The sequence below is a fragment of the Mitsuaria sp. WAJ17 genome (assembly GCF_014174515.1).
Classification (GTDB): Bacteria; Pseudomonadota; Gammaproteobacteria; order Burkholderiales; family Burkholderiaceae_C; genus Roseateles_B.
The window spans coordinates 56,429-112,027 of record NZ_JACJUG010000003.1 but is presented as its reverse complement, the minus strand read 5'-3'; the positions used below and the strand labels follow the sequence as shown (position 1 = coordinate 112,027).

Sequence of the window (55,599 nt, the reverse complement as noted above, 5' to 3'; positions counted from 1 at the left end):
GTGCGGATAGCCAAAGGCCGTCAGCGTGTCGCCCACCACCACCCAGTAGCTGATGGGCTCATGGCGGCGCCCCTGGCTGGCCACCAGGCGCTTGAGGGGCAGCGGGCCGCTGTCCAGGGCGATCGTGGCATCGTAGACGTCCCGCTCCAGCCGGAAGCCCTGGGCCGGGTAGCAGATCTCGGGACGGTGGACCAGCATGCCCTTGTGCTGATTGCGGCCGTAGGCCAGGCTCAGCATGACCAACTGGCGCGCGCCATTGCGGAAGCTCTGGGCCAGCACCTCGTCGTAGGTGTCGGCAATGACCTGCTGCTGCTGCGGATCGGGGAGCAGGGGCGCGACGCTGGGATCCAGCGTCCAGTCGCCGAAGCGCGCCGGCACCAGCCGGGCCAGGGGCAGTCGCGCCTGCTCGTCCGCCAGGAAGCGGCGGGGTCGCACGCGCTCAGCCAGCAGCGCGGTGCCACCCATGGCGACGGCCATCAGCAGGGCACGGCGCTGCACTCTCATGGCCAGCCCCGCCAGCGCGCCAGGCGGCCCAGCAGGCCGTCCGCCGCCATGATCAGCAGCAGGGCGGCCAGCATCAGCAGCAGGCCCGCAAAGCCGTGGATGAAGCCCTGCCCAGCCGCATCGCCGAAGTGGTAGGTCACCAGCACCAGAACCAGCACCCGCAGCACATTGGCCGCGAAAGAGATGGGCACCACCAGCAAGGCCAGGGCCGTGTTGCGCCACACGGCCGTGTGCTGCATCACGTTCATGTACAGCAGGCCCAGGGCCTCCAGGGTGAAGAGCGAGTTGAGGCCGGCGCAGGCATCGGCCACCATCAGCTGGTAAGGCCCCACCGTCAGCACGACGCCCGATTGCCCGACCGGATAGCCCGCCCAGTACAGCAGCTGGCTCGCCACGCCGGAGACCGCGATCTTCAGCGGCGTGGTCAACGCCGCGGTCCAGTCACCGGGCCAGGGGATCATGAAGAGCAGGAAGAAGAGCGGGAAGGCGGCCCGGCGCAGGCCCTGCCAGCCCAGGAAGGCCAGCACCAAGCCGGCCAGCACCAGCGGCTGCGCGCCGATCTCCAGGGTCCAGATGGATTGCGAGCGCCCCAGCACATAGGCCGTCAGGCCCAGACCCAGGGGCAGCAAGCCCCAGGTCGAGCCACGCGCCTCCTGCAGGGCCATCAGGCGCCTCACCAGCAGCCACAGGCCCACGGCGAGAATCATGGGGCCATGGCCCTGCTCGTCGCTGGCCCAAAGGCCGTGGAAGAGGTCCCAGTAGCTCTGCCCGAACAGCAGCACCCAGCCCGACAGCAGCCAGACCAGCACCTCGCGGGCGGATCGTGGCAGCCGGACAAGGGCCAGCCAGGGGCTGCGGGGGGCGGCCTCGGCCGGACTCACGAGGGCCGGCCCTTCAGTGCTCGTTGATGACGACGCCAAGGATCTCGGCCGGGCTGTGCGAGAAGCTGCCCACCAGGTCCTGCAGGGCCGCCATGCGCGACTGATGGCGCCGGGCCAGCACCACGGCAGCGCCAGCTCGGGCGGCGATCACGATGCTGTCCGAACCCAGGCTGGCCGCCGGGGTATCGATCAGCACATGATCGAATCGGCCCAACAGGTCGCGCAGCAGCAGGCCGAAGGCCGGGCGTTCGACCAACTCCAGCGGATTGGGCGGCGGCGTGCCCACCGGCAGCACGAAGAGGCTGGGCACGCCCTCGACCTGGCGGATCACGCCTTGGCCCGCACGCCCCGAGAGCACATCGGCCAGGCCCTCGCAGCGGCCCTGCCCCTCCAGGAGAAAGAGCTGATGCTGCCGGGGATGGCGCATGTCGGCATCGATCAGCAGGGTGCGGCCGCCCAGCTGGGCCAGGGCCACGGCCAGGTTGGCGCAGAAGAAGCTCTTGCCATCACCCGGCTCCGGGCTCACCACGGCCAGGGCGCGCGGCTCGCGCCCCTGCTGCTGCAGGCGCATCAGCAGTTGGCTGCGGGTGGCGCGGAAGGCCTCGGCCTGCGCGCCGAAGGGCTGGCCGAGGCTGACCAGCTCTGGGCTCAGCGTCGGACCGGTGTTCGACGCCACCGGGTACTGGAACTGCTGGGCCAGGGCGAAGAGCACGTCGTCGGTGCTGGCGAAACCCAGCAGCACGGCAGCGTCGCCGAAGCGCAGGCCGTGCTGGCGCTGGTAGGCCAGCACCTGCTCGACCTGCTCGGCGCTGAGGTTGCGCGTCTGGCTGATCAGCGCGCCGATGGACGGCTCGCGCGCCATGCCCGGCGCCTGGGCATTCGGGATGTCGTTCATGCGGAGGCCTTGGTCTGGACCACGGGGCGGGGCCTGCGCCAGCGTAGGCGGTGCCAGGCGGAGGAGCCGCGGCCTGCATCGGCACCCGGGATGGTCGCCAGCACCGGCAGGTCCGCGATCATGGCGAGGTCCTGCGCGCTGCGCAGGCGGCGGTCCAGCAGCTCATGGGCCAGGGCAGCGAGCAGCCCCATGAAAGTGCCCAGGAAGACACCCACGAGCAAGTTCAGGTAGGTTCTGGGCGAGGACGGCGTCAGCGGTGGCTCAGCCTGGGTCAGGATGTTGACGTTGGACAGCGTGGTCTGGCTTTCCAGGTTGGTCTGGGTGAGGCGGGTCTGGATGGCGTCGTAGGCACGCTGGGCGTTCTCGACGTCGCGCAGCAGCACCGAGCCTTCATCGCGCAGGGCCTTCATGCGCAGCAGCTTGCCGCGTTGGGCCTCCAGCGAGGCGCGGACATCGGCCTCCCGGGCACGGTTGATGGACGCGGCCACGCCCACCCCACCGGTCACTCGCTTGACCTCGGCCTCCACCCGAGCCTTGAGCTCGGCGATGTTGGCGCGGGCCTCGACGACCTGCGGGTGGTTCTCCCCGTAGCGTGCGTTGAGCTCCTGCAGCTTGGCCTCGGCCCGGCTGAGATCGGACTTCAGCGAGCCGATCACCGGGTTGACCAACACTTCCTGGAGGCGGTCGCCCGAGGTGGCCGCCTGGTTCTGCCGGCTGCTGGACTCGGCGCTGAGCGCCTGCAGCGTCACCAGCTGCGTGGAGAGCTCGTTAAGGCGCGCATTCTCGACGTCCAGGCGCTCATCGGTGCCGATGATGCCGTTCTCCTTCTGGAAGGCCGAGAGCTTGGACTGAGCCTCCTCCAGGCGCTCGCGAGCCTCTTTGGCCCGGGTATCGAAGAAGCTGCGGTACTGGCGGGCCGGATCGACCTTGAGGTCCAGGGTTACCTCGATATAGGCCTGCACGAAGGCATTGGCCATATTGGCCGCGAAGCGCGGGTCCTGCGCCTTGTAGGACACCTCGATGATGCTGGACTGCAAGGAGGGCTTCACCTCCAGGCCGGGCCGCAGCGAATTCGCCAGCCAGGTGTCGATCTTGCCCTCGCCATTGGTGGCCTTGAGCCAGCGGGCCCGCACCTCGGCGTCGTCGGCCAGCTTGGCATTGCGCACCACGCGCTGGGCCACGCGATCGCTGCGGATCACATCGACCTGGGTCGCGATATAGGCCGGCGTGACCGCGTTCTGCATGAGAAGGGCGGACACCGGGTCGGGCTTGACGTCGGCCACCACCGAGGCCGTGGCGGTGTACTTGCTGGGCGTGGCCAGGGTGATGAGCAGAGCCCCCAGCACCAAGGCCACGAAGACCACGGCCGCCGTGCGCCAGCGCGCGAGAAGAATGGGGATCAGTTGGGTCAGGTTCACCGGCGCCCCTCAGAACAGGCTCTCGCGCACATAGACCACATCGCCTTCCTTCATGGGCTCATCCATCTCCGGACGCAGGATCTGGACCTTGCCGTCGGCACCGCGGCGATGCACGGCAATACCCTTCTGGGTGCCGCGCTGCGTGGTACCGCCGCCGGCGGCCAGCAGCTGCATGAGCGTCATGCCACGCTCCAGGCGCATGGAGCCTGGGCGGTTGACCTCGCCGTAGATGTAGACCATGGGCGCGCGATCCACCCACAGCACGTCGCCGTTCTGCACCATGACGTCCTGCTCGCGGCCCTGGGCGGCGAAGAGGTTGGGGAGGTCGATCTCCACGCGATAGGGCTTGCCCTGGCGGCGTCCGCTCAGGACGATGATGTCGGAGCCCGCCAGGGTGACGCCTCCGGCCGCGGCCAGCAGGTCGGACAGGCGGGTGTCACCCATCTCCAGCGGATAGCGCCCGGGGCGGTTGACCATGCCCAGCACGCTGGCTTGGTTGCCGCGCACCTGCAGCACCACGAGGGTCACCGAGGGCTGCTTGACGAAGTTGCCGTTGCGCAGGCCGTCGGCGATCAGCTGCTCGGCCTGGCTGATGCTCAGGCCGCCCAGCCGGACGCTGCCCAGCAGCGGGTAGGACAGAGAGCCGCTCTCGGAGACGCGCGTCTCCAGGGTCAGGTCCGGGTTCTGGTAGACGCTGATGCGGATGACGTCGCCGGCGGCCAGCCGGTATTCGGTGGCGGAGGCCGGGCCCGGTGCAGCCGGCGCACTGGCGGCATTCGCGCCGATGGCAGGGGCCTGGGCGCGGGCGCCCGCACCGGCCAGCACGCCCAGGATCAGCCCGCAGGCCAGCAGCGCGGCCCGCATCACTTCAGCCCCACGCTCTTGGCGGCATCGCTCGCCGGTGCCTCGACTGCCGAGGCGGACGATGCAGGCACGACGGCGGCGGCCGCGGAAGCCGCCGAGGCAGCCACTGCCGGCTTGCTCGCGAACTTGCCCATGTACTCGATCTTGCCCGACTCGCGCAGGGCCTTGAGGTCCTTCTGGATGGCCTCGGCCTTGCGCTGGTTGATCAGGAAGGCCTCCACGGCCGGGCGTGCCGTGGTCTCATCGACCGGATTCAGGCGCGAGGTGGCCACGTGCAGCAGCTGCAGGCCAGAGGGCGTGACCTGCACGGCGGTGTCGCCGTCCTTCATGCGGGCGATGGTGTCCAGGCTGTTGAGCGGGAGCTGTTCGGCCGGGCGCACGGCCTCGTTGACGTTGAAGCGGATGCCGGCACCGCGCAGGTATTCGGCGAACTCGGTGAGATTGCGCGAGCCCTGCAGGCGCTGGCGCAGGCCCTCGAACTGGTCGGGCGAGGCCTCGATGCTCATCTCCTGGAGGCTGTAGACCCGGCGCTCCTTGAAGAGGGCCGGCTTCTCGTTATAGAACTTCGCGATCTCGTCAGGGGCGGGCTTGCTGACGGACTCGCCGATGCGCTCGGCATAGGCCCGCGCCAGGATCTCGCGCTTGGCGGCCTCGACCTGCTGCACCACGCGCGGGTCGCGGTCCAGCTTGAGGTCCTGGGCCTTTTGCACGGAGAGTTCCTGGTCGATCAGGCGTTCCAGGAGCTGGCGGGACAGGGCGTCCGCCTGCTTCTCACTGAGGCCAGGCTGGCGCTGCAGCAGCTGGTTGATCTGGTGGACGGTGATCTCTTCCTTGTTGACCTTGGCGGCCGTCTGCGTGGCATCACCCTTGCCGCCGCCGCAGGCCGCCACAAGGGCGGCCACGGCGGCCAGGGCCGCCACCATGCCAGCTGTCCGCGTCAAGTCGGGGAAAGAGACCCGCTGCATCGTCGTCTTCATAGCGCTCCAAACCGTGCTGCACCCTTGCCTGCGCCGCCGGCAGGACGGCCGGACGGATGCGCAGTGCCAGCCCGCATCGCGGCCTGGCCTGTACCGGGGGGAGTGTAACGAGGCTCCGCGGGGCCGCAGAGGCATTCAAGCCCCGCAAAAGGCGGCAAGGTCCGCGCTTTTGCGGACTTCCTTGACTTGCGCGCAACATGTAGGCACCGGGGGCCGAGCAAAGCGGAGGGCCATGACGGCAGGGGCACCCCGGGACGACCGAGGCTGGCCCCGCGCGAGATCAGTCCTGGCTCAGCACTTGATGCCGACGTGCAGCGCCACCACGCCGGCGCTGAGGTTGTGCACGTCCACGTGGCCGAAGCCGGCCTGCTTCATGAGGGCCTTGAGCTCGGCCTGGCCCGGGTGCATGCGGATGGACTCGGCCAGGTAGCGGTAGCTGTCGGCATCGCCCGCGATCATCTGGCCCAGCCGGGGCAGGATCTTGAAGCTGTACCAGTCATAGGGTTTCTGCAGGGGTGCGGCCACCTTGGAGAACTCCAGCACCAGCAGCCGGCCGCCCGGCTTGAGCACGCGGCACATCTCGGCCAGGGCCAAGTCCTTGTGCGTCATGTTGCGCAGACCGAAGGCCACGCTGACAAGGTCGAAGCTGGCGTCCTTGTAGGGGAGCTTCTCGGCGTCGCAGAGATTGGTGGGCAGGACCAGGCCTTCGTTGAGCAGCCGGTCGCGGCCGGTGCGCAGCATGGCCTCGTTGATGTCGGTGTGCACCACCATGCCGGTACTGCCGACGTGCCTGGCGAAGGCACGGGAGAGATCGCCCGTGCCGCCAGCGATGTCCAGCACTCGGTCGCCTTCCTTGAGGTTGGCCACGGCCACGGTGTAGGCTTTCCAGGCGCGGTGCAGTCCCATGGACATCAGGTCGTTCATGATGTCGTAGCGGGACGCCACCGAGTCGAAGACGCCGCGCACGCGGCCGGCTTTCTCCTGCTCGTCGACGGTCTGGAAGCCGAAGTGGGTGCTGCTCATGAGGGTCTCGATCGGTTCGGGTGTAGCGGTTCAGTGGCTGGCGCAGTGGCCGCCGCCCCTGGGCGCCATGGGCGCGTCACGGTCCAGGCCGGCGGCTGCCAGCCGGGCGAGGTACTCGGCCCACAACGCCTCCTGGCGCAGGCCCAGCTCGTAAAGGTAGTCCCAGGTGTAGAGACCGCTGTCGTGGCCGTCAGAGAAGCGCGGCTGCACGGCATAGTGGCCCACGGGGCTGAGGGCCTCGATGAGGACCTCTCGCTTCCCCGTCTGCAGCACCTCCTGGCCCGGGCCATGGCCCTTGACCTCGGCCGAGGGGCTCAGCACCCGCAACAGCTCGAAGGGGATGGAGAAACGCGCGCCGTCATCGAAGGCAATCTCCAGCCGCCGGGACTGCTGGTGCACGGTGATGTCGGTAGGCAGGGGGCTTGCTGCGCTGAGGCCAGCCATGGGGAGGGAGGGGAAAACCTGGGGGGCTCCAGTGTAGCCGGGCGGGCTGAAGAGGCGGGAGAAGGCCCGATGGACGGCAGGGTGCCTCCGGGTTCGCCGACACGGCGCCGGGCTGGGCCGTCGCAGCAGCACCGCGCAGGCAACAGGGCCCGCTGAAAACCCGCTCCACAAAAAAAGGGCCCCGCGCGAGCGGGGCCTAAGAGGAGGGATCCGCAGGCCTGCGCCGATAGGCGCTGACTTGCAGGCGAAGCATCGCCCGACGGGGGGATTGCAGCAAGCTGTAAGACCTTGCAGACCGACAATCCTGACAGGGTTGTTTGTATGCGGATGCAAGCACCTCAGCAGACCGCTCGGGCAAGGCCTGACCCTTGAAAGCCCGCTGGCCATGGGGCATTCCCTTGCATGGGCCTCACCACACCACTCGCGTCGTCATGCACTCTGTGACAATTCCAGCGAGCCTCGCTCGCGGCTCAGGGCACCAGCAGCCCCTGCAGTCGCTCGCTCATGCGCTGATCCAGCGCCTGCAGCGACAGCGGCAGGCGCTGCACCGCCGCGTCCGGCAGCTCTCGCAGGGCCGCGCCCCAGACGGGATTGGGGAAGTGGCTGTCCCAGTCGAAGCGCGCGATCACGTGCCAGTGCAGGTGCGGCACCACATTGCCCAGGCTGGCCACATTGATCTTGGTCGGCCGCAGGCCCTCGCGCAGCACCTGCTCCACGGCGCAGACTGCCTCCATGCAGGCCTGCCGCTGGTCGGGGCCCAGATCACTGAACTCGGCCACATGGGCCTGCCAGACAAGACGGTAGAAGGCCGGGAAGTTCGCGTCCTCGGCCCGTATCAGGCGCCATTGCGGGGCCTGGAACACCGGGATCCCGCCGGGCTCGCGGCACAGGGGGCAGTCGGGCAATGGGGCGTTGGCGCTCATGGCAGGTCCTGGCCGCAGGGGGCATCTGAAATCGGGCCAGTATCCGTCAAGGACTGCGGTATCCCTTGCGGGGGTCAGTCCTTGCCTCATGCGCAAGCCCCGTAAGCCCCGCGCCCGACTGCTGCGCCAGAATCCACGCCAGGTGCAGCGGCAAGCTCGCGCCGGAACACCCAAGCCCCAGCCTACAGGAGACGCCATGCCCATGCGCCGACAGCCGACTTCCGCCCCCTCCCCCTCCCGCCGCCGCGCCCTGGGCATGCTGGTCGCGCTGGGAGCCGGGAGCCTGGCTGCGCCAGAGGCCGTGGCCGACAGCTGGCCAACCAAGCCCGTCCGCTGGGTGGTGGCCTATCCGGCCGGCGGCGGTTCCGATTTCCTTGCCCGCCAGCTCGCCCCCCAACTGGGCCGGCAACTGGGCCAGACCCTGATCATCGACAACCGCCCCGGCGCCGCCGGCCAGATCGGCACCGACAACGCCGCCAAGTCCGCCCCCGACGGCTACACCCTGCTCAGCGGCGACAACGGCGCAATGGTCTTCAACAGCGCGCTGTTCCGCAAGCTGCCCTATGCCGTCAGCGATTTCGTGCCCGTGGGCTTCATGGCCCGCTTCCCGCTGGTGCTGAGCGTCAACGCGCAGTCCGGTATCAGCAGCCTGGCGTAGTGGCTGGACCTGGTGCAGAAGAACCCCGGCAAGTTCAGCTACGCCTCGCCCGGCATCGGCAGCCCGCATCACCTGGCGATGGAGCTGATCAAGGAGCGCAGCGGCAGCTTCATCGTGCACGTGCCCTACCGCGGCACCGCCTTCGCCACGCAGGACATGCTGGCCGGCGTCGTACCCATGGGTGTGCTGGATACCGCCGCCGCCCTGCCCCATTTCCGCAGCGGCAAGCTCAAGCCCCTGGCCGTTCTTTCCTCCAGGCGCGTGGCCACCCTGCCCGACGTGCCCACATTCGCCGAGTTGGGCATCAAGGACGTCGAGCTCTCGGCCTGGCAAGGCCTCTTCGTCCCCAAGGGCACGCCCGAAGCCATCGTCCAGCGCCTGAGCAGCGAGCTTCAGAAGGCCCTGGCCACGCCTGAGGTGAAAGCCCGCCTCGAGGACTTCGGCCTCGAGGTCGCCCCCAGCGACGGTGCCGCCCTGGCCCGCCACATCCAGCGCGAGACCGAGTTCTGGCATGCCCTCATCAAGTCCCGCCGCATCACGGCTGAGTAAGTGCCCCTGCCGACACCAGCGCTCCAGGGGGGAGTGCCTGGTGCCTGGTGCCTGGTGCGCCAGGAGCGACGGGCCATCAGCCGTGCGACGGCGGGCGCGGGCGGGGCTGAGCCCGGGCGAGTCACTGAGTACGGTCTCGAGCCCCTAAGCCGGTGTTACAAAAAAGAAAAGGCCCGCTGCGCAGCCGCCGGGCCTTTTCGCTCGGAGCGACTGACGCTGATCCGGCTCCGCCGGGCAGCCGTGAGTGCCCCCTGGGGGCGCGCGAAGCGCGTAAGGGGGATTCAGACCAGCACGCGTTCGATGCCACCGGCGTTCGCCTGCGCGACGTAGTCGGGCATCCACTGCTCGCCCAGGATCTGGCGAGCCATCTCGACGACGATGTAGTCGGCCTCCAGTAGGCCGTTCTGAAGGTCGTTGCCGTAGCGGCTCAGGCCCTGCAGGCAGCTGGGGCAGCTGGTGAGGATCTTGAGGTCCTCCTGGGTGCCGACCTTGCCGGCGTCCCGCAACTGGGTCTCGACCTTGCGCAGTTCCTCCTCCTTGCGGAAGCGGACCTGGGTGGAGATGTCAGGCCGGGTCACGCCCAGGGTGCCGGACTCGCCGCAGCAGCGCTCGCTCTTGACCACCTCGGGGCCCACAAGGGCCTGCACCGTCTTCATCGGGTCCTGCTGCTTCATGGGCGAGTGGCAGGGATCGTGGTAGAGGTAGGCCTTCTTGGAATCGAGGGTGATGCCACGCTCCAGCAAATACTCGTGGATGTCCACGATGCGGCAGCCAGGGAAGATGTCCTCGAACTTGTAGCCCTGCAGCTGGTCAAAGCAGGTGCCGCAGGACACGACCACGGTCTTGATGTCCAGGTAGTTCAGCGTGTTGGCGACACGATGGAAGAGCACCCGGTTGTCGGTGATCATCTTGTCGGCCTTGTCGAACTGGCCCGAGCCGCGCTGCGGATAGCCGCAGCACAGATAGCCCGGCGGCAGCACGGTCTGCACACCGGCGTGCCACAGCATGGCCTGGGTGGCCAGCCCCACCTGGCTGAAGAGGCGCTCAGAGCCGCAGCCGGGGAAATAGAACACGGCCTCGGAATCGACGGTGGTCTTGCCAGGGTCGCGGATGATGGGCACGTAGGCCTTGTCCTCGATGTCCAGCAGGGCGCGGGCCGTCTTCTTGGGCAGACCGCCAGGCAGCTTCTTGTTGATGAAGTGGATCACCTGCTCCTTGATGGGCGCGGTGCCCACCGTGGCACGTGGCGCCTCGGTCTGCTTGCGGGCCAGGCCCTTGAGCAGGTCGTGCGCCAGACGCTGCGCCTTGAAGCCCACGCCCACCATGGCCGTGCGGGCCATCTTGATGGTCTCGGGGTTGGTGGCGTTGAGCATGAACATGGCCGCGGCATTGCCGGGGCGGAAGCTCTTCTGGCCCATTTTGCGCAGCAGGTTGCGCATGTTCATGGTGACGTCGCCGAAGTCGATCTTCACCGGGCAGGGCGTGGCGCACTTGTGGCAGACCGTGCAGTGGTCAGCCACATCCTCGAACTCCTCCCAGTGCTTGATGGACACGCCGCGGCGGGTCTGCTCCTCGTACAGGAAGGCCTCGACCAGCAACGAGGTGGCGAGGATCTTGTTGCGCGGGCTGTAGAGCAGGTTGGCGCGCGGCACGTGGGTCGCGCACACCGGCTTGCACTTGCCACAGCGCAGGCAGTCCTTGACGCTCTCGCTGATGGCGCCGATGTCACTCTGCTGCATGATCAGCGACTCATGCCCCATCAGCCCGAAGCTGGGCGTGTAGGCATTGGTGAGGTCAGCGAAGGTGCCGTGCGTGCTGGCGTTGGGCCTCAGCAGCTTGCCCTTGTTGAAGCGGCCTTCCGGGTCAACGTCGGCCTTGTACTGCGCGAAGTCGGCCAGCTCCTCGTCGGTGAGGAACTCCAGCTTGGTGATGCCGATGCCGTGCTCGCCCGAGATCACGCCGTCCAGCGAGCGCGCCAGCTTCATGATGCGGCCCACCGCCTCGTGGGCGGTCTGGAGCATCTCGTAGTTGTCGGAGTTCACCGGGATGTTGGTGTGCACATTGCCGTCGCCGGCATGCATGTGCAGGGCCACCCACACGCGGCCCTTGAGCACTTCCTGGTGGATGCGCTTGCACTCGGCCAGGATGTCGGCGAAGGCGGCGCCGGCGAACACCGCCTGCAGGGGCTTGAAGATCTGCGTCTTCCAGGAGGCGCGCAGGCTCTTGTCCTGCAGCTGGTCAAAGAAGCTGCGCTGGGTGCCCGGCTGGACAACGTCCAGGCCGTCCTTCCAGCTCTGCCACAGGGCGCCCACTTCATCCAGCAAGGCCAAGGCCTGCTGCACGCGATCCTCCAACAGCTCGGCGCTGGGGATCTCGCTGGCGTCGTCGGTCTTGCCCAGGGGCAGGCGCTCCTGGCGGAAGAAGGCCTTGAGGCGATCCACCAGGGCCAGCTTGTTGCGCAGCGAGAGCTCGATGTTGATGCGCTCGATGCCCAGGGTGTACTCGCCCATGCGGGGCAGCGGGATCACCACGTCCTCGTTCACCTTGAAGGCGTTGGTGTGCTTGGAGATGGCGGCGGTGCGCTTGCGGTCCAGCCAGAACTTCTTGCGCGCGTCGGCCGACACGGCCACGAAGCCCTCGCCCGAACGGCCGTTGGCCAGGCGCACGACCTCGCTGGTGGCGCGGGCCACGCGGTCCTCGTCGTCGCCGACGATGTCGCCGATCAGCACCATCTTGGGCAAGCCGCCACGCTTGCTCTTGGTCGAGTAGCCCACGGCCTTCAGGTAGCGGTCGTCCAGGTGCTCCAGGCCCGCGAGGATGGCGCCGCCCTCGTGCTTGGCCTCCGCGAACATGAAGTCCTTGATGTCCACGATGGACGGCACACAGTCCTTGGGATTGCCGAAGAACTCCAGGCAGACCGTGCGCACATGCTTGGGCATGCGATGCACCACCCAACGGCAGCTGGTGATCAGGCCGTCGCAGCCTTCCTTCTGGATGCCGGGCAGGCCGGCCAGGAACTTGTCGGTGACGTCCTTGCCCAGGCCCTCCTTGCGGAAGGTCCTGCCGGGGATGTCCAGGCGCTCGGTGCGCTCCAGCTTCTTGCCCGAGGCGTCGTAGTAGCGCAGCTCAAAGCTGGCGGTCTCGACGTCATGGATCTTGCCCAGGTTGTGATTCAGCCGGATCACCTCCAGCCACTTGGCCTCGGGCGTCACCATCTTCCAGCTGGCCAGGTTGTCCAGCGCGGTGCCCCACAGCACGGCCTTCTTGCCGCCCGCGTTCATCGCGATGTTGCCGCCCACGCAGGAGGCCTCGGCGCTGGTGGGGTCAACGGCGAAAACGAAACCATGCTGCTCAGCGAGGTCGGACACGCGCTGCGTGACCACGCCGGCCTCGCTGAACACGGTGGCCACAGGCCGGTCCAGGCCCGGCAACTGGATCATCTCGACGCCGCGCAGGGCCTCCAGCTTCTCGGTGTTGATGACGGCGCTCTTCCACACGAGCGGCACGGCACCGCCGGTGTAGCCGGTGCCGCCCCCACGCGGGATGATGGTCAGGCCCAGCTCGATGCAGGCCTTGACCAGGCGGGCCATCTCGGCCTCGCTGTCCGGGGTCAGCACGACGAAGGGGTACTCGACGCGCCAGTCGGTGGCGTCCGTCACGTGGGCCACGCGAGATAGGCCATCGAACTTGATGTTGTCGCGGGCCGTGTGGCGGCCCAGGGTCTTGGTGGCCCGGCGACGCAACTCGGCCACCTCCTCGAACTGGTCGGAGAACTGGCGAACGGCCTGGCTGGCCAGCAGCAGCAGCTCGCCCACGGAGGCGTCGCGTTGCGGATCGGCCTCAGGTTTGCGTCGGCGCTCGACCTCATGAAGGCGGTGGTGCAAGGCCTCGATCAGCTGGCCGCGGCGGCGCGGGTTGTCCAGCAGGTCGTCCTGCAGGTACGGGTTGCGCTGCACCACCCAGACGTCACCCAGCACCTCATAGAGCATGCGGGCGGACCGGCCCGTCTGACGCTCCTCGCGCAGCGAGTTCAGCAGGTCCCAGGCGCGAGCACCCAGGATGCGGATCACGATCTCGCGGTCGGAGAAGGAGGTGTAGTTGTAGGGGATCTCGCGCAGGCGCGGGGCCTCGTGCGTGGCGGCGTGGTCCAGGATCTCGGGCATCAGCGGATGCGGTGCATTCATGGCGTCCGGGCCCGGTCGGGGGCCCTGGGTTGTCCGCGGCGGCGAGCCACCACGGGCGTGGCTGGAACAGTGGAACCGGGCCTCTTCAGGCGTCGCTCCAGGTGCGAGCGGGCGCCTGCGCCCTTCCCGACCCGCCCCACCGGGGCCTCGGGCGGATCACACCCGGCGGCCCGGCACCGGCGCAGGCATCACGACCCCGCGTGGAGGCCGGCTGTCCCTGACTGGGCATCGGGCCTGAATCCTACCGCAGTGCACCATGCGCACAGCTGCGTGCCGAGGCATCGCCCCAGGAGACACGGGGCTGTTCAGGCGCGGCGCTGAACCTGCAGAATGGGACAGCCCACCACCGCCCTGCCGCCATGAAGCAAGCCTCCACGCCCTGGCCCCTGCCCTTCTGGATCGCCCACCGAGGCGCCGGACGCCTGGCGCCTGAGAACACCCTGGCCGCCTTCCGGGCCGGCGCCGGCTTCGGCTACCGGGCCTTTGAGTGCGACCTCAAGCTTTCGCGGGACGGCGTGCCCTTCTTGCTGCATGACGATGACTTGGACCGAACCACCAGCGGCCGCGGACCTGCCGGAGCGCTCGATTGGAGTCAGCTCTCCAGACTGGACGCCGGCGGCTGGCACAGCCCCCACCACGCGGGCGAGCCCGTCGCTTCGCTGGAGGCCGTCGCGGCCTTCCTGATCGCCAACCACAGCGCCATCAACATCGAGCTCAAGCCCAACCCCGGCCAGGCCCGGGAGACTGGCGAGGTGCTGGGCCGCGAGGTCACGCGGCTTTGGGCGGACCAGCGCCTGCGGCCGCTCTTCAGCTCCTTCCAGCCCGAAGCCCTCGAAGGCGTGCGCAGCAGTGCGCCCGCAGAGCGCCGCGCCCTGCTGCTGGACAAGCACCGCGACAGCTGGCTGGACGAGGCCCAGGCACTGGGCTGCTGCGCCGTCATCACCAACTACCGCCTGATGGACCGGGCGCGAATCGAGGCCATCCATGCCGCCGGCATGCGGGCCCTGGTCTACACGGTCAATGACGAAGCCACCGCGACCCGCCTGCGCGCCCAAGGCCTGGACGGCCTGATCACCGACGCGATCGACCGGCTGGATCCTGAGCGCTGATCGCTGCCTTCAGGGCCAGCGTGTGTAAAGGCACTGGTCGGCCGGCTCAGCGTCCACGCTCAGCATGCCGTGGCGCAGCACGGCCTCAAGCTGGAAGCCATTGCGCTCGGCCACCGCCCGGCTGCGGGCGTTGCGGGCATCGCAGCGGATCTCCAGGCGTCGCGCGCGCAGTTGCTCGAAGGCCAGGCGCCCCAGCAGCTGCACCATCTCGCTGACATAGCCCTGCCCCTGGGCCGTGCTGCGCACCCAGTAGCCGATCTCGAAGCGGCGCAGATCCCAGTCCATGCGATGCAGGCCGCAGCCGCCCAGCAGGCGCCCAGGCCGACCGTCCTCGCCGCGGCGGAAGAAGTAGTAGCAGAGGTCCTCGCGCAGGATGAAGCGGGCCTGCATCTGGCGCACCACCGCCTCCATGCCTTCCACCGTGGGCCGCTCCTGGCACCAAGGCATCCAGGGCTGCAGCTGATCGAAGGACTCCACCACCGCAGCGCAGACCGCCTGGCCGAAGCCCGCGCGGGCAGACAGCAGGACCAGGCGCTCGCTGCTGAGCTCCTCGGGCACCTTGAGCAGGACCCGGGGCGGCACGGCGGGCACAACGGGGGATTTCATCGGGCCCTCGCTCATTTGGCCGCCGCCCCTTGTGCACCCATCTCGGGCAGCAGGCCCGGCTGCGCCTCGGCACCGAGGGTGGACTCGGTGCCCAGGTCCTGCAACACGGGCAGCTCCGCCACGCCGCGAATGGTGCCCAGGCGCCACACCAGCGCACTCAGCAGCAGGCCGCCGACGCCAGCGAACAGCAGCGAGGCGCGCAGGTCCACGTGCTCCCCCAGCCAGCCGCCCAGCAGGGCGCCAGGACCGGCAGGGATGAGGATCAGCCAGCGCATGGTGCTGGTCATGCGGCCCAGCAAGGGCGCCGGCGTGACGGCCTGGCGCAGCGAGAGGAAGTTGATGAAGATGAGCACCGCCCCCACGCCGAAAGCGAAGAGCATGGCCGCGAAGGCCGCCACGCCCAGCGGCCCGACAGGCGCCAGGCCCAGGGTCAGCCAGCCCAGGCCGCAGACCGCGAAGCCGCCGATCAGGCTGGGGCCGGGCCCCAGGCGCTTGCTGATGCGGTGGCCCAGCACGCTGGTGATCACCGTGCCTGCGCCCAGGGAGACGTAACACAGGCCTACGGTCTCGCCGGACAGGCCCAGGGTGCGCGTGGCGAAGAGGATCTGCACCACCAGCGCCGCGTTGTAGAAGAACTGCCAGCCGCCCACCGCGCAGGCCAGGGCCACCAGCAGGCGCTGGTGTCGCACGAAACGCACGCCGGCCTTGAGGTCGCGCCAGAAGTCGGCCCCAGAGGCGTGGTGCAGCTCCTCGCGCACGCGGATGCCGCGCAGAATCAGGGCCGAGACCATCACCAGGCAGGCGTCCGCCGCCAGGGCCATGGGCGCGCCCAGCAGCTTGATCAGGGCCCCGGCGACGCCCGGTCCCACCACCTCGGCGCCGGACGAGGCCAGCGCGTTCTTGGCATGGGCCTCGACCAGGCGGTCACGGGTGACGACCTGGGTCAGCACGATCTGCGCGGCGCTGCCGGCGATGGTGTAGATCGTCCCCAAAATGAAGCCGACCACATAGAGCCAGCCCATGCTCAGCCAGCCCATCCAGGCGGCCACGGGCACGGTGCCCACGGCCAGGCCCAGCACGGCCTCGCCGACGATGTAGACCGGCAGCTTGCGCACGCGGTCCAGCCAGACGCCGCCCGGCAGCGAGAAGAGCACGAAGGGCACGATCTCCATGGAGGTCAGCAGCCCCATCTGCGTGGGCGTGGCATTGAGCAGCACCGCCGCCGTCAGGGGCAGGGCCAGCAGGGTGATCTGCCCGCCGAGTGAGCTGATCAGGATGGAGGTCCAGAGCCGGCGGTACACCCGGTCGCGCAGCAGGTCGCCCTCGGGGAGGGTCAGGGCTTGCTTGATCCGGTCCAGCCAGCCAATGGCTTGGGCTTGCATGAAAGTCTCCGATGGCCGGCGCTCGTGGAGCCGGCGTCTGCCCGCGGATGAGCGGGCCTGCAGGGATGGAAAAAGGCTGCGGGAACGCCGAGTCAGATCGGCACGCAACCTCGCCCCGGCACGCACGGGCGCACCGAGACCGCACGGTGGGTGCGTCGTCGGGTGCGGTCGAGCAGCTTGGTCATGGGGCGTCCTGCTGGAGAGATGGAGGGTTGGTGGATGCTAGCAGCGGCCCTCGTGGCTCCACAAGCACAGACGGCCGAGCTTCGCACAATGTCCCCTGTTCCTGCAGTGCTGATGGTCAGGGGTCTGTCGCCTCAGAAGCCCACGGCCGCGCCATCGCGCCGCGGGTCGCTGGCGGCCGCATAGCCCTCCACCGCCGGGTCGCCCAGGCGCCAGATGAACTGACCGGCCCCGAAGTCCTGGTAGCTGTCGCGGATGTCACCGATCTCGTGGCCCAGTTCGGCCAGCGCGGCGATGGTGGCCGGCGCCATGTGCGGCTCCACGTTGATGGATCGACCGGCGTTGAAGCGCCAGCGCGGCGCGTCGCAGGCGGCCTGCGGCTGCTGGCCGTGGTCCAGCATGCGGACCAGGGTCTGCAGATGGCCCTGAGGCTGCATATTGCCGCCCATCACGCCGAAGCTCATCTGCGCCTGCCCCTCGCGCGTCAGGAATGCCGGGATGATGGTGTGGAAGGGGCGCTTGCCCGGCGCCACCTGGTTGGGATGGCCGTCCGCCAGCGTGAAGCAGTGCCCGCGATTCTGCAGCGCCACCCCATAGCCCGGCAGCACCAGGCCGGAGCCGAAGCCCATGAAGTTGCTCTGGATGAAGCTGACCATCATGCCGCGCTCGTCCGCGGCGGTGAGATAAATGGTGCCACCCCTGACCGGGTTGCCGGGCTTGAAGTCCTGTGCCCGCAGCGGGTCGATCAGCGCCGCGCGCCCGGCGAGGTAGCGCTCGTCCAGCAGGGCCTCGACGCTGCGGTCCATGGCAGCGGGTTCGGCCACGTAGCGGTAGACATCAGCGAAGGCCAGCTTCATGGCCTCGATCTGCAGGTGCAGGCCGGCGGCGGCGTCGGGCCCATGGTCGCGGTAGCCCGTGTGGCGAAGGATGCCCAACGCGATGAGGGCCGCGATGCCCTGGCCGTTGGGCGGGATCTCATGCAGCGCGTGGCCCGCATGCGCCTGCTGGATGGGATCGACCCATTGCGGACTGAAGGCGGCCAGGTCGGCCTCCGTCAGGTCGCCGCCGGTCTGTCGCGAGAAGGCGGCCAGCGCGGCGGCGATCTCCCCGCGGTAGAAGGCCTCGCCCTTCGTCTGCGCGATCAGGCGCAGGCTGCGAGCGGCCTCGGGAAAGCGGAAGAGCTCGCCCACCGCTGGCGCACGACCGCGCGGCAGAAAGGCCTGCGCGAAGCCGGGTTGGGTCGTCAGCTCCTCCAGCGCCGCGGCCAGTGCCCACTTGCCCTGCACGATCACCGGCACCGCATAGCCGCGCTCGGCGATCTCGATGGCCGGCGCCATCAGATCCTCAAAGGGCAGGCGGCCGAAGCGCTCGCTGAGCGCCGCCCAGGCGCCCACGGCGCCCGGCACCGTGACGCCCCCCCAACCGCGCCTGGGCATGCTGTCTTCCGAACAGCCGTACTTGCGGCGGATGTGGTCGGGCGACCAGACCTGCGGCGCGGGGCCGGAGGCATTGAGCCCATGCAGGCGCTGGCCGTCCCAGAGGATGCAGAAGGCGTCCGAGCCCAGTCCGTTGCTGCAGGGCTCCACCAGGGTCATCACCGCGGCGCAGGCCACGGCGGCATCCACCGCATTGCCTCCCGCGGCCAGCATGCGAAGCCCCGCCTGCGCGGCCAGCGGGTGGGAGGTCGACACCACATTGCGCGCGAACACGGGGCTGCGGGTACTGGCGTACGGGTTGTGCCAATCAAAGGAATGCGTCATGCCGGTCTCCTGTGCTGGCGACGATTCTGGCATCCAGGACCGACACCCGAGAAAGGCAAGACCTGACCCCATGGACAGCGCTGCAGTGGACGCCGCGACAGATTCGCAACGGATTTGTAACGCTTTGAAATTGAACTGGAGGCCGTCAACTGTCGCGCTCCAGGCCTCGTTGTGGAGGCACAAGTTCACCAACCCTGGAGCCCCCAGATGAAAGCACTGAAGACTGCACTGATCCCCTCGATGCTGGCACTGATCGCCGCCGTCGCGACGGCCCAGCAAGCACCAGGGACGAGCGCAGCACCGGCTGCCACCGTGAGCGCCGACAAGGCCGCCGCCAGCTCTGCCAACACCACAAGTCAGCAGCCCTATGCCAAGGTCAATACGGCTTCGGAAAAGACCAACCCCGCGACGGCGAGCACCCCCGCCGCGACTGCCGCCACTCCGGCCGTGACCCCGCAAGCCCCGAGCACCCCGGCCGTCGCCCCCAAGGCCAGCCCCGCCCCGACGGCAGGCACCCAGACCCAGCCGGCGCAGACTCAGCCCAAGAGCTGAACCCTTCGCCTTGAAACCTGACACCCCACTTTCCTTCACTCACGACAAGGACCTGACCATGAACGCCAAGACCTCCCTGATCGCTTCCCTGCTGGCCCTGAGCGGTGCCGCCTTCGCCCAGGCTCCGGCCACCACCGCAGCGCCGGCCAAGCCCGCAGCCACCAGCCCCGCCACCGCACCGGCCACGGCGGCCCCGATGAACAAGCCCATGGCCGCTGCCAGCGCCGCGACGCCCGCCACGCCGCCCGCCCCGGCCGCCGAGAAGGCAGCGGAAGGCAAGCCCATGCACAAGGACGGCCACAAGATGGCCAACAAGGATGGGCACAAGATGAGCCACAAGGACGGCGCCAAGGACGCGGCCCCCGCCGCTGAAGCCAAGCCCGCCCCCGCCCCCGCCGCCACGCCAGCCCCGACCGCCGCTCCCGCGGCCGCCGCCAAGACTGACAACAAAACCGAGGCTGCCAAGAAGTAAGCCTCACCCCTGAACCCTGCGGAATGTCCTGGCGGCTCGCGCCGCCTTCAGCCGGCCCTCGTGCCGGCTCTTTTCTTTCCCGACGGCGCGGCATCTCGCGCCGCCTGGCTGTCGTTTCACGGCATGGCCTGCCGGCCCGTCGCGGGCCCCTCGCCGCGCCGCGGCCCCCGGCCTACGCTGCGTCCCATGTTCCAACCCCGACATGAGGACGCCATGCCCCACTCCCTTCTCCGCCTCGCCCGCAAGCTGCCCCTGGCCATCGTGCTGACCGTCTCGCTGGCCGCCCATGCTCTTCCTGAGCCCGCAACGCAGACGGCCATCGGCCAGTTCATGGCGGCCACCCAGGGCAAGTCCGAAGCCACCGAGGCCAGCCTGGAGCAGTTCCAGGCCCTGCTCAAGGTCGAGCCCGGGCATCCCCTGCTGATGAGCTATGCGGGCGCCGCCACCACCCTCAAGGCCCGCGACGCCTGGGCTCCCTGGAAGAAGATGAGTTACGCCGAGGACGGCCTGGCCCAGATCGACAAGGCCCTGGTCCTGCTCGCCCCGGCCCACGACCAGACGCTGTACCAAGGCACGCCGGTGAGCCTGCAGACCCGTTTCGTCGCGGCCAATACCTTCCTGGGCCTGCCCGACATGTTCAACCGCGGCCCACGCGGCCGTCAGCTGCTGGACGAGATCCAGGCCAGCCCCCTGTTCGGCAAATCGCCCGCCGGCTTCCAGGGCGCGGTGCTGATGCGAGCAGGCCGCCAGGCTCTGCAGGCCAAGCAGGGCGATCGCGCCAAGGCCCTGTTCCAGCAAGTCATCGAGCGCCAGTGCCCTCAGGCCGCCGAAGCGCAGGCCGCCCTGAAGGAGGTGCATTGATGGCCGCCGCCACCGTCATGGCCCTGCGCGGCGTGCGCAAGACCTACCGGCTGGGCGAGCACGTCGTGCCGGCCTTGCAGGGCGTGGACCTGGACGTGCGCGCTGGCGAGCTGCTGGCCCTGACCGGTCCCTCGGGCAGCGGCAAGAGCACCATCCTCAACCTCTGCGGCCTGATCGACAGCCCAGATGAGGGTCAGGTCTTGCTTCACGGCCAGCCGGTCGATGCGCGACAGACCCTGGCCTCGACGCTGTTGCGCCGCGACACCATCGGCTTCGTGTTCCAGAGCTTTAACCTGGTGCCGGTGATGACGGTGACCGAGAACGTCGATTACCCGCTGTTTCTGGCCGGCGTGCCGTCCGCCGAGCGGCGCGCGCGGGTGGCCGAGGCGCTGGCGCAGGTGGGCTTGAGCGAGCATGCGGCGCACCGGCCGGATGCCCTGTCGGGCGGCCAGCGCCAGCGCGTAGCCATGGCACGGGCCCTGGTCAAGCGGCCCAGCCTGGTGATCGCCGACGAGCCCACGGCCAGCCTGGATTCGCACACTGCCGAGCAGGTGCTCGGCCTCATGCGCAGCCTGGCGCATGAGGCGGGAGCGGCCTTCCTGATCGCCACCCATGACGACAGGCTGACCCGGCGCTGCGACCGCGTGATCAGCCTCCTGGACGGCCGCATCGTCCCCACGGCCTCGCACGAGGCCCATGCCCACAAGGAGTTGGCCGCATGAGCGCACTGATGAAATGGATGCACTTCGCCTGGCTCAATGCCCTGCGCAACAAACGGCGCTCAGCCGTGACCCTGGCCATTGCCGCCCTGGGCACGGCCGGCCTGCTGCTGGCCGGCGGCTTCGCCCTGTTCACCTATGAGAGCCTGGCCCAGTCGGCCGCGCGCAGCACCGGCCACCTGGTGCTGGGAACGCCGGCCCAGTTCAGCCAGGACGAGGATGTGCCCCTGCAGCACGGCCTGGACGACTGGCAGGCGCTGCGCACCCAGGTGCTGGTCGAGCCCGAGGTGCGCCAGGTGCTGCCGCGGGTCGAGTTCACCGGGCTGATCTCCAACGGCGAGAAGTCCACGGTGATGGTGGCCAACGGCATCGATGCCGACGCCGAATTCGCCGTCAAGGGCCCGTTCCTGCAGGTGAAGTCCGGCGAAGTCATCATGAGTCGCGAGCGCCAGGTGGTCATGCTGGGCGAGGGCCTGGCCAAGAGCCTCAAGGCCGAGCCCGGCAGCAGCCTGACCCTGCTGGCCAGCACCACGGCCGGCGCGCTCAACGCGGTGGACGTGACAGTGCGCGGCGTGGTGTCCACCGGCATCGCCGAGCTGGACAAGCGCCTGGTCTACGTGGACCTGCCAAGCGCCCAGGCACTGCTGGCCACGGAGCGCGTCTCCACTCTGGGGGTCTTCCTCAAGGACATGGCCAGCACCGCGCCCCTGCAGCAGCGACTGCAGGCGAGCCACCCTGCGTTGAAGGTCAAGACCTGGCTGGATCTGGCCACCTTCTACCAGGCCGTGCGCGACCTCTACAACCGCATCTTCGGCGCCCTGGGCCTGATCATCGCGCTGATCGTGCTCTTCGTCGTGGCCAATGCCATGGCTATGGCCATCATCGAGCGCACCCGCGAGATCGGCACCCTGCGCGCGCTGGGTACCACGCCGCGCCAGCTGCTCACCGCGCTCTCACTGGAAGGCCTGGTGCTGGGCGGCGGCGGGGCGCTGCTGGGGGCCCTGCTGTCCCTCGGGCTCAGCGTGTTGCTGCTGGTGGTGCCGGTGAACATGCCGCCCCCGCCGGGCTCCAACAAGGGCTATCCGCTGAATATCGCCATCGACGGCTCGCTCTATGCCTGGACCCTGCTGGCCATGCTGCTGCTGACCGGCCTCAGTGCCGCCTTCGTCGCGCGCCGCACAGTGCACCAGCCGGTGGTCGAAGCCCTGGCCCATGTCTGAACACCCAAAAAAGGAAGCCTTCATGAAGACACAGGCCCTGTTCTGCACCCTGCTGGGCGCCCTGCTGCTCTCGCCCGCCGCCCAAGCGCTGGACGCAGCCACCGTACTGAAGACCGCCGATGCCTTCCGCAGCGGCGGCGCCAAGCAGCAGCAGGTGGATACCGAGGTCCGCGTGCTCAACGCCGACGGCACCCTCGACAAGGAGCGCCGCTACACCGTGCTGACCCAGACCGATCACCGCTCCCTGGTGCTCATGCAGAGCCCGGCCGAGAAGGGCCAGAAAGTGCTGATGCTGGGCGACGACTTTTGGCTGCTGATGCCCTCCAGCCAGCGCCCCCTGCGCATCACGCCCCTGCAGAAGCTGCTGGGCGACGCCTCCACCGGCGACGTGGCCACCCTGTCCTGGAGCGAGGACTACAGCGGCGAACTGCAGGGCGAGGAACGCTGTGGCGAGCTACCTTGCCTCAAGCTGGCCCTGCAGGCCACTCGCAAGGGCGTGAGCTACCAGCGCATCACCCTGTGGGTGGGCAAGACCCGGCACGAGCCGCTGCGGGCTGAGCTCTATGTGCAGTCGGACAAGCTCGCCAAGACCGCCGAGTTCCGCTATGAGAAGAACGGCCAGCTGATCAGCGAAATGCTGCTGCAGGATGCGCTCTCGCAGCGCAAGCAAACGCAGGTGCGCTACCTCGCCCGCAAGAACCGGGAAGCGCCCGAGGCCTGGTTCAACCCCATGTTCCTGGCGCGCAGCCCGAACCTGGAGTGATGCGCATGCCTCGTCTCCTGTTCCTTTCGCTGCTGACCCTGGTCTCGCTCGCCGCGCAGGCCCAGTCGCTGGACGAGAGCAGCCTGCAGCTGCGCGCCCAGAGCCAGGCCGCTCAGCGCGGCACTCAGGGCCCGCTGGCCCAGGCCGATGCCCTGCAGCTCGGCATGAACACCTCCGCCCGGCAGAGCCTGCTGCTGGAGGCCGAATGGAAGGCCCGCAGCGGCCCCCTCAACACCACGCTGTATGCACAGCACCTGCAGCGCGACCACGCGGGCGCCAGCAGCCGCGCGGCGGTCAACGAGCTGTACGCCTCGGGCGGCTGGGGCGGGGCCGCGGGTCTGCAATACAGCCTGGGGCGCAAGCTGGTCAGCTGGGACGTAGGCTACGCCTTCCGCCCCAACGACATGGTGGGCCAGGAGGAGCGCCGCACTCTGGTCGGCAACTACAACCGCGGCCGCCCCCTGCTGCAGCTGGAACACTTCAGCGCAGAGACTGCCTGGAGCCTGGTGTGGGTCAATCCCGCCCGACCGGACGGCCAGGGTGGTGATGAGGAAGCCCTGGCGCTGCGCGTCTACCAGCACGCCGGAGCCTGGGACCTGCATGGCTTCGCCCGCCTCGGTCGTGAGCAGCGCGGCAGCGTGGGGGCGGCGTTCTCCGTCGTCGCCAGCGATGCCCTGGAGTTGCACGCCTCAGCCCGCGTGAACACGCGCAGCCTGGTCTGGCGCGCGGACGCGCAGGCCGCCTTGCCAAGCGCCGCTCTGCCTTGGCGACGCGAGCAGCAGGTCGGCAGCAGCCAGCTGCTGCTGGGCGGGACCTGGACCAACGAGGAGCAGCTGAGCCTGCTGCTGGAGTACTGGTGGGACTCGCAGGCACTGTCCCGCGCGGACTGGGCGGCTTGGCGCGAGCGCGGCGGCCGGCTGGTGCAGCTGGCGCAGCACGCACCTGCGGCCCTGCGACCCGCCCTGGCCGCCAATCTGGCCTGGCAGTCCCAGGGTTTTGCCAACAGCAGCCTGCAGCAGCACAACGTCTTCGCCCGCCTCAGCTGGACACAAGGCGCCTGGAGCTGGGCCGGCGACGTGCTGTGGTCCCCTCAGGACGGCGGGCGCATCCTCACAGGCTCGGTGGCCTGGCAGGGGGACCGATGGAGCCTGCAGGCCGGCCTGCGCCATTGGTCAGGACCTGCAGACAGCGTCATCGCCCAACTGCCCACGCGACGGCTGGCCTATGCCTCGGCGGTCTGGGCGTTCTGAACACGAGGCGCCGGGCCGCCGCCTGGCGGGGGGCTCTCCTGAACAAAAAAGCCGGACCAGGGTCCGGCTTTGTCTTGGCTGAGCGGTCGCCCCGCTTGGGTCCGGGGCTTTCAGGCGGCCACGCTGACCAGTTGGATCACTCGGCGGGTCTGGGCCAGCGGTTCCATCATCTGCACCGGCACGGGGGCGTGCCGGGCCAGGGCCTCGTCGAAGACCTCGCGGGCGCAGTCGTGGCAGGCGCCGCAGGCGGAAGCCACCCGGGTCTCGTCCTGAAGCACCTCGAAATTGCGGGTGCCCTCGGCCACGGCACGGCGGATGTCGCGGTCGGAAACTCGGTGGCAGAGGCAGACGATCATGATGGCTTGGCGAGGCAGTGGCGAAGCGTTGGTCAGATCGTAACGCTAACGCGAACGTTTCTCAATTACAAACCACCATCGAGCCTGGGGCCTTTTCCTAGGCGCCCCGAGCCTGCCCGCCCGGCTTCAACCCATCTGCGACTGCAGCCAGTTCTGCTCGCCCAACTGGGCAACGAGCTCGATCTGCGTCTCCAGATGATCGATGTGGCCTTCGGTGTCAGCCAGGATCTCCTCCAGCACCTGGCGGGAGACGTAGTCGCGCACGCTCTCGCAGTAGGCGATGGCTTCCTTCAGCAGGGGGTGGGAGCCGGTCTCGATCTTGAGGTCGCAGTGCAGCACCTCCACCGCGTTCTCGCCAATGTAGAGCTTGCCCAGGTCCTGCAGATTGGGCAGGCCCTCCAGCGTCAGGATGCGATCCATCAGCTTGTCGGCATGCTTCATCTCTTCGATGGACTCCTCGTACTCATGCTTAGCCAGGCGCTCAAGGCCCCAGTTCTTGAGCATTCGATAGTGCAGGAAATACTGGTTGATGGCCGTCAGCTCGTTCTTCAGCTGGGCATTGAGGTATTCGATGACCTTGGCATCACCTTTCATGGCGGGCTCCTGTGCGGTTTTCTGATGCGATTGCTCTGGGGCAGCCAGCCCGGAGGGGCCGACGTGAAGGCCGATTGTGACCCCAGTACAGGGCCCCTGCATGCAAGGTCCTGCAAACCTTGACAGCTTGCAATTGCGAATTATTCGCATTTATTATTCAAGCATGGACAAGCAAGCCCTCACCCTTCCAAACCCGGCGTTTTCGATCCCGGCCTCTTCGCCTCAGCCGCCCTCCAGCGCCTGCGGCCCGGCCCCGCGCCGCCTGCATAGCCGGGACCTGCTGGGCCAGGACCGCGAGCTCGAGATCGAGCACGCCGGCCAGCTCTACCGCCTGCGCCTCACGCAGTTGGGCAAGCTGATCCTCACCAAGTAAGCCCCCGGTCGGACTCCCGACCTCACGTCCGCCAGCCGTCGCAAGCCTACGCCCCCCTTTTTTACGCGCCCTTCCGGCCGCCATTCGGCCGTGGCGCCCTGACTGGAGCCGCGCATGCCGACGCCTGGATGCCTGCCCGCCGTACGCCCGGCCTTCGCCGCCAGGGCCACCGTACGCCGGCCCCCTCTCCCCCTGGACTTCGTCGAGGAGGGCCGCCATGTGTGAGCCCACCTTCGCCCCCCGTGGCGCGACCCTGCCCCCTCTCCCGCAGCCGCAAGGCCCGGAGCCTCGCGACGGCCACGAGGCGCCCGCCTCGCTGGCGGCCGTGCCCCCGGAACTGACCCTGCCCAATCACCTGCTGGGATCCCGCCGGCGGCGGCTCTGGGAGCTGCCGTCGCAGGCCTTGTGCCCCGTGATCGGCGCCTGCCTGCCCCTGGCCGTGCTGCGCAAGCGCGTCGGCAAGGCCCTGGGCGGCGAGGCCCTGGTGGAGGACTATGAGCTGCACTGCGGCGCCATCCACGAGTGCCGCCAGCGCGGCCGTATCGCCGAGCTGCTGCACCGTGAGCTGGACCAGCGCTACGCTCTGGCCGTGCGCCAAGCCAGCCGGCTCAAGACCACCCTGCAGCTGCGCGACTGGTGGCGCGAAGCCGCCGTCGGCGCGGAAGTCGCCGGTGCCCTGTGGGCCACGCTGAGCCACCCCCGCTGCGATGGTCTGCTACAGGACGAGGTGCTGCAGGACATCCACATGATCCAGCACCAGGTGGGCAGCTCCCACCGCGCGGACCTGCAGCGCATCCAGGCCCTGGCCCATGAGAACGGCGTGCTCGCGTCCGAGCTGGGTCGGGCCCAGCAGCGCAGCACTCAGCTGATTGCCGAGCGCGACCGGCGCATCGAGGAGCTGCTGGCCCAGCAGGTGCGTCATCGCGCCGAACTCGTGCTGCGAGACAGCCGCCTCGACGCCCTGCAAAACGAGTTGGACACCCTGAACGCCACCCAGCCGGCCCTGCGCCAGGCCCTCATCCGCGAGCGCCAGCTGTTGGAGGGACAGGCCCGCATCCATCAGCTGGAGCAAGCCCTGCAACGCCTGCGCCGAGAGCTGCGCCAGGCCCAGCAGGGCCCGACGCCATCGCGCGCTGCCGACCCCGCCCCCGCAGCTCAAGAGAGCGGCCTGCCCGGCCCGCCGGTGCAGTTGGAAGACCAGTCGGTGCTGTGCGTGGGGGGCCGCGCAGCCACCGTGCCTGTCTACCGCCAACTGATCGAGGCCCGCGGCGCCCGCTTCCTGCATCATGACGGCGGCGAGGAGCACGCCGTCACCCAGCTCGACGCCACCCTGGCGGCCGCTGACCTGGTGATTTGCCAGACCGCCTGTATCAGCCACGACGCCTACTGGCGGGTCAAGGAGCATTGCAAGAGGCATGGCAAACGCTGCGTCTTCGTGGACCAGCCCAGCCGCAGCGGACTGGTGCGCGCCCTGAGCCAACTGGCCGGACCCGCCGAGCCGGGGACCCCAGCGCCCATTCCATCGCTCGGCGCCTCCCAGTCCTGAGCAAGGGGCCACCGGTGCACGGCATGCAGGGCTGGGCTTGAGCAGCTCGGCTGGCGCTCCCGCAGAAGGAACTGCATGATGTGGGACCACGCGGTTCATCAAATATATTTACAATATTCACATCAACCCTGCGAGACAAGCCCATGAGCGCACCCCTGCACCCTCTCTACATTGGCGGCGAATGGCTGGACGGCCCGCGCCTGCGCGACAACCTCAACCCCTCCGATACCCGTGACGTGATCGGCCGCTACGCCCAGGCCGACACGGCCCTGGCCGAGCGCGCCATCGCGGCGGCACATGAAGCGGCGCCGGCCTGGGGCCTCAGCAGCCCGCAGGTCCGGGCGGACGCCCTGGACCGCATCGGCAGCGAGATCCTGGCCCGCAAGGAGGAGCTGGGCACCCTGCTGTCGCGCGAGGAGGGCAAGACCCGGCCCGAGGGCATCGGCGAGGTGGCGCGAGCCGGCGCCATCTTCAAGTTTTTCGCCCAGGAGGCCCTGCGCCTGCGCGGTGACAAGCTGGCCTCGGTGCGCCCCGGAGTGGAAGTGGAGATCACCCGCGAGCCCGTGGGCGTGGTGGGCCTGATCACGCCTTGGAACTTCCCAGCCGCCATCCCGGCCTGGAAGATCGCGCCGGCCCTGGCCTTCGGCAACACGGTGGTGCTGAAGCCCGCGGACCTGGTCCCCGGCTCGGCCTGGGCGCTGACCGAGATCATCAGCCGCGCGGGCCTGCCGGCCGGCGTCTTCAACCTGGTGATGGGCCCCGGCTCGCAGGTGGGCCAGGCCCTGCTGGACGACCGCCGCGTGGCGGCAATCAGCTTCACCGGCTCGGTGGGCACGGGCCAGCGCGTGGCGCAGGCCGCGGTGTCGCGCGGCGCCCGCTTCCAGCTGGAGATGGGCGGCAAGAACCCCTGCATCGTGCTGGACGACGCCGACCTCGACGTGGCCGTAAATTCGGTGCTGCAGAGCGCCTTCTTCTCGACGGGCCAGCGCTGCACGGCCTCCTCGCGCATCATCGTGCAAAAGGGCATCTACCCCCGCTTCGTGCAGGCCCTGGGCGAGGCCGCCCGCGCCCTGCGCGTGGGCGATGCGCTGGATCCGCAGACCCAGATCGGCCCGGTGGTCGATGAGGCACAGCTGGCCCAGGATCTGAAGTACATCGACATCGCCAAGGCCGAGGGCGCCCGCCTGGTCTGCGGCGGCGAGCGCCTGCAGCTGGACAAGCCCGGCTTCTACCTGCAGCCCGCCCTCTTCGCGGACTGCGACAACGGCATGCAGCACTGCCGCGAGGAAATCTTCGGCCCCGTGGCCAGCGTACTGCCGGCGGACAGCTATGAGCACGCCCTGACCCTGTCCAACGACACGCCCTTCGGCCTGGCCGCAGGCATCTGCACCACCTCGCTGAAGTACGCCAGCCACTTCAAGCGCCACGCCCAGGCCGGCATGGTCATGGTCAACGTGCCGACGGCGGGCGTGGACTACCACGTGCCCTTCGGCGGTCGCAAGGGCTCCAGCATGGGCCCGCGCGAGCAGGGCAGCTATGCGGCGGAGTTCTACACCACGGTGAAGACGGCCTACGTCCAGCCCTGAGACCGCTTCAGCCTCGCTTCAGACCAGGGCCCGGCCGGGTGCGATGATTTGGGCCCTAACGCCCACGGTTTACGCATCCGATGAAGCTGCCTCCGCTCGCCTCCCTGGCCCTGGCCGCGCTGTGCGCACTGCCCGTCCGCGCTGCGACCACCGACTGCCCGGGCCGTGAAGCCCTGGCGCCCCTGCTGAAGGCCGACGGGCTCTTCCTGGGCGAAATCCATGGCAGCGTCGAGGTGCCAACCCTGGTGGAATGCCTGGCAGGCCGCCTGGCCGACGAGTTCGCCGGCCGGCGTCCGCTATGGGTCGCGCTGGAGCTGCAGCCGGCGGCGCTGGAGGCGTCCGACCCCGCCTGGCGCAAGGGCTTCCAGGACGGCCGGACCTCCCAGGCCATGCTGCAGCTGATCAGGGCCCTCAAGTCGCTGCAGTCCCAGGGGCGGCTCACCCTTGCGGGCTTCGTGCCCGCCGACCCGCCGCCGGGCGCAGCGGCCTATGAACGGGCCATGGCGCGCGAGCTGGACCGCGCGCCCGCCGAGGCCTTCGTGCTGGCCCTGGCCGGCAACGTCCACGCACGCAAGTCCCCGGGCGCGGCGCGCTTCAGCGCCCAGGCCGCCGCACCGGCGGGCTCCCTGCTGCAGCGCCGCATGACCCATATGCTGATCGGCCATCGCCTGCCCTCGCAGGCCTGGATCTGCGCACCGACCTGCGGCCCGCTGCCGCTGGGGCCCAGCCCGGAAGCCAGGGACCGGGCCGCCGGCCTCCATGTCCTGGACGACGCGGACTACGACTATCTGCTGCTCCTGGACCGTCTCAGCGCCTCGCCACCAGCCTTTCCCGCGCCGGCTGCGCCCAAGCTGGTCAGCCCCGCCTGAAACGTGCAAATCACACAAACCACTTGCATACCACCCTGATCGCGGGGATGGTTTGTAACAGCCTGCTTCCTAGAATCCGCTGGCAATTCACAAGGCGATGAACGCCAAGGATGTCGCGGGGAATGATGCATAGCAAGCAAGAAAAGACCAGCACAGCAGCGGTGGCGCTGGCCTGGGTCGTGGGCATTACTGGTCTGGCACTGGCACAGGGCGCTGCCGCCGCACCCGTCATCGACCTGGGCGTAGCCGCACAGTACAGCGCCTTCATCTTCGGCGACGTCAAGGCCGCCAATGACGTGGAAGGCCGCCTGGCCGTCGGCGGCTCGCTGACGGCCAACGGGCTCAGCGTGGGCTACCGTGCGCCCGCCGGCAGCACGGGCCCCGCCCTGGTGGTGGGCGGCGACGTGCGCTTCACCAACGGCCGCATCTATTCCACGGCGCCCGGCTCCGTGACGGACTCCAGCGCGGGCGAAGGCAATCTGGTGCCCTGGGACCCGGCACTCGCCCATTACGGCAACAGCTACGGCGTCTTCGGCGGCCAGAACAAGGGTTCATCCAGCTACCTGGACCTGCGTGCCGAGCCCAAGATCAGCGGCGTGGTGGACTTCAAGGCCGCCCAGACCCAGCTGACGGCGCTGTCCGGCTCTCTGGCTGCCCTGGCCAGCACCGGCACCGTGGCCCAGCCCTGGAGTGACATCAGCCTGAGCGGCAGCGGCAAGGCCGGCGCCGTCGAGGTCTTCGACATTCTCCTGGGCAGCAAGAACAAGCTGGGCGGCAGCTGGGTGATGCCAACCCTCAGCCTCAGCAATGTGGCCAGCGATGCCTGGGTGGTGATCAACATCCTCAACGAGGGCGATGTGCAGCTGAGCGGCGGTTTCACGGGCTTCAAGCCTGTGCAGGAAGCGCAGGGCAAGGTGCTGTTCAACCTGGCGAACGCGCAGCGCGTCAAGCTGGGCTGGGTGGACGGCAGCGTGCTGGCGCCCAAGGCCGATCTCTACGGCCAGGGCCATGTGGAGGGCACGGTGATCGGCGCCTCGATCTCGCAGGCCTTCGAGATCGGCTGGGAGCCCTTCACCCCGACGCCCAAGCCGCAGGACGACCACAAAGTGCCCGAGCCCCAGATCGTCTGGCTCGCCGGCCTGGCCCTCGTGGCCGCTGGCCTGATCTCGCGCCGCCGAAGCAAGACCTGACCCCCACGTCGCCAGAAGCGCGAAGGCCCTCCGCTGGAGGGCCTTTTACGTGAGGCCTGCGTCGGCTCAGTGGATGGCAGGGACCTGGCGCAATGCCTTCACCGCGCCCTCGCCCAGAGCCGCGCCAAAGCGCTTGGCCAGGCGTTCGGCCACGTTGTCGCGCGGGGTGTAGTCGATGACCTCCTCGGCCTTCACCACCTCGCGGGCCACGAAGTCCAGATTGCCCAGGCCATCGGCCAGCCCCAGCTTGACCGCCTCCTCACCGTTCCAGAAGAGGCCGGAGAACATCTCGGGCGTTTCCTTCAGGCGCTCGCCACGGCCTTCGCGCACCACGGCGATGAACTGGCGGTGGATCTGGTCCAGCATGGCCTGGGCATAGGCCTTCTGGCGCGGGTTCTCCCGCAAGTAGGGATCCAGCATGCCCTTGTTCTCGCCAGCGGTGAGCAGGCGGCGCTCGATGCCCAGCTTGTCCATCAGGCCCGTGAAGCCGAAGCCGTCCATCAGCACGCCAATGGAGCCGACGATGCTGGCCTTGTCCACAAAGATATCGTCGGCCGCGGCGGCGATGTAGTAGGCGCCAGAGGCGCAGATCTCCTCGACCACCGCATAGACCTTCTTGCCATGCTTGGCCTTGAGGCGCCGGATCTCGTCATAGACGATGCCGGCCTGCACCGGGCTGCCGCCGGGCGAGTTGATGCGCAGCACCACGGCCTGCGCGCCCTGGTCCTCGAAGGCGTTGCGCAGGGCGGACAGCATCAGCTCGGCGCTGGCCTCGGTGTCCGCGGAGATCTCGCCGCGCACCTCGACCAGGGCGGTGTGCGGCGTGTTGGGCGCCGTCACGTGGTGGGGCTGGTAGAACAGGGCCCAGAAGAGGAAGAGGACCAGGCCCAGCCACAGCAGGCGGAAGAAGGTGCGCCAGCGGCGCTCGGCGCGACGGTCGCGCAGGTAGTCCTGGGCGAACTGGACCAGCAGCGGCTCGTAGCCCGCCGGGGCGCCGGGCGCCGGCGCCTCGGCACGCGAGGGCTCTGGTGTCGGGGCCTTGAGCATGTCTTCGGGGCGGGCCGTGGCGTCCGGCAGGATGCGCGGCGGTTCGTCGTTGGGGTTCATGGCGGGTGTTGAATGCGAGGGCCTGGGCAGGCGGCCGGCCCAGCGCGTGTGGCGTGGGAGGGCTCAGTCCTCGAAAGCAGGCTTGGTGTCGCGGCTAGGATACCAATACACCTTGCCCTCGCGTTCCTGCACCTCGATCTTGTGCAAGCCCGTACGGCCGCACATGCCGGTCACGCAGCGGCCACTGAGCGGGTCGTACACGGCCCCGTGGATGGAGCAGATGATGTAGCGCTTGTCGCTGTCCAGGAACTCGCCTTCCTGCCAGTCCATCTCGGTGGGCACGTGGGCGCAGCGGTTCAGATAGGCCACGGCCTGGCCCTCGAAGCGTAGGGCGAAGGCGCCGGCCGGCTGGCCGTATTGCAGCACCTCGAAGCAGTGCGCCTTGCCGCGCTCCTGCAACTCGGTGGAATCGCACAGGAGCAGGCCGTTGGCGGGTGGTGGGGTGTCGCTGGGGTTCATGGCGGGGTCAGGTCTTGTCAGGCGTGCTTCAGCAGCCAGTCATGCAGGTCTGGCACCGAGTGGGCGATGTGCACCGGCTCGAAGTCCTCGAAATGCTCGGGATCGTGGGCGCCGTAGCTGACGCCCAGTGCGGCGCAGCCGGCGTTGCGGGCCAGCTGCAGGTCGTGGGTGGTGTCCCCGATCATCAGCGTGCGCTCGGGCTCCACAGCGAACTCGCGCATCAGCTGCTCCAGCATCAGCGGGTGCGGCTTGCTCTGGGTCTCATCCGCCGTGCGGCTGGCATCGAAGACGCCCTGCAGCGCAACGTGGCGCAGGGCCTCGTCCAGCCCGCTGCGGCTCTTCCCGGTGGCGATGGCCAGCCAATGGTGACGGGCCTTGAGCGCCTGCAGCAGGGCCTCGACGCCGCCGAACAGGCACAGGGCATCGTGCTGGGCGAAGTAGTGCCTGCGATAGGCCTGGCCCATCTCGGCATAGCGCTCGCGCGGCAGCTCGGGCGTGGCGATGGCCAGGGCTTCGTAGAGGCCGAGGCCGATCACGTGTGCGGCCCGCTCGCGCGGGGGCACGGGAAGGCCCAGGTCGGCCGCGGCGCCCTGGATGGCCTGCACGATGAGGGCGGTGGAGTCAAACAGAGTGCCGTCCCAGTCGAAGACGATGAGCTCGTAGCGTTGAGGTCGGGTGGCGTTCATCGGGAGGAGCCTTGGCGCAGCTGGCGCAGGAGGGATTCGCACTCGTCCGGCAAGGGTGCCGTCAATTCGATCTCCTGGCCGTCGGCGGGGTGGACGAAGCGCAGGCGGCGCGCATGCAGGAACATGCGGTCAAAACGCAGGCTGGGCAAGGTCTCGCCACGGGCCAGGGCCTTGTTGGCCTCGAAGTCCCCGTATTTCGGATCTCCGACGATGGCATGGCCCGCCTGAGCCAGGTGCACGCGGATCTGGTGGGTGCGGCCGGTCTTGATGGTGACGTCCACCAGGCTGCAGGCCGGCAGACCTTCCGCCAACTTCACCAGGCTGATGGAGCGCTTGGCCTGTTCGGCGCCGGGGTCATGCGAGGAGGTCACGGCGCGCACCCAGCGTTCGCCGTCCGGGCCGACATACTTCAGCAGGGGCACATCGATCACCGTCTGACCCTTGGGCCAGGCGCCCCAGACCAGGGCGGCGTAGGTCTTGCCGGTCTCCCGGTCGCGGAACTGGTCCTGCAGGGCATTGAGGGCGCTGCGCTTCTTGGCGATCAGCAGCAGGCCCGAGGTTTCCTTGTCCAGGCGGTGCACCAGCTCCAGGAACTTTGCCTGCGGGCGGGCCTGGCGCAGCTGCTCAATCACGCCGAAGCTGACACCCGAACCGCCGTGCACGGCCACGCCGGCAGGCTTGTTGATGGCGATCAGGTGCTCATCCTCGAAGACCACCGGGAACTCGCGAGCGGGCACCGGCGCCTGGGCTGCGGTGCTGCGCTCCGGCAGGCGGACGGGCGGCACGCGGACCACGTCGCCCAGCTCCAGCCGGGTGTCGGCCTGGGCCCGTCCCTTGTTGACCCGCACCTCGCCGGCGCGGATCACGCGGTAGACATGGGTCTTGGGCACGCCCTTGAGCACCTTCAGCAGAAAGTTGTCCAGGCGCTGGCCGGCGGAGCCTTCGTCGATGGTGAGCAATTGCACGGCCGGTGCGGCCTTGGGCGCAGCGGCTGTCCCCTGCGCGGGGGACAGCGGCCGGACGCTGGCGCGCTTAGCCGCGACGGGCGCGGCCGGGGGAAGCGACGTTTCACCCCGTTTCATCGTGGTGGACGCCTTCTTGCGCCCGGGCTGGGCCGGCGCTGCCGGGCGCCTGGCTCCCTGGTCGCTTCCCGAACTCGGGCTTCGACCTTTAGCCCCTATAATCTTCCGTACCACGATTGCGTTCTAAGTATTTGATTTTTCTGATTTTACCTGCGGGTGAGCCGCAGGGATGCAAAGAACGCAGGGGTGGTGGGGCCTGGAACAGGCGGTCTGCGGCGCAAGCCGCTGCCCGGTTCGAGGCTCTCACAATTTGGAGAAGCAACGTGTCTGCCTGCCCGGCGGGCCCTGTCCCCAAGTGACAGCGGCGGTCGGCGGGCCGTTACGGAAGAGCGACGCAGTACGGACCACGCTTGGTCGAGGGGCTATCACCCCGCGATCGGCACGAATAAGGTTTTTCATCGTGTGAGGCCGCCCGGTCAAGAGCCGGAGGCCTCATGCCAGCGCCCAGCAGTTCCCCGCGGATGAATCCCAGCAATCCCCCCACCCCCCGCCGCATGCGCGCGCAGCCCCGGTCGCTGACCGGCTGCCTGCCCCGCATCAGCCGCGGCCGGGTCGCGCCAACGATGGTGGCGTGTTCACGGGAGGGAGGCTCCGCGCCACCTGTTGAAGCGCACGCGCCAACGCTGCCGGCCTGATCGCGAGTTTCGCGATCGTCAGCAGTCCAGGGCGATTCCTTCCTCGGTTCCACCGCGTTTCTCGTGCTGATGTCGGTCGCCCGCGGGTTCACGCCCCGTGCGATGTGGTGCTGCGCGCCGTGCGAGCTGGTTTCGGCCAGTGTGGACGGCGTGTAAGGAGAAACGATGAAACGCATGCTGATCAATGCGACGCAGCCGGAAGAACGGCGCCTCGCAATCGTTGATGGCCAGAAACTGCTGGACTTCGAGACCGAAATCGAGGGCCGCGAGCAGCGCAAGGGCAATATCTACAAGGCCGTCGTGACGCGGGTCGAGCCCTCGCTCGAAGCCTGCTTCGTGGACTACGGCGAAGACCGCCACGGCTTCCTGCCCTTCAAGGAAATCTCGCGCCAGTACTTCCGTGATGGCACGGACGTGCGCTCGGCCAAGATCCAGGACGCCATCAAGGAAGGCCAGGAACTGCTGGTCCAGGTCGAGAAGGAAGAGCGTGGCAACAAGGGCGCCGCCCTGACCACCTTCATCTCCCTGGCCGGCCGTTATCTCGTGCTGATGCCCAACAACCCCCGTGGCGGTGGCGTCTCGCGCCGCATCGAGGGCGAGGACCGCGAGGAGCTCAAGGAGAACCTCGACCAGCTCGACTACCCCAAGGGCATGTCCCTGATCGCCCGCACCGCCGGCATCGGCCGCACCGCCGCCGAGCTGCAGTGGGACCTCAACTACATGCTCAAGCTCTGGACGGCGATCGACGACGCCTCCCGGGGCGGCAAGGGCGCCTACCTGATCTACCAGGAAAGCTCGCTGGTCATCCGCGCGATTCGCGACTATTTCACCGCCGACATCGGTGAGATCCTGATCGATACGGACGACATCTACGAGCAGGCCCACCAGTTCATGAACCACGTGATGCCGGACAACGCGCATCGCGTGAAGCGCTACCGTGACGACGCCCCGCTGTTCAGCCGCTTCCAGATCGAGCACCAGATCGAGACGGCCTTCAGCCGCACGGTGAACCTGCCTTCCGGTGGCGCCATCGTGATCGATCACACCGAGGCCCTGGTCTCCGTGGACGTCAACTCCGCCCGCGCCACCCGCGGCGGCGACATCGAGGAAACGGCGACCCGCACCAACCTCGAGGCAGCCGACGAGATCGCCCGCCAGATGCGCCTGCGCGACCTGGGCGGCCTGATCGTCGTCGACTTCATCGACATGGAGGAGTCCAAGAACCGCCGCGAGGTCGAGCAGCGCCTGCGCGACGCCCTGCGCCAGGACCGTGCCCGCGTGCAATTCAGCTCCATCAGCAAGTTCGGTCTGCTGGAGCTGAGCCGCCAGCGCCTGCGCCCCGCGCTGAGCGAAGGCAGCCATATCACCTGCCCGCGCTGCAATGGCACCGGCCACATCCGTGACACGGAAAGCTCCGCCCTGCAGATCCTGCGCATGGTCCAGGAAGAGTCCATGAAGGACAACACCGCCGCCGTGCACGTGCAGGTGCCGGTGGAGGTGACCAGCTTCCTGCTGAACGAGAAGCGCACCGAGATCACCAAGATCGAGCTGAAGCAGCGCGTGACCGTGCTGCTCGTGCCGAACAAGCACCTGGAGACGCCCAACTACAAGCTGGAGCGCCTGCGCCACGATGATCCGCGCCTGGAGAACCTGCAGGCCAGCTACACCATGATCGAAGAGCCGCAGGACGAGGTGGGCATCACCCGCCGCGGCGGCGACGACAAGGGCAAGAGCAAGCAGGAGCCGGTGATCAAGGGCATCCTGCCCGAGCAGCCCGCTCCGGTGGTGCCGCCCAAGCCCGTGGCAGCGCCCGCAGCCCCGGCCGCCGCGGCCCCCGCGGCAGCCGCCCCGGCCGCCGCGAGCAGCGGCTTCTTCGGCTGGCTCAAGAAGATCTTCGGCAATGGCGAGACGCCGGCCGAGGAAGCCAAGCCCGCCGAAACCGACCGCAAGGACGGCGCCAAGCGTGAAGGCCGAGAGGGTGGCCGTGATGGCGGCCGCGACGGCCGCCGCCGCGAACGTGGCGAACGTGGTGAGCAGCGCAAGGACGGCAAGGGCCGCAGCGAAGGCAAGGACGGTCAGCGCGCAGAGCGCGGTGAGCGTGCCGAACGAGGCGAGCGTGGCGAGCGCACCAGTGAACGCGCCGAGCGTGGCGAGCGTGGCGAGCGTGGCGAGCGCCAGGAACGCGGCCGCCGCAACGAGCGTGGCGAGCGCAACGAGGCCGCCACGCCGGAAGGCAGCCGGCCGGAACGTGCGGAGCGCGGTGAGCGTGCCGAACGTGGGGAGCGCGGCGAACGCGGTGAACGTGGCGAGGGCCGCCGCAACCGGGGCGATCGCGGGGAACGTGCCGAGCGTGGCGAGCGCCAGGAGCGCCCGGCCGCCGAGGTCCAGGCCCTGGTCGAGACCACTGGCACCGAGTCCCCGACCGCCTTCCAGGACACCATCCCTGACGGCATGGCCCCCGAGGCCACCGGTGAGGAGCGCCAGGGCCGCCGCCGCCGCCGTCGCGGTGGTCGCGACCGTGAGGATCGTGCTCAGGAGGCTGGCAGCGAATCGCTGAACGGCGCCGAGGCTGAGCAGGCCGCCGACGCGGGCACCCTGTCGGCTGAGGCCCCGGCCCAGGAAGCCGCCGCCGAGGAGCAAGGCGAGTCAGCCGGCGAGCAGGCCCAGGGCGAGGACGGTCGTGACGGCCGCCGCCGCCGCAGCCGTGACCGCTATCGCCGCGACCGCCGTGATGGTCAGACTGGTGAAGGCGCTGAAGGCAGCGAAGGCACCGAGCCGGCGGCTCCGCAGCAGCTGGAGCTGGTGGGCGAGCCTGCCGAGTCCGCCGCTGAGGTGGTCGAAGCGGCCGCCGCACCGGTGCAGGCCGCTGCAGCCCCGGCCCCCGCCCCGGTCGCCCCGACCGCGGCCGAAGCCCCGGTGCAAGCCCCTGCCGTCGTGGTGCCGGCCTACAGCCTGCCCATCGGCGACCTGCAGGGCATCGCCGAAGCCGCCGGCCTGCAATGGGTGAACTCGGACGCCGACAAGGTGGCCGCCGCCCAGGCCGCCATTGCCGCCGAGCCCAAGCCCGTGCGCGTGCCGCGCGAGCGTCCGCCCGTGCTGCAGCTGGATGAAGGCCCGCTGGTGCTGGTCGAGACCCGCAAGGATCTGGCCCAGGTCAAGCTGCCCTTCGAGCTGCAGGGCTGAGGCCCCGCCCGCCGGCCTTGAGCCGGCCCCGATCACGCCGCCGTGGCTCGCGCCCGGCGGCGTTTTTCTTGGAGCGCCGGGCCATCACCGCGGAATGGACCTTGGGTGGATCTTGGGCAGCCACGCCCGCTTGCCGGCAGGCCCGGCACCGTGCCTAGGGTTGGCACCCTTTCCCCGCCCGCCTTTTCGCCTACAGTGGCAGCCCTGCTGCACCCCAGCACTGCCGCTGCCGCGGGCAACCCGCCTGCGGCCCGACACAAGGACTTTGACCGTGACCCAGACCGTCAGCACCGCGGCGCCCAAGATGCCGCCGCAGATCCCCTACATCATCGGCAACGAAGGATGCGAGCGCTTCAGCTTCTACGGCATGCGCAACATCCTGACGGTCTTCCTGATGACCAGCCTGCTGATGGCTGTTCCCGAAGACTTGCGCAAGGCCGAGGCCAAGGAGGTCTTCCACACCTTCGTGATCGGCGTCTACTTCTTCCCGCTGCTGGGCGGCTGGATCGCCGACCGCTTCTTCGGCAAGTACAACACCATCTTCTGGCTGAGCCTGCTCTATTGCTGCGGCCACGCCTGCCTGGCGATCTTCGAGAAAAACATCACCGGCTTCTACACCGGCCTCTTCCTGATCTCCCTGGGCTCGGGCGGCATCAAGCCCCTTGTCAGTTCCTTCGTGGGCGACCAGTTCGACAGCAGCAACCGCAGCTTGGCCCAGAAGGTCTATGACGCCTTCTACTGGATCATCAACTTCGGCTCCTTCTTCGCCTCGCTGCTGATGCCGATCTTCCTGAAGCAGTTCGGCGCGAGCGTGGCCTTCGGCATCCCCGGCGTGCTGATGGCCATCGCCACCCTGATCTTCTGGAGTGGCCGCAAGAAATACATCCACACCCCGCCTGTGGCCCATGACCCGCACAGCTTCCTCAAGGTCGTGATCAGTGCGCTGAAGACCGGCGGGCCCGGCCTCATCGTTGCCTTGATCGGCCTGGCTGGTGCCGTGGGCAGCTTCCTGCTGATGAAGCAGATCGGCTTCGTGGCCAGTTTTTGCCTGGCCCTGGTGCTGCTGATGGGCTTCGGCGGCGCGGGCGCCGCGCTGCAACTGGGCCAGGCCTCCAAGGCGCATCCGCCCGAGGCCATCGAGGGCGTGCGCGCCGTGCTGCGCCTGCTGGTGCTCTTTGCGCTGGTGACGCCCTTCTGGTCCCTCTTCGACCAGAAAGCCTCGACCTGGATCCTGCAGGCCGACCAGATGAGCAAGCCCGAGTGGTTCCAGTCCTCCATGATGCAGGCCCTGAACCCGGCGCTGGTGATGATCCTCATCCCCTTCAACAACCTGGTGCTCTACCCCATGCTGGAGCGCATGGGCCTGCGCATCACGGCCCTGCGCCGCATGGGCGCGGGCATTGCACTGTCGGGCGTGGCCTGGATCGTGGTGGGCGGCCTGCAGCTGTGGCTGGACGATGGCCACACGGTGAGCATCGTCTGGCAGATCCTGCCCTATGCCATCCTGACCCTGGGCGAGGTGCTGGTCTCGGCCACCGGCCTGGAGTTCGCCTACAGCCAGGCGCCCCTGCCCATGAAGGGCGTGATCACCAGCTTCTGGAACCTCTCGGTGACCATCGGCAACCTCTGGGTGCTGCTGGCCAACAGCAGCGTCAAGAGCGAGGGCGTGACCAGCTACATCAAGGCCACGGGCACCAGCGTCACCGCCTTCCAGATGTTCTTCTTCGCCGCCTTCGCGCTGCTGGCGGCCCTGCTGTTCGGGCTGTATGCACGCGGCTACCGCATGCAGGACAACTACCGCAAGTAAGACGGCATCGCCCCCTCTGAAGCCGACTGGCGCCCCTGGGGAGCCGGTCGGCTTTTTCACGCCCGGGCCGCAGCAGGATTCACGGCGCTAGCCGCCCGCGCGACAGGAAGGCATAAGGGCCACCCACCTCCTCTGGGGGAGGCGATGGAGGCGCATGGTCCGCGGCCGTGCCCCTAAGATCCGGCCGCAAGAAACGGGGCCACCACCCCATCACCCATCCAAGAGGAGGAAACCCATGTCCAAGACCCCGCTGCGCCGGCTCGTGCCGCTGGCCTGTCTCGCCCTCGCGCTGTTGCCGGCCCTGGCCCGCGCTGACGACACCCCCATCACGTTGAACCTGATCCCGCTGCCCAATACCTGGCAGCAGCAGGACTTCCGCTTCAAGGCGATCACGGACATGAAGTTCAAGGCCCGCGACGGCGCCAGCGAGGGGGAGGTGCAGCAGCTCAGCGCCAAGCTCGGCGCGGTCAAGATGCCGCTGACCATGAGCATGCAGATGCGCCAGGTCCTGCAGACGGGCAAGGCCGACGCCAAGGGGCACGTCCCGCTGACCGCCCGCATCGAGCGGGGCACGATGGACATGCGCACGGGCGATGGGGATCTGGTGCCCGGCGTCCCCCAGCGCGGCATGCCGGCGATGCAGTTCAGCGCGATCATCGTGGACGGGCGCTACGAGAACATCCGCCTCTCTGGCGAAGGCGCGGCGCAGCTGCCACCGGACATGCTCGAAGGCCTCTTCCGCAAGACCTTCGACGCCCTGGCCAAGATGAATGGCGCCACGCTGCGCGTGGGCGAGTCGGTGGACATGCCGCTGGAGCTGAACCTACCCCTCCCCAACCTGCCGGCGGGCAGCAATGTCGGCAAGGTGATGGCGAGCTACACACTGGCCAAGGTGGAGGCTGGCGTGGCCTTCTTCGACGTCAAGGCCACGCTGGACCTCAAGCTGGACCTGCCCATGCCGGCCGCACCCGCCAGCGCCCCTGAAGGCGCCGCGCCGGCGACGCCCACCTCGCAGCAGATGGTGATCGGCGGCGGCGGCACGGGTCACATGCAGCTGCGCCTGGCTGACCGCCTGCAGCTGCACAACGACCTGGACATGACCATGGCCCTGCAGATGCCCCTCCCCCAGGGCCACGCCATCCAGATGAACTTGCGGATGCAGATCGACTCTGACGGCAAGTCCCTGTCTGCTGCCAAGGGCAAGGGCAAGGCAGCCAAGGTTGGCGCCACGCACTGAGTGCGAGGAGAGGCCGGCAAGTGGAGAACACCCTGCAGCCCAGGAAGGCAAGGCCTAGAAGTTCAACTGCTGCAAGGCCAGGTGATAGCCCGGCTCATGCATCAACTCGTCCCAGCTGAGTGGGGCCTGCTGAGACAGCAGGCGCTGCCGCCGGCCCTCGCTCTCCAGGCTGGGCTGCCAGCGGCCCTGCAGCGCGGCGTCCTCCAGGGACTGCAGCACCTCGTCCAGCACGCGGCCGCCCTCCTCCATCGACTGGTTGCACAGCAGGGCGATGTCACAGCCCGCGTGCAGGGCCGTGATGACGGCCTCGGAGAAGCCGATCTCACGGCCCTCCAGCACGCGCGCGCCGCGCATGCCCAGGTCGTCGCTGAAGATCAGGCCGGCAAAGCCCAGGCGCTCGCGCAGGATCTCCTGCAGCCAGCGCGAGGAGAAGCCTGCCGGCCGCGCATCGACCCTGGGATAGATCACATGGGCCGGCATCACCGCCGCCAGGCTCAGGTGCAGCCATTCGTAGGGCTTGGCATCCTCGGCCAGGATGGCCTTGAGGCTGCGCTTGTCCACCGGCACATCCACATGCGAATCGGCCTTCACGAAGCCATGGCCGGGGAAGTGCTTGCCGCAGGCGCCCATGCCGGCGATGAGCTGGCCCTGGGCCACGCTCTTGGCCAGCATCGCCACCACGCGCGGATCACGATGGAAGCTGCGGTCGCCGATCACCGAACTCTCGCCATGATCCAGATCCAGCACCGGTGCAAAGCTGAGGTCCACGCCACAGGCGCGCAGTTCCATGGCCATCACATAGCCCAGGGCGGTGGCGACCTGGGTGGCACGCATGGCATCGCTCATCCACAGCTCGCCCAGCGCGCGCATGGCCGGCAACGGCGTGAAGCCGTCACTGCGCAATCGCTGCACGCGGCCGCCTTCCTGGTCCACGGTGATAAGCAGGTCGGGCCGCTGGGACTTGAGTTCACCGCACAGTGCCGTCAGCTGCGAACGGCTCTCGAAATTGCGGGCGAAGAGGATGAGCCCGCCCACCAGGGGATGGCTCAGTCGCTCGCGCTCATGCGGGCTGAGGGTGGTGCCGGCGATGTCCAGCATCAAGGGGGCGTGGTGCAGCATGTCCATCGGTTCAGGTCCTGGAAGTTGAGGGGGACTCGGGGAGGGTCTCGACGACCACGAAGGAGGTCGCGTAGTCCGTCTCGTCGCTGACGCTGACATGGGCCTGCAGGCTGCGCGCCTCGAACCAGGCCTTGAGCGCGCCATGCAGGCGGATCTCGGGCTTGCCGCTGGGGGCCTTGACGATCTCGCAGTCCCGCCAGTTCATGGGCATGCGCAGCCCCAAGCCTATGGCCTTGGAGAAGGCCTCCTTGGCGGAGAAGCGGGTGGCCAGGTAGGCGACGCCGCGGGCCTCCACGCGCGCGCTGCGATCGCGGAAGACCTCGATCTCATGCGGCCCCAGCACCTTCTCGGCGAAGCGCGGGCCGCGGCGCTGCAGGGTGTCGGCGATGCGGCGAATGTCGCAGACGTCGGTGCCGATGCCATAGATCATCTTCAAGCTCCCCTGTCAGCGGCTTGCGCCAGCCACCCGTAGATCCAGTTGAGATGCCGCTGCCGATCGAGCTCGAACCAGGTTTCGCCCAGGCGGCGGCCCTGCTCGCGCTCGTAGAAGGCGATGGCCCGCTCGTTGGGGGCCCAGACGCTCAGCCACAGCGCCCGGTCCGGCAGTTGCTCGCGAGCATGCGCCAGCAGGGCCCGGCCCAGGCCATGGCGGCTCAGCGGCGGCACGACGTACAGCTCGCTCACCTCGGCCTCCGGCCCGTCCTGCCACGCCACGGGACAGCAGCTGTCCAGGCTCACGTGGATCATGCCTTGCAGATGGCCTGCGTCCTCGACCAGCCAGCAGCGGTGGCCCGCCTGCAGCCAGGCTTGCAGGGCCACGGGACTGAAGGTGTCCTGGAGGTGCCCGGCAAAGGCCGGCCGCACGCCCTGGTCTGCATAGGTCTGCAGCCAGACCCAGCTGATCAGCTGCGACAGCGCCGGCAGGTCCTGCGCCCTCGCCTCGCGGAGCTCAGGCATAGGCGCGCTGGATGCTGCGCTGGTAGTCGCGCACGGTCTCGGCGTAGCCCAGTTCCAGGGCATCGGCGATCAGGGCATGTCCGATGGAGACCTCCAGCACGCCCGGCACGGCCTTGAGGAAGGTGCTCAGGTTGGGGCGGTTGAGGTCATGGCCGGCATTGATGCCCAGCCCCAGGGCCAGCGCGGCCTCGGCCGTGGCGGTGAAGCCCGCCAACACCTCGGCCTCGCGCGGCGTGCCGAAGGCACTTGCGAAGGTCTCGGTGTAGAGCTCGATGCGGTCAGCACCAAGCGCCGCGACATGGGTCATGGCCGCCGGGACCGGATCCATGAAGAGGCTCACGCGCACGCCCAGGGCCTTGCATTCCTCGATCAGCGGGCGCAGACGGTCCATGTCGGCCGGCAGGCTCCAGCCGTGGTCAGAGGTGAACTGGTCTTCGGCATCGGGCACGAAAGTGACCTGGTGCGGGCGCAGCTGACGCACGAAGTCCATCAGGTTCTGCGTCGGGTTGCCCTCAATGTTGTACTCGGCCTGGGGCCAGCCCTTCATCAGCGCGGCCAGCTCATGGACGTCCTCGGAGCGGATGTGGCGGCCATCGGGCCGGGGGTGCACGGTGATGCCCTGGGCACCGGCCAGCAGGCACAGCTCGGCGGCGCGGGTCACGCTGGGGATCCCCAGGTGCCGGGTGTTGCGCAGCAGCGCGACCTTGTTGACATTGACGGACAGCGCGCAGCGGCCTTCGCGGCGCTGGGCTTCGGGAGCGACCAGGGGATTCATGGCATCAGTCCAGCAGTTTTTGCAGATCCAGCATGACCGTGCGCGTGCGCAGCGGCTTGTGGCCCAAATGATAGTGAAGCAGGCCGCGCAGGCTGGCCCTGAGCGAAGGCAGGCAGTCGGCGCAGGCCTGCTGCAGGGCGGCCTGCGAACCATGCAGCAAGGCGGCCTGGAGTTGCACCAGCTGCATCGCGCCGAAGGCAGGCGCTTCATGGCTCAGGGAGCAGACACCCATCTCGGGGCTCAGCATGTAGAACCGCTCTGGCTCCAGCGGACGCTGGGTCTGGCTGACCACGCTGAGGTCGGGCAGCAGGCCCAGGTCAGCCAGCAGGCGCAGCTCGAAGGCGCGCAAGGCGGTCTGGCTGCGCTGGTCCTCGTCCTCGCGCAGCAGCGGGAGTGTGGCCGCGTAGGCATCGAAGAGGCGGGGATGGGGGTCCTGCCGGGCCAGCAGCTTCAGCAGCAGTTCGTTGAGGTAGTAGCCGGCGAACAGGGCCGCACCGCTGGGCAGGGTGTGGCCGCCGGACCATTCGGCGCTGCGCAGGGTCTGGACCTCGGCCTCGCTGCGCTCGTCGCGCGAGGGCTTGCTGAGGCCCACCTGCAGGCGCTGGAAAGGCAGCAGCACCGATCGCAGCTGCGAATATGGCCGCTTCGCCCCCTTGGCGACCACGGCAAGGCGGCCCTGCTCTCGGGTGAAGAGGTCGAGGATGAGACTGGTCTCGCTCCAGTCGTAGTGGTGCAGCACGAAGGCCGGCTGCGTGCTGGGCAGTCGAGGGGCGCGGGTGACCATTCAGGGCCGCTGCGGCCACTCACTCGTAGCCATAGGTGCGCAGGTGCTCTTCGTTGTCCGCCCAGCCGGAGCGGACCTTGACCCACAGTTCCAGGAAGACGCGGCCGTCCATCAAGTGCTCCAGCTCCTGGCGGGCCTCGGAGCCGATGCGCTTCAGGCGCTCCCCCCCCTGGCCGATGATCATGCCCTTGTGCGCATCGCGCTCCACGACGATGGAGGCCGAGATGCGGCGCAGTTCGCCCTCGTCTTCCCATTTGTCGATCACGACGGTGGAGGTGTAGGGCAGTTCGTCACCGGTCAGGCGGAAGAGCTTCTCGCGGATGATCTCGGTGGCCAGGAAGCGCTCGGAGCGGTCGGTCAGCGCGTCCTCGTCATAGAACCAGCCCTGTTCGGGGAGGTAGGGCTTGAGGATCTTGAACAGGCGCGTGACGTCGGCTTCCTTGCGGGCCGACAAGGGCACGAACTCGGCGAAATTGCGGCGCTCGGCCATGCTCTTGAGCCAGGGCGCCAGCTCGGCGCGACGGTGCACGGCGTCCAGCTTGTTGGCGATCAACACCACGGGCTTGTTCTCGGGCAGCAGGGCCAGCACCTTGGCATCGTCCAGGCCGAAACGGCCGGCCTCGACCACGAAGAGCACCAGATCCACATCACCCAGCACGCCATGCACCGTGCGGTTCAGATTGCGGTTCAGGGCGGCGTTGTGCTTGGTCTGGAAGCCGGGCGTGTCCACGAACACGAACTGCGCCTCCTCCAGGGTGCGCACGCCGGTGATGCGGTGGCGCGTGGTCTGGGCCTTGTCCGAGGTGATGCTGACCTTCTGGCCCACGAGGGCATTCAGCAAGGTGGACTTGCCCACATTGGGCCGGCCCACGATGGCGATGAGGCCGCAGCGTTGCGGCAGCCCGGACTCAGGCGCGGTGTCGTTCATGTCAGTGACCTCTGGTGCGCCCGGTCGGTGGCGCAGGTGGATGGCGCCAGATCGTGGCGCAGGGTGATCGAAAGAAGGTCCATGCCGCGAGGCATGGCAGGGAACGGCGGCACTGGGATGCCCTCGCTCCTCAGGAGGACAGCGCGGACCCGGGCTTGTCGCGCGCCACCAGTTCCGCAAGCATACGCTTGGCGGCATCTTGTTCGGCGGCGCGTCGCGAACGGCCCTCGCCCTGCTTGGCCAGGCCCAGGGCGGGCACGGCGCACTCGACCTCGAAGGTCTGGTTGTGCGCCTGGCCGCGAGTCTCGATGATGCGGTAGGCGGGCACCGCCAGGCGACGCGCCTGCAGCCATTCCTGCAGCGCCGTCTTGGCATCCTTGGCCCAGGTATCGCTGGCCGAGGTGTTGATCAGCTCGCCCAGCAGGCGGCGCACGATTTCGCGGGCGGCCGGATAGCCCCCGTCCACGAAAGCCGCGCCGATGATGGCCTCGGTGGCGTCGGCCAGGATGGAGGCGCGCTGCGCGCCGCCGCCCCGGGCCTCTCCCTCGCTCATGCGCAGCACCTGGGGCAGGTCCAGGCCCAGGGCCAGCTTGTGCAGGCTTTCCTCGCGCACCAGATGGGCGCGGATGCGGGTGAGGTCGCCCTCGTCGGAGCCGGCATAGCGCTCGTAGAGCAGGCTGGAGACGGCCAGGCTCAGGACCGCGTCACCGAGGAATTCAAGGCGCTCGTTGTGGTCGGCGCCGAAGCTGCGATGGGTCACGGCCCGCTGCAGCAGGCCGCTGTCCTTGAATTGGTAGCCCAGCCGCGACTGCAGGGCATCCATGGGATGGCTCATGACGCTGGCAACCGTGTCTCAGTGAGACCGACCCTCGTACTTGATCAGCAGGGACACCGGGCCGAACAGCTCCACCTGCTTGTCGTAGGCAAAGCTGATGCGGACACGGTCGTCTTCCTTGGTGATCACCAGGTCTTCAGCGCCAATGCTGGTGATGGAGTACTCGACCTGCTTGACGCGCTCGAACTCGGCCCGTGCCACAGGCACGGTGGCCGGGTTGCCGCGGGCGATCTTGTCCACCGCATGCTGGATCGTATAGAACTCCATCACGGTCGGGATGGTGCGGGCGGCGACCAGGCCCGTAAAGGACAGGATCACGGCCCAGAACAGCAGACCCATCAAGCTGATGCCGGACTGATGACGGTGCGCACGCCTCATTGCCTCTCCTCGCTGAACAGAAAGCCCCGCAGTATCCACGGACGGCTCAGTCAAAGAATCCAATGCGTTTGGGATTGCTGAAGTTCATCCAGACTGCAAAGGCCCTGCCGACGATGTTCTCGTCTGGCACGAAACCCCAGAATCGCGAGTCGCGGGAGTTGTCCCGGTTGTCCCCCAGCATAAAGTAGTGTCCCGCCGGCACCTTGCAAGTCAAGCCCTCAGCGTTATAGGTGCAGTGGTCCTGGAAGGGGAAGGGGCCGTCCTTGCGGTCGGGGTGGAAGAACTGCTGGCGGTTCATATCGACCAGCAGCTTGTGCGGCTTCTCCCCCAGCTTCTCCTCGAAGCGGTTGCGCATCTGCATGCTGTCTTCGTCGTAGTAGGCGTCCACCGGCTTCACGTCCACCAGCTTGCCGTTGAGGTAGAGATGCTGGTTGCGGTAGCTGATCTCGTCACCCGGCAGGCCCACCACGCGCTTGATGAAGTCCATGCGCGGGTCTTCGGGGTAGCGGAAGACCATGACGTCGCCGCGCTGCACCTCGTGGTTGCTGATGATCTTCTTGTTGATCACCGGCAGTCGGATGCCGTAATGGAACTTGTTGACCAGGATGAGGTCACCCACCAGCAGCGTCGGCACCATGGAGCCCGAGGGGATCTTGAAGGGCTCGAACAGGAAGGACCGCAGCACAAAGACGATGAGGATCACCGGGAACAGGCCGGCGGTCCAGTCCAGCCACCAGGGCTGGCGCAGCACCTCCTCCTTGGCCGAGACGATGTCACCGTCCACGCGGGCGATGCCCTGGGCCGCCAGGGCCTCGCGACGCTTGAGGTCGGCGGTTTCCAGGTCCGCGGCGGCCTTTTCCCGGACCGGGCGAAAATGGAAACGCTCGGCGAGCCAGTACAGGCCGGTCACCGAGGTGAGGATCAGCAGCAGCAGGGCAAAATTGCCCGTCCATTGCCCTGCGTACCAACCGCCGCCATAGACGATCAGGGCCGCGAACAGAATCCCGGTCAGTGCACTCATGTAGATGTGATTCAGTCTTCGACTTGGAGGATGGCCAGGAAGGCCTCTTGCGGCACCTCCACACTACCGATCTGCTTCATGCGCTTCTTGCCCGCCTTCTGCTTTTCCAGCAGCTTGCGCTTGCGGGTGATGTCACCGCCGTAGCATTTTGCCAGCACGTTCTTGCGCAGGGCCTTGATGTCTTCGCGGGCGATGATCTTGGCGCCAATGGCCGCCTGCAGCGACACGTCATACATCTGGCGCGGGATGATCTCACGCATCTTGGCGCAGACCTGGCGGCCGCGGTACTGGCTCTGGCTGCGGTGCACGATCAGCGAGAGCGCGTCGATGCGGTCGCTGTTGATCAGCATGTCCACCTTGACCACGTCGGAGGCGCGGTACTCCTTGAACTCGTAGTCCATGGACGCGTAGCCGCGCGACACCGACTTCAGCTTGTCGAAGAAGTCCAGCACGATCTCGGCCAGCGGAATCTCATAGGTCAGCATGACCTGGCGGCCGTGGTAGGCCATGTTGATCTGCACGCCGCGCTTCACGTTGGCCAGGGTCATCACCGGCCCCACATATTCCTGCGGCATGTACAGGTGCACGGTCACGATGGGCTCACGGATCTCCTGGATCTTGCCAACCTCGGGCATCTTGGAGGGATTCTCGACCTCGATGACGGTCCCGTCACCCAACTGCACCTCGTAGACCACGCTCGGGGCCGTGGTGATCAGGTCCTGATCGAACTCGCGCTCCAGGCGCTCCTGCACGATCTCCATGTGCAGCAGACCCAGGAAGCCGCAGCGGAAGCCAAAGCCCAGCGCCTGCGAGACCTCGGGCTCAAAGCGCAGCGAGGCGTCGTTGAGCTTGAGCTTCTCGAGGGCGTCGCGCAGCTGGTCGTACTCGCTGGCTTCCGTCGGGTAGAGGCCCGCAAACACCTGCGGCTGAATCTCCTTGAAGCCCGGCAGGGCTTCGTCGGCAGGGCCCAGGTTGTTGGGCAGCTTCTTCTCCAGCGTGATAGTGTCGCCCACCTTGGCAGCAGCCAGCTCCTTGATGCCGGCGATGATGAAACCCACCTCGCCCGCATTGAGCTGCTCGCGCGACTCGCTCTTGGGCGTAAACACGCCCAGTTGGTCGGCCGGATAGACGGCGTTGGTGGCCATCATGCGGATGCGCTCGCCCTTCTTGAGCGTGCCATCCACCACACGAACCAGCATCACCACGCCGACGTAGTTGTCGAACCAGGAGTCGATGATCATGGCGCGCAGCGGGGCTTGCACGATGCCCTTGGGCGGCGGCATGCGGGTGATCACAGCCTCCAGGATGTCGTCAATGCCCATGCCGGTCTTGGCCGAGCAGGGGATGCCATCGGTGGCATCGATGCCGATCACGTCCTCGATCTCTGCCTTGGCGCGCTCGGGATCAGCCTGCGGCAGGTCCATCTTGTTGAGTACCGGCACCACCTCCACACCCAGCTCCAGCGCGGTGTAGCAGTTGGCCACAGTCTGGGCCTCCACGCCCTGCGAGGCATCGACCACCAGCAGCGCGCCCTCGCAGGCAGACAGCGAGCGACTCACCTCGTAGGAGAAGTCCACATGCCCCGGGGTGTCGATGAGGTTGAGGTTGTAGACCTGACCGTCGCGCGCCTTGTACTGCAGAGCCGCAGTCTGCGCCTTGATGGTGATGCCACGCTCGCGCTCGATGTCCATCGAGTCTAGGACCTGCGCCTCCATCTCGCGGTCCGACAGGCCCCCGCAACGCTGGATGATGCGGTCTGCCAGCGTGCTCTTGCCGTGGTCGATGTGGGCGATGATGGAGAAATTGCGGATGTGATTCATGCTCTGTCGTGCGTCACTTACCGGTTGCCACGACCGAGGCCGTGGCTTGAGGGGCTCATGTCACGCAGCGATGTGAAGGCCTCTTCGGAGGCCGTGCCGGACATAAAAAAAAGGCACGTCGAAACGGTGACGCGCCTTCCAACAAAAACGTATGGCAACTGCTTGTTGGGCTTCCATTGTAGCCGAGCGCCCGCCTGGAAACCGCACCGTCATTGGCTTTCCGGCCGTTGCGACCCGCCAACAAGGATTTTTATGCACAAGTTATCAACAGGCTCCTGTGAGCATCCTGGGGACAGCTTGGCTGACCTCGCCACTCATGCGGACAGCACGCTCAAACAAACGTTAGATGACGCCCATTCTATCCTACAAGCACCGCAATCCCCGCCTGGACCGCTTAAGTGAGCGAGTGCAAACCTCGTTTTCACAGGGTACCTGCCCCCGCCTTCCCTGCAGGTCTTTTCATCTGATGAAAAGACCCAGCCGAATGCCAGGTTTGCCGCCGCCCCCAGCTGCCGCCGGATCAGCGGGCGCCCGGCTTGACGAGCACGAAGCTCACCGCATCGCCGCGGCGCACCAGCAGGTTGATCAGCTTGGCCTTCTCCAGTTTGGCCAGTTGGGCCTGCAGCTGCTTGACGCTGGCCACCTCGACGTTGTCCACCGACAGAATGATGTCGCCCTCGCGCAGGCCGGCGCGAGCCGCCGGCCCTTCCGCGCTCTCGACCAGCACGCCACCGCGCAGCTTCAGCTCCTTGCGCTGCGCTTCGCTGATCTCGGCGAGGCCCAGGCCCAGCGCCGCGGCCGCGCCCGGTGCCGGCTTGCTCTCGGGCTCCGCACTCTTGGCGGGCTTATCGGTTTCCAGCTCGGCCACGGTCAGGGTCAGGTCCTTGGTCGCGCCGCGGCGGAAGACCTGCACCGTGGCCTTGCTGCCCGGCTTGATGGCTGCGATGGAGCGCCGCAGTTCGGCCGCGCTCTGGATGGCTTTGCCCTCGACCTTGGTGATGACGTCACCGCCTTCGATGCCCGCCTTCTCTGCCGGCGAGCCGCTCTCCACGCGCTGCACCAAGGCGCCAGCCGGCTTGCCCAGGCCAATGGCCTCGGCCACCTCCTTGGAGAGGTCCACGATGCCCACGCCGATGCGCCCGCGCTGCACCCGCCCGCCCGCGCGCAGCTGCTCGGACACGCGGATGGCCTCGTCGATGGGAATTGCGAAGGAGATGCCCATGAAGCCGCCGGACTGGCTGTAGATCTGGGAGTTGATGCCCACCACCTCGCCGCGCATGTTGAGCAGCGGGCCGCCGGAGTTGCCCGGGTTGATGGCCACATCGGTCTGGATGAAGGTGAGGAAGTCGCCGGTATCGCGCTGCTTGGCACTGACGATGCCCGCGGTCACGCTGTTGTCAAAACCGAAGGGCGAGCCGATGGCCATCACCCATTCGCCGACCTTGAGCCGGCCGCTGTCACCGATCTTCACCTGCGGCAGGCCGGCGGCCTCGATCTTCACCACGGCGACGTCGGTACGCTTGTCCAGGCCGATGACCTTGGCCTTGAACTCGCGCTTGTCCGTCAAGGTGACCAGCACCTCGTCGGCACCGTCCACCACATGGGCGTTGGTCATCACGAAGCCGTCGGCGCTGAGGATGAAGCCAGAGCCCAGGCCGCGCCGCGTGGGGGCGTCCTCATCACCGTTGCGGGGCGCACCGCGGCGCGGCACCGGGATGCCGAATCGACGCAGGAACTCCTGCATCTGCTCGTCCATGGCGGGGTTCTCGGCGGGCTTGGCTTTCTCCGACGTCTTGATATTGACCACGGCCGGGCCGACGCGCTCGACGAGCTCGGTGAAGTCCGGCAGCTCCCGCGCCTGGGCCGGGCTCGCTGCGGGCGCCAGGGACAGGCTCAGCCCCAGGCCCAGGGCCAGGGCGCTCAAGCCATGGGGCCAGCGAGACACAGGCCGGCGCGCGGCACCTTGTTGCGAGGATGCTTTGTTCATAGATGGATTCGGCTCGGGTTCCGGCCCATGGGGCGCATGCCCGGGCCGCTGTCATTGTGCAATGGCTGCGCCAGCTCCGCTCGGCGCATGGACGCTCACCGACTAACTTTGCTCGGCAGACGTGTATCAAAGCATGAGCGCCCCGACAGCGCCCAAGGTCATGGGCACCCGGGAGGGCTGCTTGCAGTGGCAGTCCGGCCGCCGCACCCGCTGACCCCGGCCGACTCCTGTGAGGGCGTGCTTGGTGGCAAGCGGGCATGAACGGGCTCAGGCCGCGTCAGGCCGCGTCAGGCCGCAATCCTCGCGCCGAGAACAGTGCCCATCGCAAGGGGCGCCAGAGGCCAGGATGCTGAGCCTTTGACAGCGGCAGGTAGACCGTGGCCCCTCTTGCCCCTCCGGCCGGGCGGCAACCCAGCAGCAGAAAGTCACCGAAGTCCAGCGACACCTGGATCGTGACGGCCTGCAGGACTGCATCCTGCAGCGCCGCGCCGCGAGCATCACCAGCTCGCAAGGCCCATTGCTGGCCGTCCCACAGCAGCTGCCAGACCTCGCGCGCCCGATGCCGCCAGGCCAGCCAACAGACCAGGGGCAGGAGCAGGAGGGTCATCAGTTGGCAGGCGGTCGAGGCTCCAGGCCCCAGCTTGTCAGCGGCCTGGGCCGAAGCCGCCGCCCCTGCCGAGCACAGGGCCAGGGCCCACAGCAGCACAAAGCACAGGCGCCAGGAAAAAGGCACCCGTACCTCCAGCTGGAGGGCGGGCGCCTCGCGTTGACGCTTGGGCAGACGGCGGGACATCACGACCTCGTGACGCCGCGCCGGGCTCAGGCGCGCTTGAAGATCAGCGTGCCGTTGGTGCCGCCGAAGCCGAAGTTGTTCTTGGCGGCGTACTCGATCTTCATTTCACGGGCCACATTGGCACAGTAGTCCAGGTCGCACTCGGGGTCCTGGTTGAAGATGTTGATGGTCGGGGGCGCGACCTGGTTGTGCACGGCCAGCACGGTGAACACCGACTCGATGCCGCCCGCGCCGCCCAGCAGGTGGCCGGTCATGGACTTGGTCGAGGAGATGACCAGCTGTTTGGCATGATCGCCAAAGGCCAGCTTGGTGGCATTGGTCTCGTTGACGTCGCCCAGCGGTGTCGAGGTGCCGTGCGCGTTCATGTACTGCACCTGGTCCGGATTGATGCCGGCATTGCGCAGGGCCGCGCGCATGGAGCGCTTGGGGCCGTCCACGTTCGGGGCGGTCATGTGATAAGCATCGGCACCCATACCGAAGCCGGCCAGCTCGCAGTAGATCTTGGCGCCGCGCTTTTTGGCATGCTCGTACTCTTCGAGCACCAGCACGCCAGCCCCCTCGCCCAGCACAAAGCCGTCGCGGTCCTTGTCCCAGGGGCGGGACGCTGTCTTGGGGTCGTCGTTACGGGTAGACAGCGCACGGGCTGCGGCGAAACCACCCACGCCCAGGGGCGAGACGGTGGACTCGGCACCGCCAGCGATCATGACGTCGGCATCGCCGTACTCGATCAGACGGCCGGCCTCGCCAATGCTGTGCAGGCCGGTGGTGCAGGCGGTCACGATCCCGAGGTTCGGCCCCTGGAAACCGTATTTGATGGAGACGTGGCCCGAGATCATGTTGATGATCGAGGCGGGCACGAAGAAGGGAGAGATGCGGCGCGGTCCGCGCGCCGTCAGCTCGGCATGGGTTTCCTCGATCATCGGCAGACCGCCAATGCCCGAGCCCACGAGCACACCGATGCGCTCGGCCTGCTCTTCAGTCAGCTGATCGTTGGTCGCAAGGCCGGCATCCCGCACCGCCTGGATGGACGCAGCCAGGCCGAAGTGGATGAAGCGGTCCATGGTCCGCGCTTCTTTGGTCGACATGTAGTCGCCAACCTCAAAGCCCTTGACCTCCCCCGCGAACTGGCAGGCAAAGTTGCTGGCATCGAAACGGGTGATGCGATCAATGCCGGATTGACCAGCCAGGATGTTGGCCCAGCCCTCAGCCACCGTGTTGCCCACGGGGCTGATCAGACCGAGACCGGTGACGACAACGCGACGACGGCTCATGCGATCAGCAGATTCTTTGAAGACATACCGCGGGGCACGAAGGCCCCGTGGTCCAGAGGGCGCGAGGCCCCGTGGCCCTTAGGCCTTCTGGTTCTTGACAGCGTAGTCGATCGCCAGTTGGACGGTGGTGATCTTCTCGGCTTCTTCGTCGGGGATCTCGATGCCGAACTCGTCTTCGAGTGCCATCACCAGTTCCACGGTGTCCAGAGAATCAGCGCCCAGATCGGCGACAAAGGCCTTCTCGTTGCTCACATCGGCTTCGGGCACGCCGAGTTGCTCGGCGATGATTTTCTTGACACGTGCTTCGATATCGCTCATGACTCCTCCAAGAGGGGTTTGCAAAGGAACAACCCGGGATTCTAAGGCTTCTAGAGTGACACCCCTAGCGGGGTCCCGAACGAGCGTGTCCGGGCACTCAGAAGATCCTTCACCGGCCGGGGGAATCCGGTGGGCCGCAGGCCCGCAGGCCCGCAACCACAAAGGGGTCTAACTCAGTTCATGAACATGCCGCCGTTGACGTGCAGCTCGGTGCCAGTGATGTACGCGGCCTCGGGCGACGCCAGGAAAGCGACGGCGTGGGCGATCTCCCGGGGTTCACCCAGGCGACCGGCAGGGATCTGGCCCAGCAGCGCGGCCTTCTGGGCCTCGGGCAGGACTTCGGTCATGTCGGTGGCGATGAAGCCGGGGGCCACGCAGTTCACGGTAATGCCGCGGCTGCCCAGTTCGCGCGCCAGGGAGCGGGTCATGCCAGCCACGCCCGCCTTGGCAGCAGCATAGTTGGCCTGGCCCGGATTGCCCGAGGCGCCCACCACCGAGGTGATGTTCACGATGCGGCCGAAGCGCGCTTTCATCATGGTGCGCATCACCGCGCGGCTCATGCGGAACACGGCCTTGAGGTTGGTGTCCATCACCGCGTCCCAGTCCTCGTCCTTCATGCGCATGGCGAGGGTATCGCGGGTGATGCCGGCGTTGTTGACCAGCACATGGAGGCCGCCATTCGTCTTGACGATGTCATCGACCGCTGCATCGCAGGCAGCGGCGTCATTGACGTTCAGGACGACGCCTCGGCCGCCCAGGGGTGCCAGGGCCTCGCTGATGCCAGCCGCGCCGGATTCGCTGGTGGCCGTGCCGATGACGGTGTAGCCCTTCTCGGCCAGGGCCTGGGCGATGGCGCGGCCGATGCCGCGGCTGGCGCCGGTGACCAGGGCCACCTGGCCCTTGATGGTGTCGCTCATGATGGTGTGTCTCGTGGGTTTTGTTCTGTTCAGCCCAGCAGGGTCCGCGCCTCGGCCAGGCTGGCCGGGTCGAGCACCGTGGCACTCTGGATCTCAGCATCAACGCGCTTGGCCAGGCCGGCCAGCACCTTGCCCGGACCGCATTCGATCACATGGCTGATGCCGCGCGCCTTCATGGCCTGCACAATCTCCACCCAGCGCACCGGGCCAAAGGCCTGACGGTACAAGGCATCGCGCAGGGCGTCAGCATCAGCACTGATGCCCACGTCGATGTTGTTGATGACGGGGATGGTCATGGCCTTGAAGTCCACCGCAGCCAGGCGCTCGCGCAGGCGATCGGCGGCCGGCTTCATCAGGCTGGAATGAAAGGGTGCCGAGACGGCCAGGGGCAGCGCGCGCTTGGCGCCCGCGGCCTTGAGCACTTCGCAGGCCTTGTCCACGCCGGCCTTGGTGCCGGCGATGACGGTCTGCTTGGGGTCGTTGAAGTTGACCGCTTCCACGGCCTCGCCCACGGCCTGGGCCGCAGCGGCACAGCCCTCGCGCACGGCGGCTGCGTCCAGGCCCAGGATGGCCGCCATGGCGCCCACGCCCACCGGCACGGCCTCCTGCATGGCCTGGGCACGGAAGCGCACCAGGGGCAAAGCCTCGGCCAGGCTCAAGGCCTCGGCGGCAACCAGGGCGGTGTACTCTCCCAGGGAATGGCCGGCGGCCACGGCGGGCTTCAGGCCGGTCTCGGCCAGCCAAGCGCGGTAGCAGGCGATACCGGCGGTCAGCATCACGGGCTGGGTG

The 55,599-nt window shown here is 68.2% G+C and carries 51 protein-coding genes and 1 pseudogene (2 of these 52 only partly in view); 17 read left to right on the top strand and 35 right to left on the bottom strand.

Annotation, left to right across the window (positions count from 1 at the left end; translation table 11 throughout):
- The 9 genes from epsI to H5407_RS03540 form a co-directional block, all read right to left on the bottom strand.
- Window positions 1-504, bottom strand: the 5' portion of a protein-coding gene (gene epsI, locus H5407_RS03580) for an exosortase-associated protein EpsI, B-type (RefSeq protein WP_183103053.1). Its footprint begins 183 nt before the window's first position; only the first 504 of its 687 coding nucleotides appear in the window; its start codon is at window positions 502-504; the stop codon falls past the left edge of the window.
- Complete coding sequence (xrtB, locus tag H5407_RS03575) at window positions 501-1,385, bottom strand: exosortase B (RefSeq protein WP_310737608.1); 885 nt, start codon at window positions 1,383-1,385, stop codon at window positions 501-503. The genes epsI and xrtB overlap by 4 nt, the downstream gene beginning before the upstream one ends.
- Before the next feature lie 13 nt (window positions 1,386-1,398).
- The gene (locus tag H5407_RS03570) at window positions 1,399-2,280 is read right to left on the bottom strand and encodes a polysaccharide biosynthesis tyrosine autokinase (protein ID WP_183103052.1); all 882 of its coding nucleotides are present in this window, start codon (window positions 2,278-2,280) and stop codon (window positions 1,399-1,401) included.
- A complete protein-coding gene (gene epsF / locus H5407_RS03565) occupies window positions 2,277-3,698 on the bottom strand; it encodes a chain length determinant protein EpsF (RefSeq protein WP_183103051.1) in 1,422 nt (473 codons plus the stop codon). The genes H5407_RS03570 and epsF overlap by 4 nt, the downstream gene beginning before the upstream one ends.
- Window positions 3,699-3,707: 9 nt before the next feature.
- The gene (epsE, locus tag H5407_RS03560) at window positions 3,708-4,562 is read right to left on the bottom strand and encodes a polysaccharide export protein EpsE (protein WP_183103050.1); all 855 of its coding nucleotides are present in this window, start codon (window positions 4,560-4,562) and stop codon (window positions 3,708-3,710) included.
- Window positions 4,562-5,539, bottom strand: a complete 978-nt coding sequence (locus H5407_RS03555; protein WP_255501048.1) for an EpsD family peptidyl-prolyl cis-trans isomerase — start codon at window positions 5,537-5,539, stop codon at window positions 4,562-4,564. The genes epsE and H5407_RS03555 overlap by 1 nt, the downstream gene beginning before the upstream one ends.
- 291 nt (window positions 5,540-5,830) lie before the next feature.
- Complete coding sequence (ubiE, locus tag H5407_RS03550) at window positions 5,831-6,562, bottom strand: bifunctional demethylmenaquinone methyltransferase/2-methoxy-6-polyprenyl-1,4-benzoquinol methylase UbiE (protein ID WP_183103049.1); 732 nt, start codon at window positions 6,560-6,562, stop codon at window positions 5,831-5,833.
- Window positions 6,563-6,592: 30 nt separating this feature from the next.
- A complete protein-coding gene (locus tag H5407_RS03545) occupies window positions 6,593-7,006 on the bottom strand; it encodes a gamma-butyrobetaine hydroxylase-like domain-containing protein (protein WP_183103048.1) in 414 nt (137 codons plus the stop codon).
- A 470-nt stretch (window positions 7,007-7,476) separates the two neighbouring features.
- Complete coding sequence (locus H5407_RS03540; protein ID WP_183103047.1) at window positions 7,477-7,929, bottom strand: HIT family protein; 453 nt, start codon at window positions 7,927-7,929, stop codon at window positions 7,477-7,479.
- Here H5407_RS03540 and H5407_RS03535 point away from each other — a divergent pair.
- Window positions 7,928-9,136, top strand: a pseudogene (locus H5407_RS03535) (Bug family tripartite tricarboxylate transporter substrate binding protein). The gene H5407_RS03540 and the pseudogene H5407_RS03535 overlap by 2 nt on opposite strands.
- Window positions 9,137-9,417: 281 nt before the next feature.
- Here H5407_RS03535 and H5407_RS03530 read toward each other — a convergent pair.
- Window positions 9,418-13,320, bottom strand: a complete 3,903-nt coding sequence (locus H5407_RS03530) for a DUF3683 domain-containing protein (RefSeq protein ID WP_183103046.1) — start codon at window positions 13,318-13,320, stop codon at window positions 9,418-9,420.
- Window positions 13,321-13,679: 359 nt separating this feature from the next.
- On the opposite strand from H5407_RS03530, the gene ugpQ reads away from it, so the two are divergent.
- Window positions 13,680-14,429, top strand: coding sequence for a glycerophosphodiester phosphodiesterase (gene ugpQ / locus H5407_RS03525; RefSeq protein WP_183103045.1), 750 nt, complete (start codon window positions 13,680-13,682; stop codon window positions 14,427-14,429).
- A gap of 9 nt (window positions 14,430-14,438) precedes the next feature.
- Here ugpQ and H5407_RS03520 read toward each other — a convergent pair whose 3' ends face one another.
- From H5407_RS03520 to H5407_RS03510, 3 genes are all read right to left on the bottom strand, one after another.
- The gene (locus H5407_RS03520) at window positions 14,439-15,035 is read right to left on the bottom strand and encodes a GNAT family N-acetyltransferase (protein ID WP_183103044.1); all 597 of its coding nucleotides are present in this window, start codon (window positions 15,033-15,035) and stop codon (window positions 14,439-14,441) included.
- A gap of 11 nt (window positions 15,036-15,046) precedes the next feature.
- On the bottom strand, window positions 15,047-16,417 hold the full coding sequence (locus tag H5407_RS03515; protein ID WP_183103043.1) for an MFS transporter: 1,371 nt from the start codon (window positions 16,415-16,417) through the stop codon (window positions 15,047-15,049).
- 317 nt (window positions 16,418-16,734) lie between these two features.
- On the bottom strand, window positions 16,735-18,360 hold the full coding sequence (locus H5407_RS03510; RefSeq protein WP_183103042.1) for a gamma-glutamyltransferase family protein: 1,626 nt from the start codon (window positions 18,358-18,360) through the stop codon (window positions 16,735-16,737).
- Between the two features lie 207 nt (window positions 18,361-18,567).
- On the opposite strand from H5407_RS03510, the gene H5407_RS03505 reads away from it, so the two are divergent.
- The 7 genes from H5407_RS03505 to H5407_RS03475 all read left to right on the top strand — a co-directional run bounded on the left by H5407_RS03505 (window position 18,568) and on the right by H5407_RS03475 (window position 24,197).
- Window positions 18,568-18,912 (top strand): hypothetical protein, encoded by a 345-nt coding sequence (locus tag H5407_RS03505; protein ID WP_183103041.1) that lies wholly within the window; start codon window positions 18,568-18,570, stop codon window positions 18,910-18,912.
- A gap of 58 nt (window positions 18,913-18,970) precedes the next feature.
- Window positions 18,971-19,384: a hypothetical protein gene (locus tag H5407_RS03500; RefSeq protein WP_183103040.1), complete on the top strand. Its 414-nt coding sequence runs from the start codon at window positions 18,971-18,973 to the stop codon at window positions 19,382-19,384.
- Window positions 19,385-19,597: 213 nt separating this feature from the next.
- Window positions 19,598-20,245, top strand: coding sequence for a hypothetical protein (locus tag H5407_RS03495; RefSeq protein ID WP_183103039.1), 648 nt, complete (start codon window positions 19,598-19,600; stop codon window positions 20,243-20,245).
- On the top strand, window positions 20,245-20,967 hold the full coding sequence (locus tag H5407_RS03490; protein WP_183103038.1) for an ABC transporter ATP-binding protein: 723 nt from the start codon (window positions 20,245-20,247) through the stop codon (window positions 20,965-20,967). Before H5407_RS03495 ends, H5407_RS03490 begins: the two co-directional genes overlap by 1 nt.
- The gene (locus H5407_RS03485) at window positions 20,964-22,184 is read left to right on the top strand and encodes an FtsX-like permease family protein (RefSeq protein ID WP_220800446.1); all 1,221 of its coding nucleotides are present in this window, start codon (window positions 20,964-20,966) and stop codon (window positions 22,182-22,184) included. The genes H5407_RS03490 and H5407_RS03485 overlap by 4 nt, the downstream gene beginning before the upstream one ends.
- Before the next feature lie 22 nt (window positions 22,185-22,206).
- Complete coding sequence (locus H5407_RS03480) at window positions 22,207-22,947, top strand: outer membrane lipoprotein-sorting protein (protein ID WP_183103037.1); 741 nt, start codon at window positions 22,207-22,209, stop codon at window positions 22,945-22,947.
- Between the two features lie 5 nt (window positions 22,948-22,952).
- Window positions 22,953-24,197 (top strand): hypothetical protein, encoded by a 1,245-nt coding sequence (locus H5407_RS03475; RefSeq protein ID WP_183103036.1) that lies wholly within the window; start codon window positions 22,953-22,955, stop codon window positions 24,195-24,197.
- A gap of 110 nt (window positions 24,198-24,307) precedes the next feature.
- Here H5407_RS03475 and H5407_RS03470 read toward each other — a convergent pair whose 3' ends face one another.
- Together H5407_RS03470 and bfr are read right to left on the bottom strand one after the other, a co-directional pair.
- On the bottom strand, window positions 24,308-24,553 hold the full coding sequence (locus H5407_RS03470; protein WP_183103035.1) for a bacterioferritin-associated ferredoxin: 246 nt from the start codon (window positions 24,551-24,553) through the stop codon (window positions 24,308-24,310).
- A 126-nt stretch (window positions 24,554-24,679) separates the two neighbouring features.
- Entirely contained in the window at window positions 24,680-25,147 is a 468-nt protein-coding gene (gene bfr, locus H5407_RS03465; RefSeq protein ID WP_183103034.1) for a bacterioferritin, read from the bottom strand.
- A 163-nt stretch (window positions 25,148-25,310) separates the two neighbouring features.
- Here bfr and hemP point away from each other — a divergent pair, with 163 nt between their 5' ends.
- From hemP to H5407_RS03440, 5 genes are all read left to right on the top strand, one after another.
- Complete coding sequence (hemP, locus tag H5407_RS03460) at window positions 25,311-25,520, top strand: hemin uptake protein HemP (protein ID WP_183103033.1); 210 nt, start codon at window positions 25,311-25,313, stop codon at window positions 25,518-25,520.
- A gap of 217 nt (window positions 25,521-25,737) precedes the next feature.
- Complete coding sequence (locus tag H5407_RS03455; protein ID WP_183103032.1) at window positions 25,738-27,066, top strand: DUF2325 domain-containing protein; 1,329 nt, start codon at window positions 25,738-25,740, stop codon at window positions 27,064-27,066.
- 143 nt (window positions 27,067-27,209) lie between these two features.
- Window positions 27,210-28,652 (top strand): aldehyde dehydrogenase family protein, encoded by a 1,443-nt coding sequence (locus H5407_RS03450; RefSeq protein WP_404935583.1) that lies wholly within the window; start codon window positions 27,210-27,212, stop codon window positions 28,650-28,652.
- An 80-nt stretch (window positions 28,653-28,732) separates the two neighbouring features.
- Complete coding sequence (locus H5407_RS03445; protein ID WP_183103031.1) at window positions 28,733-29,521, top strand: hypothetical protein; 789 nt, start codon at window positions 28,733-28,735, stop codon at window positions 29,519-29,521.
- Between the two features lie 122 nt (window positions 29,522-29,643).
- Entirely contained in the window at window positions 29,644-30,711 is a 1,068-nt protein-coding gene (locus tag H5407_RS03440) for a choice-of-anchor A family protein (protein ID WP_183103030.1), read from the top strand.
- 66 nt (window positions 30,712-30,777) lie between these two features.
- Here the strand turns inward: H5407_RS03440 and H5407_RS03435 are convergent, their stop codons facing one another.
- From H5407_RS03435 to H5407_RS03420, 4 genes are all read right to left on the bottom strand, one after another.
- A complete protein-coding gene (locus H5407_RS03435; protein ID WP_404935582.1) occupies window positions 30,778-31,818 on the bottom strand; it encodes a S49 family peptidase in 1,041 nt (346 codons plus the stop codon).
- A 63-nt stretch (window positions 31,819-31,881) separates the two neighbouring features.
- A complete protein-coding gene (locus H5407_RS03430; protein ID WP_183103029.1) occupies window positions 31,882-32,277 on the bottom strand; it encodes a Rieske 2Fe-2S domain-containing protein in 396 nt (131 codons plus the stop codon).
- Between the two features lie 17 nt (window positions 32,278-32,294).
- The gene (locus tag H5407_RS03425; RefSeq protein ID WP_183103028.1) at window positions 32,295-32,963 is read right to left on the bottom strand and encodes an HAD family hydrolase; all 669 of its coding nucleotides are present in this window, start codon (window positions 32,961-32,963) and stop codon (window positions 32,295-32,297) included.
- Window positions 32,960-33,928 carry an RluA family pseudouridine synthase gene (locus H5407_RS03420; protein ID WP_404935581.1) on the bottom strand — a complete coding sequence of 323 codons (969 nt, stop codon included), beginning with the start codon at window positions 33,926-33,928 and terminating at the stop codon, window positions 32,960-32,962. Before H5407_RS03420 ends, H5407_RS03425 begins: the two co-directional genes overlap by 4 nt.
- Before the next feature lie 917 nt (window positions 33,929-34,845).
- Between H5407_RS03420 and H5407_RS03415 the strand changes: the two genes are divergently transcribed.
- The 3 genes from H5407_RS03415 (at window position 34,846) to H5407_RS03405 (ending at window position 40,907) form a co-directional block, all read left to right on the top strand.
- Window positions 34,846-37,863 carry an Rne/Rng family ribonuclease gene (locus tag H5407_RS03415; RefSeq protein WP_183103026.1) on the top strand — a complete coding sequence of 1,006 codons (3,018 nt, stop codon included), beginning with the start codon at window positions 34,846-34,848 and terminating at the stop codon, window positions 37,861-37,863.
- Window positions 37,864-38,167: 304 nt separating this feature from the next.
- Complete coding sequence (locus tag H5407_RS03410; protein ID WP_220800463.1) at window positions 38,168-39,670, top strand: oligopeptide:H+ symporter; 1,503 nt, start codon at window positions 38,168-38,170, stop codon at window positions 39,668-39,670.
- Between the two features lie 235 nt (window positions 39,671-39,905).
- A complete protein-coding gene (locus H5407_RS03405; protein WP_183103024.1) occupies window positions 39,906-40,907 on the top strand; it encodes a hypothetical protein in 1,002 nt (333 codons plus the stop codon).
- A 54-nt stretch (window positions 40,908-40,961) separates the two neighbouring features.
- Here H5407_RS03405 and nagZ read toward each other — a convergent pair whose 3' ends face one another.
- The 16 genes from nagZ to fabD form a co-directional block, all read right to left on the bottom strand.
- Entirely contained in the window at window positions 40,962-42,026 is a 1,065-nt protein-coding gene (gene nagZ / locus H5407_RS03400) for a beta-N-acetylhexosaminidase (protein WP_183103200.1), read from the bottom strand.
- A 10-nt stretch (window positions 42,027-42,036) separates the two neighbouring features.
- Window positions 42,037-42,456, bottom strand: coding sequence for a holo-ACP synthase (gene acpS, locus H5407_RS03395; protein WP_183103199.1), 420 nt, complete (start codon window positions 42,454-42,456; stop codon window positions 42,037-42,039).
- Between the two features lie 2 nt (window positions 42,457-42,458).
- The gene (locus H5407_RS03390; protein ID WP_183103023.1) at window positions 42,459-42,983 is read right to left on the bottom strand and encodes a GNAT family N-acetyltransferase; all 525 of its coding nucleotides are present in this window, start codon (window positions 42,981-42,983) and stop codon (window positions 42,459-42,461) included.
- Window positions 42,976-43,758 (bottom strand): pyridoxine 5'-phosphate synthase, encoded by a 783-nt coding sequence (locus H5407_RS03385; protein WP_183103022.1) that lies wholly within the window; start codon window positions 43,756-43,758, stop codon window positions 42,976-42,978. Before H5407_RS03385 ends, H5407_RS03390 begins: the two co-directional genes overlap by 8 nt.
- Window positions 43,759-43,762: 4 nt before the next feature.
- A complete protein-coding gene (recO, locus tag H5407_RS03380; protein WP_183103021.1) occupies window positions 43,763-44,542 on the bottom strand; it encodes a DNA repair protein RecO in 780 nt (259 codons plus the stop codon).
- 19 nt (window positions 44,543-44,561) lie between these two features.
- Window positions 44,562-45,470: a GTPase Era gene (gene era, locus H5407_RS03375; RefSeq protein ID WP_183103020.1), complete on the bottom strand. Its 909-nt coding sequence runs from the start codon at window positions 45,468-45,470 to the stop codon at window positions 44,562-44,564.
- Window positions 45,471-45,600: 130 nt separating this feature from the next.
- Window positions 45,601-46,293, bottom strand: a complete 693-nt coding sequence (gene rnc, locus H5407_RS03370; protein ID WP_255501047.1) for a ribonuclease III — start codon at window positions 46,291-46,293, stop codon at window positions 45,601-45,603.
- A gap of 30 nt (window positions 46,294-46,323) precedes the next feature.
- A complete protein-coding gene (locus tag H5407_RS03365; RefSeq protein ID WP_183103018.1) occupies window positions 46,324-46,683 on the bottom strand; it encodes a DUF4845 domain-containing protein in 360 nt (119 codons plus the stop codon).
- A 46-nt stretch (window positions 46,684-46,729) separates the two neighbouring features.
- Window positions 46,730-47,704, bottom strand: a complete 975-nt coding sequence (lepB, locus tag H5407_RS03360; RefSeq protein ID WP_183103017.1) for a signal peptidase I — start codon at window positions 47,702-47,704, stop codon at window positions 46,730-46,732.
- A gap of 11 nt (window positions 47,705-47,715) precedes the next feature.
- A complete protein-coding gene (lepA, locus tag H5407_RS03355; protein ID WP_183103016.1) occupies window positions 47,716-49,524 on the bottom strand; it encodes a translation elongation factor 4 in 1,809 nt (602 codons plus the stop codon).
- A 520-nt stretch (window positions 49,525-50,044) separates the two neighbouring features.
- A complete protein-coding gene (locus H5407_RS03350) occupies window positions 50,045-51,511 on the bottom strand; it encodes a DegQ family serine endoprotease (RefSeq protein WP_183103015.1) in 1,467 nt (488 codons plus the stop codon).
- Window positions 51,512-51,788: 277 nt separating this feature from the next.
- Window positions 51,789-52,304 (bottom strand): hypothetical protein, encoded by a 516-nt coding sequence (locus tag H5407_RS03345; protein WP_183103014.1) that lies wholly within the window; start codon window positions 52,302-52,304, stop codon window positions 51,789-51,791.
- A gap of 26 nt (window positions 52,305-52,330) precedes the next feature.
- Entirely contained in the window at window positions 52,331-53,575 is a 1,245-nt protein-coding gene (fabF, locus tag H5407_RS03340; RefSeq protein WP_183103013.1) for a beta-ketoacyl-ACP synthase II, read from the bottom strand.
- Window positions 53,576-53,653: 78 nt separating this feature from the next.
- Window positions 53,654-53,893 (bottom strand): acyl carrier protein, encoded by a 240-nt coding sequence (gene acpP, locus H5407_RS03335; protein WP_183103012.1) that lies wholly within the window; start codon window positions 53,891-53,893, stop codon window positions 53,654-53,656.
- Between the two features lie 173 nt (window positions 53,894-54,066).
- On the bottom strand, window positions 54,067-54,810 hold the full coding sequence (gene fabG, locus H5407_RS03330) for a 3-oxoacyl-ACP reductase FabG (protein ID WP_183103011.1): 744 nt from the start codon (window positions 54,808-54,810) through the stop codon (window positions 54,067-54,069).
- Between the two features lie 29 nt (window positions 54,811-54,839).
- Window positions 54,840-55,599, bottom strand: partial view of an ACP S-malonyltransferase gene (gene fabD, locus H5407_RS03325; RefSeq protein WP_183103010.1) — the 3' portion only. The gene runs 182 nt beyond the window's last position; only the last 760 of its 942 coding nucleotides appear in the window; the start codon falls outside the window, past its right edge; it ends in the stop codon at window positions 54,840-54,842.

Excerpts from the sequence above, each read along its gene's own strand:
- H5407_RS03570 (WP_183103052.1), bottom strand. The coding sequence starts at position 2,280 with ATGAACGACATCCCGAATGCCCAGGCGCCGGGCATGGCGCGCGAGCCG.
- epsE (WP_183103050.1), bottom strand. The coding sequence starts at position 4,562 with ATGCGGGCCGCGCTGCTGGCCTGCGGGCTGATCCTGGGCGTGCTGGCC.
- H5407_RS03555 (WP_255501048.1), bottom strand. The coding sequence starts at position 5,539 with ATGAAGACGACGATGCAGCGGGTCTCTTTCCCCGACTTGACGCGGACA.
- ubiE (WP_183103049.1), bottom strand. The coding sequence starts at position 6,562 with ATGAGCAGCACCCACTTCGGCTTCCAGACCGTCGACGAGCAGGAGAAA.
- H5407_RS03545 (WP_183103048.1), bottom strand. The coding sequence starts at position 7,006 with ATGGCTGGCCTCAGCGCAGCAAGCCCCCTGCCTACCGACATCACCGTG.
- H5407_RS03540 (WP_183103047.1), bottom strand. The coding sequence starts at position 7,929 with ATGAGCGCCAACGCCCCATTGCCCGACTGCCCCCTGTGCCGCGAGCCC.
- H5407_RS03530 (WP_183103046.1), bottom strand. The coding sequence starts at position 13,320 with ATGAATGCACCGCATCCGCTGATGCCCGAGATCCTGGACCACGCCGCC.
- ugpQ (WP_183103045.1), top strand. The coding sequence starts at position 13,680 with ATGAAGCAAGCCTCCACGCCCTGGCCCCTGCCCTTCTGGATCGCCCAC.
- H5407_RS03520 (WP_183103044.1), bottom strand. The coding sequence starts at position 15,035 with ATGAAATCCCCCGTTGTGCCCGCCGTGCCGCCCCGGGTCCTGCTCAAG.
- H5407_RS03515 (WP_183103043.1), bottom strand. The coding sequence starts at position 16,417 with ATGCAAGCCCAAGCCATTGGCTGGCTGGACCGGATCAAGCAAGCCCTG.
- H5407_RS03510 (WP_183103042.1), bottom strand. The coding sequence starts at position 18,360 with ATGACGCATTCCTTTGATTGGCACAACCCGTACGCCAGTACCCGCAGC.
- H5407_RS03505 (WP_183103041.1), top strand. The coding sequence starts at position 18,568 with ATGAAAGCACTGAAGACTGCACTGATCCCCTCGATGCTGGCACTGATC.
- H5407_RS03500 (WP_183103040.1), top strand. The coding sequence starts at position 18,971 with ATGAACGCCAAGACCTCCCTGATCGCTTCCCTGCTGGCCCTGAGCGGT.
- H5407_RS03495 (WP_183103039.1), top strand. The coding sequence starts at position 19,598 with ATGCCCCACTCCCTTCTCCGCCTCGCCCGCAAGCTGCCCCTGGCCATC.
- H5407_RS03490 (WP_183103038.1), top strand. The coding sequence starts at position 20,245 with ATGGCCGCCGCCACCGTCATGGCCCTGCGCGGCGTGCGCAAGACCTAC.
- H5407_RS03485 (WP_220800446.1), top strand. The coding sequence starts at position 20,964 with ATGAGCGCACTGATGAAATGGATGCACTTCGCCTGGCTCAATGCCCTG.
- H5407_RS03480 (WP_183103037.1), top strand. The coding sequence starts at position 22,207 with ATGAAGACACAGGCCCTGTTCTGCACCCTGCTGGGCGCCCTGCTGCTC.
- H5407_RS03475 (WP_183103036.1), top strand. The coding sequence starts at position 22,953 with ATGCCTCGTCTCCTGTTCCTTTCGCTGCTGACCCTGGTCTCGCTCGCC.
- H5407_RS03470 (WP_183103035.1), bottom strand. The coding sequence starts at position 24,553 with ATGATCGTCTGCCTCTGCCACCGAGTTTCCGACCGCGACATCCGCCGT.
- bfr (WP_183103034.1), bottom strand. The coding sequence starts at position 25,147 with ATGAAAGGTGATGCCAAGGTCATCGAATACCTCAATGCCCAGCTGAAG.
- hemP (WP_183103033.1), top strand. The coding sequence starts at position 25,311 with ATGGACAAGCAAGCCCTCACCCTTCCAAACCCGGCGTTTTCGATCCCG.
- H5407_RS03455 (WP_183103032.1), top strand. The coding sequence starts at position 25,738 with ATGTGTGAGCCCACCTTCGCCCCCCGTGGCGCGACCCTGCCCCCTCTC.
- H5407_RS03450 (WP_404935583.1), top strand. The coding sequence starts at position 27,210 with ATGAGCGCACCCCTGCACCCTCTCTACATTGGCGGCGAATGGCTGGAC.
- H5407_RS03445 (WP_183103031.1), top strand. The coding sequence starts at position 28,733 with ATGAAGCTGCCTCCGCTCGCCTCCCTGGCCCTGGCCGCGCTGTGCGCA.
- H5407_RS03440 (WP_183103030.1), top strand. The coding sequence starts at position 29,644 with ATGATGCATAGCAAGCAAGAAAAGACCAGCACAGCAGCGGTGGCGCTG.
- H5407_RS03435 (WP_404935582.1), bottom strand. The coding sequence starts at position 31,818 with ATGAACCCCAACGACGAACCGCCGCGCATCCTGCCGGACGCCACGGCC.
- H5407_RS03430 (WP_183103029.1), bottom strand. The coding sequence starts at position 32,277 with ATGAACCCCAGCGACACCCCACCACCCGCCAACGGCCTGCTCCTGTGC.
- H5407_RS03425 (WP_183103028.1), bottom strand. The coding sequence starts at position 32,963 with ATGAACGCCACCCGACCTCAACGCTACGAGCTCATCGTCTTCGACTGG.
- H5407_RS03415 (WP_183103026.1), top strand. The coding sequence starts at position 34,846 with ATGAAACGCATGCTGATCAATGCGACGCAGCCGGAAGAACGGCGCCTC.
- H5407_RS03410 (WP_220800463.1), top strand. The coding sequence starts at position 38,168 with ATGCCGCCGCAGATCCCCTACATCATCGGCAACGAAGGATGCGAGCGC.
- H5407_RS03405 (WP_183103024.1), top strand. The coding sequence starts at position 39,906 with ATGTCCAAGACCCCGCTGCGCCGGCTCGTGCCGCTGGCCTGTCTCGCC.
- nagZ (WP_183103200.1), bottom strand. The coding sequence starts at position 42,026 with ATGCTGCACCACGCCCCCTTGATGCTGGACATCGCCGGCACCACCCTC.
- acpS (WP_183103199.1), bottom strand. The coding sequence starts at position 42,456 with ATGATCTATGGCATCGGCACCGACGTCTGCGACATTCGCCGCATCGCC.
- H5407_RS03390 (WP_183103023.1), bottom strand. The coding sequence starts at position 42,983 with ATGCCTGAGCTCCGCGAGGCGAGGGCGCAGGACCTGCCGGCGCTGTCG.
- H5407_RS03385 (WP_183103022.1), bottom strand. The coding sequence starts at position 43,758 with ATGAATCCCCTGGTCGCTCCCGAAGCCCAGCGCCGCGAAGGCCGCTGC.
- recO (WP_183103021.1), bottom strand. The coding sequence starts at position 44,542 with ATGGTCACCCGCGCCCCTCGACTGCCCAGCACGCAGCCGGCCTTCGTG.
- era (WP_183103020.1), bottom strand. The coding sequence starts at position 45,470 with ATGAACGACACCGCGCCTGAGTCCGGGCTGCCGCAACGCTGCGGCCTC.
- rnc (WP_255501047.1), bottom strand. The coding sequence starts at position 46,293 with ATGGATGCCCTGCAGTCGCGGCTGGGCTACCAATTCAAGGACAGCGGC.
- H5407_RS03365 (WP_183103018.1), bottom strand. The coding sequence starts at position 46,683 with ATGAGGCGTGCGCACCGTCATCAGTCCGGCATCAGCTTGATGGGTCTG.
- lepB (WP_183103017.1), bottom strand. The coding sequence starts at position 47,704 with ATGAGTGCACTGACCGGGATTCTGTTCGCGGCCCTGATCGTCTATGGC.
- lepA (WP_183103016.1), bottom strand. The coding sequence starts at position 49,524 with ATGAATCACATCCGCAATTTCTCCATCATCGCCCACATCGACCACGGC.
- H5407_RS03350 (WP_183103015.1), bottom strand. The coding sequence starts at position 51,511 with ATGAACAAAGCATCCTCGCAACAAGGTGCCGCGCGCCGGCCTGTGTCT.
- H5407_RS03345 (WP_183103014.1), bottom strand. The coding sequence starts at position 52,304 with ATGTCCCGCCGTCTGCCCAAGCGTCAACGCGAGGCGCCCGCCCTCCAG.
- fabF (WP_183103013.1), bottom strand. The coding sequence starts at position 53,575 with ATGAGCCGTCGTCGCGTTGTCGTCACCGGTCTCGGTCTGATCAGCCCC.
- acpP (WP_183103012.1), bottom strand. The coding sequence starts at position 53,893 with ATGAGCGATATCGAAGCACGTGTCAAGAAAATCATCGCCGAGCAACTC.
- fabG (WP_183103011.1), bottom strand. The coding sequence starts at position 54,810 with ATGAGCGACACCATCAAGGGCCAGGTGGCCCTGGTCACCGGCGCCAGC.